The sequence below is a fragment of the Hymenobacter sp. B81 genome (assembly GCF_044628455.1).
Classification (GTDB): domain Bacteria; phylum Bacteroidota; class Bacteroidia; order Cytophagales; family Hymenobacteraceae; genus Solirubrum.
This window is the reverse complement of sequence record NZ_JBIYZW010000001.1, coordinates 2,483,143-2,538,288: the sequence shown is the minus strand read 5'-3', so window position 1 is coordinate 2,538,288 and position 55,146 is coordinate 2,483,143. Positions and strand designations below refer to the sequence as shown.

Genomic DNA, 55,146 nt, shown 5'->3' with positions numbered 1-55,146 from the left:
GGCCCGGTTTCCCCGCTCGACCACATCAACACCACCCTCTCGTTCGACATCGAGCGGCCGGGCGTGAAGGCCAAGCGCATGAACGTAGCAGCCTACACCTTCTTCTACGAAACCGGGAGCACGCCCGGCAATGCCGTGTACCGCCGCCCGGCCCTGGACGAAAACGACCTCGACGAAATCCGCAAAACCAAATACGACCCCGAGTTCTGGGCCAACAACCCGGTGGTGAAGCGCACCCCGCTGGAAGACGAGGTGGCCGAGTCGTTCGAGAAGAAGGGCGCGTTCGGCACCATGGTAAAGCCCAAGCCCGCCGCCCCGCCCGTCAAGCGCCGGGGATACTAGGGCTCAGAAGTCAGAGCGGAGTGCGTGGTGGCCGGGGTTTCTTTATCGACGCCGGGCAGGAGAGAAATAGGGGGAGGCATGCAACGCCGGGCGGGCGCCGCGGCTCTTACCTGCAACCCAACCCTTTCTACTTCCTGCTATGAAAACTTCCCTGTTCGCTCCTTTGGCGGCCCTCGCCCTGCTGACGGCCGGCTGCAACCACCGCAAGTGCGACGAACCCATGCCCTGCGTGGCGGGCACCGTGCTGGCCCAGACCTGCATGGCCGGCACCCTCATTCAGCTGCACGGCGCCCAGGGTGGTCAGACCGTGGTGCTCGACCGCGACGGCAGCGGCCCGCGCGAGTACCACCACGTTATTTCGACCTACACCGAGCTGGGCGAGCTAAGTCAGCCCGGCCAGACGCTGCACTTCACTTTCCAGCGCGGCGGCCGCAACCCCGACCTGCGCTGCCTGGCCAACGATGCCCCCAGCGACCTGCCGCTGCATACGCTCCGGAACGTTTCGGCCAACTCGTGCACGGACGGCGCGGCCAACTAGCCTCTGTTTTTGCTCAACGACACGGCCCGTCGACGTAAGTCGACGGGCCGTGTGCGTACTGAGGCTTGCCTAATTCCTAATACCTACAGCCTAATACCTGCGCTAGCTAGGCGGCGGGCGTCTGGATGGCCGGGGGCGTGGGCGTGTACTCGGGCGTGGAGGCCTGGTGCTCGGCCGGACGCTTGCCCTTGTCGTCCTTCACGTCGCGGCGGTTGAAGGGGCGGATGATCAGGCGCAGGGCCTGGTTGGTGCTGAAGTAGCTGAAGGCCCAGTCGATGAAGGCCACCACCTTGTTGCGGAAGCCCACCAGCGTCATCAGGTGCACAAACAGCCAGGTGAGCCAGCCGAAGAAGCCGCTGAAGTGCACGTTTTTGGGCAAATCGACCACAGCCTTGTTGCGGGCCACGATGGCCATGACGCCCTTGTTGTTGTACTGGAAGTCGACCGGCGGCTGACCCTGGGCGAGGCGGCGGAAGTTCTCGGCCAGGTGGGTGGCCTGCTGCTGGGCCACGGGCGCGAGCATGGGCAGGCCGCGGGGCATGTCGTCGGTAACCATGTTGGCCACGTCGCCGATGGCAAAGACGTTGGGCAGGCCCTCCACCTGGTTCCAGCGGTTGACGGTGATGCGCTTGTTGCGGGTGACGGCCGCCTCGGGCAGGCCGGGCAGGGCGGCGCCGTTGACGCCGGCGGCCCAGATCAGGTTTTCGGTGGGAATGAACTCGGTGTCGGAGTAGTAGGCGCGGCAGTCTTCGTAGCGCTTGATGCCGGTGTTCAGGCGCACTTCCACGCCCAGTTCCTGCAAGTAGCGCAAAGCCTCCTGCTGCGACTTGGCCGACATGGGCCCGAGCAGGGCCGGGCCGGCCTCCACCAGGATGATCTTCATCTGGCGCAAATCCAGCTCGGGGTAGTCCTTGGGCAGCACGTGCTTGCGCATCTCGGCCAGCGAGCCGCTGATTTCCACGCCCGTGGGGCCGCCGCCTACTACCACGATGTTCATCAGCGTCTGCCGCTGCTCGGGGTCTTCGGTGAGCAGGGCTTTCTCGAAGTTCTGGAAGATGTAGCTGCGCAGGTTCAGGGCGTTGGGAATGCTCTTGATCTGCATGCTGTTCTTCTCGATGCTCTCGATGCCGAAGAAGTTGGTGAGCGAGCCGGTGGCCAGCACCAGGTAGTCGTAGTGAATGTCGCCGATGTTGGTGTGCACGCAGTTGGTGGCCGTGTCGACGTGCTGCACGTCGGCCATGCGGTAGAAGAAGTTTTTCTGGCCGGCGAAGATCTGGCGGATGGGGTAGGCAATGCTGTCGGCCTCGAGGGCGCCGGTGGCTACCTGGTAGAGCAGGGGCTGGAAGTTGTGGTAGTTGTTGCGGTCGATGACCACTACCTGCACGGGGTCGTGGCGCAGGGCCTTAGCCAGCTGCAGGCCGCCAAAGCCGCAGCCGATGATGACCAGGCGCGGGTGCGCCGATTTGGGAAGGTTCGTATCCATGGCAAACCAGAATGAGGACGGGCCAAGGTAGCCCATTGGGGCGCAATTCAGCCCCTACAACTTTACCGCAAAACGGGGTGGGTGGTTGCGCCGAAGTGGAATAGGCCGGCGCTGGGCGGTGGCATTTGTACTAAGCCTGAAGGAAGCCGGGGCAAGCGAACAAGGTAGGCCCATATTTCCCGCATTGCCGGGGGCTTTACCATTTGCAACAAAACCGGGAAGGCCCTGGCTTGCCGGGTGCGCTGGCGCAGGGGCTCTTCCCGGTTCGGGCGGAAAAAGTCCCGAGCCCGACCCGCCGAAGAAAAATTCGGGGAGCCGGGCTCGGGAGCCTGGGCGGCAGGGGCGGGGCTAGTCCTGCTTTTTGAAGTCGCCGTTTTTGATCTGCTGAATCAGCTGCAGCCAGCTGAAGGGGTTGAGCAGGGGGTTGTTGGTGTAGGGGTTGGGCGCGGTGCCCATGCGGCGCTGCTGGTCGAGCTGCTGGGCCTGCATGGTCTGGCGGTAGTTGGCCATGCTGGTGACGGGCGCGTTCTGGAAGATGCGCCGCAGAATCTGCTCGTTGAGGTTTTCGGCGGTGCGGGTGCCGCGCTCCTTGGGCAGCTCCAAAGCCAGGAAGGCGCGCTTGAAGTCCTTTTCGGTGAGGTAGGGGAAGATGCGCACTTCGGGCAGCACGGTGGCGTCTTCGCGCAGCTGCACGATGACGGAGTAGCTCTGGCGGGGGTAGTCGGCCGGAACGACGATGTGCTGGTTGCGGTAGCCCAGCGAGCGAACCACGATGGAGTCGCCGGCCAGCACGGGCAGCGAGAAGTAGCCGTAGGCGTTGGTGGCGGTGCCGCGCCCGGCCTTGGGCACGAATACGGTGGCGCCGGGCACGCCCAGCAGCGAGTCGCCGGTGGCCACGATGCCGGTGAACTGCACCACGCGCCGCTGGCCCTGGGCCTGGGCCCCGTGGGGCGTCAGCAGCAGGACGGCCGCCAGCGCGGGCAGCAAAAGCTTTAGCAGAAGGGAAAAGCGGGCAAGCAAGGGCATGTCAGACGGTTGCGCGGATAACAAAGATAGGGCTCTTTCACGGAGCTGCCCGGGCGCCCCCGGGCCGGCCGCTTACCTTTGCGCCACGAGCCGCCCGGCGGCTACATAACCCGCAGTTCAGTTAAAAGATGCGTCTCAAACACTTTTCCGTTGCATTCGGACTCGGTTTATTCAAGTCCCTGGGCGACGAGTCGCGGGTGCGCATTCTGCACCTGCTGTGGCGCAACCAGGAAATGTGCATCTCCGACCTGGAGCAGGTGCTGGACTTCACCCAAACCAAAACCTCGCGGCAGCTGGGCTACCTGCGCAACGCCGGGCTGGTGAGCTTCCGCCGGCTCGACAACTGGCTGTTTTACTTTATCAAGGACGAGTACGCCGACCTGTTGCAGCAGCAGCTGGGCTACATGGAGCGCGACGCGCAGCTGGTAAAGGACCAGCAAACCTACCAGACGCTGTGGTCGAACCGCGAGCTGGCCGCGTACAAGCTGCAAAACCGCCACTGGACCGGCACGCCGCGCTCCTGAACCCGCTTGCTATGAGCTACCAGCATCACCTGTTTGTGTGCACCAACCAGAAGAGCGACGTCGGCAAGGACGTGGCCAAGGCTTTCAAGAAGGAGCTGAAGAAGCAGGATTTGAAGCGCCTGCTGGTGGGCGGCAAGAAGCGCAAGAACCGCGTGCAGGCCGTGGGCTGCCTGGACGTGTGCAAGCACTGCAAAAAGGGCTCGGGCGCGGCCATCGTGGTGTACCCCGAGGCCGTGTGGTACGGCGACGTGCGTCCCCAGGACGTGAGCGACATCGTGGCCGAGCACCTGGGAACAGGCCGGCCGGTGAAGCGGTTACTGATTGAGCCCTAGTAACATCCTAAGCATGATTACGCTATCTGTAGGTCTTTGAAGAGCCACGCGAAGAAGGACACCAAGATTAATAGCACCATCATGAACAGAAACAACCAAGTTGCACTTGTCGTCTTGCCCACAGTTGATTCATGTTTCACGATGTGAAATCCTGTCCAGCTTAGCAGTGCAGCTTGCGCCCCAATAGCAAAGGGGAAATGGCTTCCATATAAGGCAAGCAGCAGAATTGCTCCCAACATAGGTAGCCAAGTGCATAGCAGACGAGGGAATGCCTGAAGCATGAAAACAAAATAGTTGCGTTGGCAACCTTCGAAAGTATGAAATCATCGTCAACTGATAGTAGCTCATTGAAAACCTACCGCCACCTTTTTTTCGACCTCGACCACACGCTGTGGGACTTTGAGCGCAACGCCGACGAGACGCTGCGCCACCTCTACGAGCACCACGGACTGGGCCGCTTCGGCACGTTCACGGTGGAGGAGTTTATCGGCCGCTACAGCGAAATCAACCACGCCTTGTGGCGCCTGTACCAGGGCGGCAAAATCGACCAGCACCAGCTGCGCAGCGTGCGGTTTGTGCGCACCCTGGGCAAGTTCGGCGTGCCCGAAGAAGAGGTGCCGGCTACCATCTCGAAGGACTTCACCGACCTGCTGCCGCAGAAGTCGGCCGTGTTTCCCTTCACCTACGAAGTGCTGGACTACCTGCAGGGCCGCGGCTACGCGCTGCACTTGATTACCAACGGCTTCAAGGACATTCAGTACGTGAAGCTGAACTCCTCGCAGCTCACGCCCTATTTTCAGGAAATCGTGACCAGTGAGTGCAGCGGCTGCCTGAAACCCGACCGCCGCATCTTCGAGCACGCCCTGGAACGCGCCGGCACTACTGCCCGGGAGAGCCTGATGATTGGCGACAACCTGGAGTGCGACGTGCTGGGCGCCTACAACGCCGGCATCGACCAGGTATACTTCAACCCCGACAAGCGCCGGCATTCGGCCGAGGTGACCTACGAAATCAGCTGCCTGAGCGAGCTGAAAGGGTTTTTGTAGGCGTTTTCACTGAATTTCAATGGTGGCCTGTACGCCGCTGCGAAAGTGCATGAGGTCAGGCGTCAGCTTGAAGCTGCGGCCGCCCATGCCTTTGCCGTACAGCCCCATGTTGACAGACTGACCCTCGCCCCAGGGCGACTCCATCGAGCCGCTGCTGTTGGTTGACAATTCGGATAGCTGCAACACCGGCCCCCGTTTGGCGCCGATGGTCCGGCACATTTTGTCGGCAGTGGTCAGGGCGTTGCGCAGGGCTATGGTTTGGGCTTCCAGCCGCAGACTGTCGCTTTTGGAGTGGGAGTAGCTCAGGTTGCGGATGCCGTTGATTCGCGTTTCGAGCAGGGTTTCGATGTAAGCCTCGAGCTGGTTCAGGTTGGTCAGCTTAATGGTAAGCGACTGGGTGGCGGAAAAGCCTTTCAGCACCTGCTTGTCTTTCTCGTAGGCGTACTCTTTGCTGGTCGACACGAAACTCGCCCGCACATCCTGCCTGGAGCGCACGAAAGGCTGCGAGGCCGTGATGACCTGTTCGACTACCGCCTGCGTTTCGGCCGTAGCCTCTTTTAGCTTCGGCTTGGAAAACGAGACGTCGACCGTGATTTCGGCCAGATCCGGGTACGTGACGACTTCTCCGTAGCCCGACACGGCCAGCGTGCGACTTACCGGAACCGCTGACTGGGGCAGCTGCTGAACAGTGGTGCAAGCGGCCAGGGCCACGAGAAGGAAAGCGGGCGCAAGTCGGCGCATAGAGGAGGCTGGCAGAGGAGTAGCGCAAAATATAGAATACTTCGCGGGAGAAATAGGCCGCTTCGGCTCGGCCGCGTCTAAATCTTACCTTTGCCCGCTCAACTTTAGCCTTCAACCGCCAACTGACATTCCCCGCTATGGCCAACGGCTTTTTCAACGTCCCCGCCCCCAAGAACGAGCCCGTGAAGGGCTACGCCCCAGGCTCCCCCGAGCGCGCCGAACTCCAGGCCATGCTCAAGGCACTCAAGCGGCAGGAGCGCGACATCCCCATGTACATCGGTGGCCAGGAAGTGCGCACGGGCAACACCCAGCGCATCAGCCCGCCCCACGACCATAAGCACACCCTCGGCCACTTCCACGCCGGCACCGCCGAGCACGTGCAGCAGGCCATCGACGCGGCCCTGGCGGCCCGCCCCATGTGGGCCGAGCTGCCCTGGCAGGAGCGTGCCGCCATCTTCCTGAAAGCTGCCGAGCTGCTGGCCGGCCCCTTCCGCGCCCGCCTGAACGCGGCCACCATGCTGGGCCAAAGCAAGAACGCCTTCCAGGCCGAAATCGACGCGGCCTGCGAGCTGATCGACTTCTTCCGGTTCAACGTGCACTTCATGCAGCAGATCTACCAGCAGCAGCCCGAGTCGGCGCCCGGTATGTGGAACCGCCTGGAGCACCGCCCGCTGGAAGGCTTCCTGTTTGCCCTCACGCCCTTCAACTTCACTTCCATTGCCGGCAACCTGCCCTCGGCCCCGGCCATGATGGGCAACGTGGTGGTGTGGAAGCCCGCCAACACCCAGATTTACTCGGCCCAGGTGCTGATGGAGCTGTTCAAGGAGGCCGGCGTGCCCGACGGCGTCATCAACCTGGTGTACGTGGACGGCCCCACCGCCGGCGACGTGATTCTGAAGCACCGCGACTTCGCCGGCATCCACTTCACCGGCTCCACGGGCGTCTTCAACAGCATCTGGAAGACCATCGGCGAAAACGTGGGCAACTACAAGGCCTACCCCCGCGTGGTGGGCGAAACCGGCGGCAAGGACTTCATCATCGCCCACAAGTCGGCCAACGCCAAGGAACTGGCCACGGCCATTTCGCGCGGCGCCTTCGAGTTTCAGGGCCAGAAGTGCTCGGCCGCTTCGCGCGTGTACCTGCCCTCCAACCTGTACGAGGAAGTGAAAGGCTACCTCGTTGAGGACCTGAAGTCGATGAAGATGGGCGACGTGGAAAACTTCTCGAACTTCATCAACGCCGTTATCGACGAGAAGTCGTTCGACAAGCTGGCCAAGTACGTGGACGCGGCCAAGGCCGACGCGAACGTGGAAATCCTGGCCGGCGGGGGCCACGACAAGTCCAAGGGGTACTTCATCGAGCCCACGATTCTGGTGGCCAAAGACCCCAAGTACGTGACCATGTGCGAGGAGCTGTTCGGCCCGGTGCTGACCATGCACGTGTACGAAGCCGAGCAGTTTGAGCAGGCCCTGGAGCTAGTGGACAGCACCTCGCCCTACGCCCTCACGGGAGCCGTGTTCAGCCAGGACCGCTACGCCATCGATTTGGCCACGCGCAAGCTGGTGCACGCGGCCGGCAACTTCTACATCAACGACAAGCCCACCGGCGCCGTGGTGGGCCAGCAGCCCTTCGGCGGCGCCCGCGCCTCCGGCACCAACGACAAGGCCGGCTCCATCCTGAACCTGCTGCGCTGGGTGTCGCCGCGTACCATCAAGGAAACCTTCGTGCCGCCCGTGGACTACCGCTACCCCTTCCTGGGCGTGGACAACCACGAGGATTTGAACGTGAGCGGCAAAGGCGGCTTCTAAACCGCGCTGCTGATTGACGCGAAAAGCCGCTCCGGGAAATCGGGGCGGCTTTTTGTTGATCAGGCCATTCCGGAATAAGCATCAACTTGGCTGTATGAAAGCGCTCGGGCTGCTCGTGTTTCCTGCTCTGTTGGGTGTTGGTTGCTCTCACCCACTGCCGCACCATTTGCCCGACGCCGCCTATTATCAACAGCAGGAAGCTGATTTGATAACAGCGGTTTGCAATCAGGTAATGAGGCCTACGATTTACCTTATTCCACTTACGAAGCAGGATACAATTGGCGTTTATGACTCCCTGCGCTTTCCTGCTCCTTTACCCGAAAGGGAAATAGAACGGCTTACGCAGAGCTACAAATTGTCGAGCGACTTTATCGCCTTGCTCCGTGATACCGCCAATCGAAATAATTCACCCGACTTAACAGTTGCTCCTCCCCTTCGAGGTATAGCTGCAGGCGTGCCTTTTACACCAAAGCTTATTGCTCCAAGAGACGAGGCATTTGCTACCTACCGATTTTCTCGCGCTGTGTTTAACGCGGAATTTTCTAAAGCTTATTTTCAACTCGCTTTCACTGACCCAGGGGAGGAGTTAGAGGATATATCCTTTGCGAGAAGAGAGCTAATTCCTGGGTAGTACGAGTGAGGGACAACTATGACTCATTCAAAATCTGACTGGTCATAAAAAAGCTGCCCCAGACAACGGGGCGGCTTTTGGCCGGAAATCGGTCGGCTACCTACCCGCGGGCCCGGTCATTAGCTCAGCAAGGGCCTGCTCGATTTCGGGGCGCAGCTGAGCGAGTTGGGCGTGGGCCAGCTCGGGCAGGGAATGGTGCCGTGCCAGCTTCTGGGCCACCAGGTAGCCGAGGTAATAGCCCGCGCGCCCGGGCGTGGCGGCCTGCTCGTCGGTGCCGCCGAGGAAGAAGCGGGCGTAGTCGTCGCGGCTGGTGGAGCCGAGCGCCGCCCGCAGCTCGCGGGCGTAGCGGGGCAGCTCGGCCTGCACCCGGGCGGGCGTGTTGCGCGGCAGTCCAAACAGGTTGACGCCGGCCGCCGAGGGGTTGAGGGCGTGGGCCACGTAGGTGGCCAGACCCTCGCGCCACAAAGCCGCGGCCAGGGTTTCGTCGCGCCCGAAAAACTGGCTGTGGTAAAGGTGAAACAGCTCGTGGTGGAAGAAGGGCTGCGGGTCGGCCTCCTCGCCGTACACGAAGGCAATCATGTCGAGGCCGAAGAGCAGCGCCTGCTCGCCCTGCACGGTGCGGGTGCCGCCGTCGAAGCCGCCGAGCGAGTACAGGAAGTAGATGCGGCCGTGGTAGCGTAGGTCGGGAAATGTCTGGCGGAAGCTGGCCTCGTAGCGCGGCAGGTCCTGGCCAATCTGCCGCGACAGGCGCTCCACCAGGGCCATGCGCGGCTGCACCAGGGGCTGCACCTTGGCGTAGCGCGCGGGCAGGTTTTCGGCGAATGTTTTGTCGGCCGGGCCACCCAGCACGCTTTGGTTGTACACCTCGGGGTAGCGGTCGGCCAGCCGCTGCTGAAACAGGCGCACCTGGGTAGCCTGGTCGTGGTTCTGGGCCTGCTGCCAGAACTCCAGGAAAGCGGGCATCAGGTCGACAACCTGGTAGCCGGCGGCCGGGGCGGCGGAAGCGGCCGGCGCCGGCGTGGGAGTCAGGGCACTGCGGCAGCCGCCGGGCAGCAGGGCGGTAGCCGCCAGGGCCAGCAGGCAGGCGGTGCGAAGCGGGGAAAGCATGGGAAGCGGGGAATGAGCCCAAAAGTAGAGGCTTTCCCCCGGCAATAAAACCGGCCGGCAGGCGCGGGAGCTTCGGTGCAACGGCGCAAAAACACCAAAAGCCGCCCGGCGGCGGCTTCTGGGAATACCCGGTAGCTGGCGCTAGGCGAGCTGGCCGGCGCGGGCGGGCTGGCCGATGGCCTGCAGCAGCGAGTACACCAACTGGTAAGCCTCCCGCAGCTGCTCGGGGTCGGTCAGGGCTTCGTCCTTGGTGAAGGCCAAGCAGATGTCGCCGTCGAGGGTGTCGTTGTTGGGGCCCAGCGTCAGGCGGAAGTCACGGTGCCGCAGCAGCAGGGCGCGGATGGCCTCGTCGGCCAGCACGGCGCGCAGGGCGTCGGGGTCGTTGGTTTTGATGATGAAGGCGTCGTCGACTGCGGGGTAACCCAGCTCAATGTCTTCGAGGCCCAGCAGCTTGCCCAGCTCGTTCATCCAGTTCTGCTCGTGAATGCTGAAGCGCAGCGCGCAGTCGTGGGCCAGCGGGGCCAGCAGGGTAGTGCTTTCGAAGCCGCCCTCGAAGCCGCCGCCCAGGTCGATGTCGATGGCCAGGAAGATGGTGTGGCCCCCCTGGTCGAGGCGCACCGCGTAGTCGAGCAGGGCGTCGTTCTCGTGTAGGTCGGTGGTCAGCTGGTTCCACAGGGCTGCCTCGGTGTCGGCAGTAAGCGTGCGCATGTTTTCCATGGGGGACAAGTGAGGTAAACGGTGACAGAGGCGGCCCGGGCGCGGCAGTGGCTGGGGCGAGCTTAAGTTTACTGCATTCAAAACCACCGGGTTGCGGTTGAGCTGGGATAAATCGGCAGAACCCGGCTCAGCGGGGCGTAAGCCCGCAAAAAGCTTATTGCTGTGCCTAGAGCCAATGTGATACGCCGGGAAAAAGGCGAGGATTATATATTTTTATTTATATAAATAATGATAACTTATGGTGACAACGCTTTTAATGTTGGGTACTGCCATGGCAACACACGAAAGAAGACAGCAAGGCTGGAGCAACCGCCTGGACCGCATGCCCTGGTGGCTGCCGCTGATGATGCTGGTGCTGTTTTACCTACTGGGCTGGGTGCTGCACCTGACGGGCATCACCTCCGGCAACTGACCCCGCCGCAGCCGCCCGCGCCGCCCCAAAACACCGACGCCCGGCCACCGCAGTTCAGCGGTAGCCGGGCGTCGGTGCGTAGCGGGAAATCGGCTACTTCTTTTCTTCCTGCATCTGGCTTTGCATCATCAGCGCCAGCAGCGAATCGGGGAACAGCGCGCTGGAGGCGAAGTTGAGCTTGGCGCCGAAGGTGGGCAGCGAGCGGGCCTCGCCCTTTAGCAGCGCCTCGTAGCCGCCCCGGGCCACTTCCTCGGGCGTAGCCTTGTCGCTCTGCCCGACCTTGGTGTTTTCGGCCCCGGCCACCTTGAAGAAATTGGTTTCGGTAGCCGGTGGGCACAGAATGGTGATGGTAACGCCGGACTTCTGCTCTTTCAGCTCCTGCTGCAGGGCCTCGCTAAAGCTGAGCACGAAGGCCTTGGAGGCGGCGTACACGGCTTGGCGCGGGTTGGGCAGAAACGACACCACCGAGCCCACCTGCAGGATTTTGCCGGCGTCGCGGGCTACCATATCGCGCAAAAACAGCTTGGTCAGCACCATCAGCGACATTACGTTGACGTGCACGATGCCGATTTCCTTCTGCAGGTCGGTTTCCACGAACAGCCCGGCCTCGCCGAAGCCGGCGTCGTTCACCAGCACGTCGATCTGCAGGCCCCGGGCCTTGGTGGCGTCGTAAAGCTGTTGGGGGCCTTCGTGGGTGCTCAGGTCGGCGGCCACCACGGTGGTCTGCAGGCCCGAAAATTCAGCTTTGAGTTTGTTGGCGGCTTCCTGCAGGCCGGCCTCGTCGCGGGCGGCCAGCACCAGGTGGTAGCCGTCGCGGGCAAAGCAGCGGGCCAGCTCGAAGCCGATGCCGCTGGAGGCACCGGTAATCAGGGCGGTTTGGTTGTTGGGCATGATTGGGTAGGGTTTGGGTTGCTGGGTTCAGAATACCGCCGCCCGGCTCAAAGGGTTGCGGGGCCGAGCCCAGTGCCCCACCAGCTGGCCACCCCGGCCGGACTTGCGTACAGCCCGGCGTCAGCTTCTCTGCCCATGCCCACTCCCCGCTACTACATCGGCTGCTCCGGCTTTCACTACCGCGACTGGCGCGGCGTGTTCTACCCGCCCGAGGTGCCGCCGCGGCGCTGGTTTCAGTACTACACCGGCCAGTTCAACACCCTGGAGCTGAACGTGACCTTCTACCGCCAGCCCGAACCCGAAACCTTTCAGAGCTGGTACGAGCAAAGCCCGGCCGACTACCGCTTCGCCGTGAAGGCCCCGCGCCAGGTCACGCACTACAAGAAGTTCGGGCCCGCGGCCGCGCCGCTGCTAGCCGATTTCTACGGGGCGGTGCAGGAAGGGCTGCGCGACAAGCTGGGGCCGGTGCTGTTTCAGCTACCGCCCAAGGCCGCCTATACCGACGAGCTGCTGGGCCGCCTGATCGAGCAGCTCGACCCGGCCTTCGCCAACGTGGTGGAGTTCCGGCACCCCAGCTGGTGGGATGGGGAAGTGCTGCGCGAGCTCACGCGCCACCACATCACCTTCTGCGGCCAAAGCCACCCCTTGCCCCTGCCCGACGAAGTAGTGGTGAACACGCCCCGGCTGTACTACCGCCTGCACGGCGTGCCCGAGCTTTACAAGTCGGCCTACGACGAGGCCTTTCTACAGCGGCTGGCCGGCGAAATCCGGGCGGCGCGGCTGGTGCGCGAGGTATACGTGTACTTCAACAACGGCATTGGCGGCGCGGGCGTGCTCAATGCCCGGCGCCTGCAGCAACTGCTGATGTCAGCCGACTCAGTTGCTCCGGCCGAAACGCCTACAGCATGAAGCCGATTTTGAAGCCGGCGGGCAGGTAGAAGCCGCGGTGGCCGTAGTCGAGCAAACCGGAGCGGTAGTGGCTTTCGGCAAGCTTGGAGCGGAAGTCGCTGCGGCGGTAGCCCACGCCCACGTACAAGTCGAGGCTGATGCGGGTGCCTTCGAGCAAATCCTGGAAGCCGGCTACGGCCGTGGCGCCGTAGCGGTGAATGGTTTCGGTGTAGTCAACCGGGCCGTACTGGTAGTAGAGCAGGCCATCTTCACCCAGCTGCTCCTGCCAGCCGTTTTGCCGGAACGCGAGGTCGAAGCGCTGGAAGTGCGGGCCGTAGCCCAGGTAGAAGCCGGTGAGCGGCGGCAGGCCGGGGCTCAGGTACACGCGGTGCAGCAGTTCGGCGCCGTAGCCGCGCACCTGCTCGTTGTCGCGCCGGGTGCTGCTGGCCGTAATTTCGAGCACCGTGCCGCGGTAAAGCTGGGCCGTGAGCCCCAGGCTTTGGTGGGGGCGCAACGCTTTTTCAACTTCGAGGTGGTAGCCCCGGGCCAGCAGCTGCAGGGCGCTGGACTTGAGAATAACCGTGCGGGCAGACTGGGTGGCGGCCGGAGCCGGGGGCCGCTGCTGCGCCCGGGCCCCCAGGCTGCAGGTCAGCAGCAGGCCGGCGGCCAGCGTGCCGGGTTGGGGTAGCGGTATTCTCATGCTAGCGCGGCGTGATGGGCAGCACGCTCAGCCGGGTGAGGCGGCCGCCGCTGTGCTGGTATTGGTACAGGCCTCCGGGCCCGATGACAAATAAACGGCCTTGATCGGGAATTACGTCGTAGGCCTCGATGGCGTGGTGCTCGGTTTGGGTGAGCGTGGGGCTGAGGCGGGTGTCGAACACCTTCAGGCCGTCGTCGCACACAAACAGCGACTGGTCTTCGGTGCCCAGGCCGTAGGGCTTGGTCATGGGGTAGCTCTGGGCCAGGCGCGGGGCGTTCAGGTCCTGCAGGTCGATAACCTGCAGCTGGTTGATGCCGCCGCCGCAGGTGCGGCCCTCGCGCAAGGTCAGGTAGGCGTAGCGGCCGTCGACCACCACCGGGTCGCAGCTCACGGCGTGCCGGTAAAAGCTCAGCTGCCGGGGCTGCAGCGGGTTGGAGGCGTCGAACACGAACATGCCCATCTGGGTGCCGATGAACAGGTAGGGCGCCTGCGGGAAAATGGTTTCGATGCCCACACCCAGCGGCGTCTGGCCCGCGGGTACGGGAGCGGCCGGGTTGCTCAGGTCGAACACGCGCAGGCTTTGGCCGTCGACGGTGTAGAGGGTGTTGCCCAGCACGGCGAAGCGGGCCATGGAGCCGGCCTTGCCGTTGTCGGCGCCCATGCGGGGGCTGGCCGAGTCGGCGTTGTCGCAGCCCGGCAGCGTGGCCAGGGTCAGCAGCAGCGCGCAGGCGCGCAGAATGGCGGAAACAGACATGAGGCTACTGGTTGATGGCTTGCCAGCCCACGACTACGGCGTCGGCGGGGCGGTTTTCGGGCATGAACTCGGGCTCGAGGTTGGTGGGCTCGGGCGGGGCCAGCTCGGGAAAGGCCCCGCGCACCCGGCTGCGCACGCGCACCTGCGCCGGGTCGCTCACGTCCAGGGTCACCAGGTCCACGGCATTGTCGGCGTAGAGCAGCCCGCCGCGCATCGACACGTCGAGGTTGCCGGGAATGCGCACAAAACCCACGTTGCGCGGCTGGCTCGGATCCTGGTTGTCGATGATGTGCAGGCCCTCGTACCGCTCGTTGATGAACAGGTAGCGGCCCTGGAGGTAGATTTTGCCGGTGTTGTGCAGCGCGCGGGCCGGCTGCAGGGTCACGGCCTGCTCCAGCGAGGCCCGCGACATGAGGATGGGCCGGTAGCGGGGCGGCAGGGGTTCTCCCTCGTCAATTTGAATCCAGCAGCCCGACAAGCCCAGGCTCAGCAGGCCGGCGGAAAGCAGCAGCGCGTAACGTTTTAGCATAGCAGCAGGCAAAAAAGCGGGTAATTTGTATGGGGGAGCCGCCGGCCCGGCCCGGGGTTGCACCAAAGCCGGAAAGTTTTCGGTGCCCGCCAGCCGGGCCGGGGGCGTACCTTAGCCCCATTCGCCGCCTTTTTCTGCCCGCCATGACTCCTGCCGACCCGCTTCCCTTCGACCCCGAGCAGTTCAACCGCCTGGTGCGCGCCCGGCGCAGCATTCACCCACCGCAGTTTGTGCCCGGCCAGCCGGTGCCCGACAGCATTGTGCGGCAGATGCTGGAAAACGCCAACTGGGCGCCCACGCACAAGCGCACCGAGCCCTGGCGCTTCGTGGTGTTCAGCGGGGCGGGGCTGCGGAGACTGGCCGACTTTCAGGCCGCGCTCTACCTGGAGCACCTGGGCGAGCGGGCCGACGAAAAGAAATACCGCAAGCTCAAGGACGGGCCTATGCTGTGCTCCCACGTCATTGCCATCGGCCTGAAGCGCCACCCCGAAGTGCCCGAAGTCGAGGAAATCGAAGCCGTGGCCTGCGCCGTGCAGAACCTGCACCTCACGGCCACGGCCTACGGGCTGGGGGGCTACTGGGCCAGCGGCGGCATCACCTACCTGGAAGCCGCCAAGCCCTTTTTCGGCCTGGGCCTGCACGACCGGCTGCTGGGCTTTTTCTCGCTGGGCTACGTGCAGCAGGAGCCCGGCCGCAACATCCGCCGGCCCGTGGAGGAAAAAGTGAGCTGGGTGACGGAGTAGCCGGCCGCCGGACTAGGGCTGCAGCACCCGGCTGGTGTGGATGAGCTGCTGCACTTTGGCGTCGATTTCGGCCAGGCCCAGGTTGTGAATGCTGCCCAGGTGGGTGGTGCGGAAGGTTTTCTGCGGCACGTAGCGGCCGGCTTCCACGGCCTGGCCCACCTGCACGTAGGCCTCGCGGAAGGGCACGCCGGCCTGAATCAGCTGGTTGATGTTTTCCACCGAGAACACGCCTTCGTACTTGGCCTGGTTGAGCAGGTCGGGCTTGATTTTCAGCTCGGGCAAAGCAAACAGCAGCATGTCCAGAATACCCAGCAGCTGCTGCATGGGCTCGAACAGAATTTCCTTCAGAATCTGAAAGTCGCGGTGGTAGCCGCTGGGCAGGTTGCTGGTGGCCAGCATCAGGGTGTTGGGCAGGGCCTGCAGGGCGTTGCAGCGGGCCCGGATCAGCTCAAACACGTCGGGGTTTTTCTTGTGGGGCATGATGCTGGAGCCGGTGGTAAAGGCCGCTGGCAGCTCCACAAAAGCCAGGTCCTGGGAGTTGTAGAGCACCAGGTCGTAGGCCATTTTTGAAAGCGTGCCGGCCACGCCGGCCAGGGCAAAGGCCAGGGTTTTCTCGGTTTTGCCGCGTAGCATCTGCGCGCCCACGCTGCTCACGGCCAGACTGCCGAAGCCCATTTCGCGGGTCGTCATTTCCCGGTCGATGGGGAACGAGCTGCCAAAGCCCGCGCCCGAGCCCAGCGGGTTCTGGTCGGCCACGGTGTGGGCGGCCTCAAACAAGGCCAGGTCGAGCAGCAGGTGCTCGGCGTAGGCCGAAAACCACAGCCCGAACGAGCTGGGCATGGCCGCCTGAAAGTGCGTGTAGCCGGGCATCAGGTCGGCCTGGTGCTGCTCGGCCTTGCGCAGCAGCACGCGCACCAGCTCCAGCATCAGTCCCGCGGCCTGCCGGGTGTAGTCCTTCAGAAACAGCTGAATGGCGGTGAGCACCTGGTCGTTGCGCGAGCGGGCGGTATGAATCTTCTTGCCTGCGTCGCCAAACGTTTCGGTCAGGTAGGACTCGATTTTGGAGTGCACGTCCTCGAAGCTCTCCTCGATGCGGAACGTGCCGGCCTCGATCTGCGCGGCCAGCTCGCCCAGGCCCTGCTGTAGCTGCGCGTTTTCGGCTGCGGAAATCAGCCCGGCCTGGGCCAGCATGTTGGCCTGCGCCCGCGAGGCCTGCACGTCGAAGCGGGCCAGGTACAAATCCAGCTCCCGGTCGCGGCCCACGGTGAACTGCTCAATCTTCTTGTCGACGGCAATGCCTTTGTCCCAGATTTTCATATTGTCAGAAGCTAAAGCCTTCCAGTAGGTTGATGTAGCCCTCGATGCCCGCGCGCAGTTCGCTGAGCAGGATGTACTCGTCGGGCGTGTGCGAGCGGGCCGAGTCGCCGGGGCCGATTTTTACGGTGGCAAAGGGCAGCACTGCCTGGTCGGACAGGGTGGCTGAGCCGAAGGTTTGGCGGCCCAGTGCCAGTGCGCGCTGCACCAGCGGGTGCTGCGGCGCAATGCCCGAGGAGTTGAGGTGGGTGGAGCGCGGCGTGACCTCGGACTGCATATGCTGGCGCAGCGTAGCCACTACCTGCTCGTTGGAGTAGCACTCGTTGGTGCGCACGTCCACCACGAAGCTGCAACGGTCGGGTACCACGTTGTGCTGCGAGCCGGCCTGCACCTGCGTCACGGTCATCTTCACCGGACCCAGCAGGGGCGAGGTTTCCGGAAACTGGTAGCTGCGCAGCCAGCTGATATCATCCACAGCTTTGTAAAGCGCGTTTTCGCCTTCGTCGCGGGCGGCGTGGCCGCTGCGGCCGTGGGCCACGCAGTCGAGCACCACCAAGCCCTTTTCGGCCACGGCCAGCTGCATCTGCGTCGGCTCGCCCACAATGCCCAGGTCGAGGCGGCCCAGCTGCGGCAGGATGCTGCGGATGCCGCCGGTGCCGGAAATTTCCTCCTCGGCCGTAATGGCGCAAATCAGGTTGAAGGCCAGATCGGCGCGCTCCTGAAAGTGCAGAAACGTGGCCAGCAAACTCACCGCCGAAGCACCCGCGTCGTTGCTGCCCAACCCAATCAGTTGCTCGCCCACCAGCACCGCCCCAAACGGGTCGTAGGTCCAGGAGGCGCCGGGCTTCACCGTGTCGTGGTGGGAGTTGAGCAGGATGGTGGGCTTGGCCGGGTCGAAGTGCCGGTTCCGGGCCCACACGTTGTGACCCGCGCGCTGCGGCGCGGCGCCGTGGCGGCGCAGGAAGTCCACCAGCAAATCGGCCGTGGGGCCTTCTTCCCGCGAAAACGAGGGCGTGCGAATCAGCTCAATAAGTAGCGCGGTGGTCGCGTCGGTGAGGGCGCTCAGCTCCGGCATAGCACGGTCTTGACGGGCTCGTTGATTTTCAGCGCGTGCTCGATGACGACCTGCTCTACGCCCGCCTCGAGGGCGGCGAAGGCGTTGTCGAGCTTGGGAATCATGCCGGCGGCAATAGCTCCCGCGGCCTTGAGCTGCTGGTACTGGGCGGGCGCGATGCGCGGAATCACCGAGCCTGCGTCGTTGACGTCGGCCAGCACGCCGTCTTTCTCAAAGCAGAAGTGCAGCTCCACGGCGTAGCGGGCGGCCAGCGCCTGGGCTACCGTGCTGGCAATGGTGTCGGCGTTGGTGTTCAGCAGCTGGCCCCGGCCGTCGTGGGTGATGGCGCAGAGCACGGGCGTGAGGCCGGCCGTCAGCAGCGTGTGCAGCAGGTCGGTGTCGACGCTGTCTGCGGCCAGGTCGCCCACGAAGCCGTAGTCGATTTCCCGCACCGGCCGCCGCTCGGCCCGAATCACGTTGCCGTCGGCGCCGGAGAGGCCCAGGGCGTTGGTGCCGCCGGCCTGCAGCAAAGCCACCAGCTGCTTGTTGGTTTTGCCAGCGTAGAACATGGTCACCACGTCGAGCGTGGCCGCGTCGGTGACGCGGCGGCCCTGCACCATCTGGGGCGCAATGCCCAGCTCCTGCAGCATCTGGCTGGCGCCCTTGCCGCCGCCGTGTACCAGGATCTTGCGGCCCGGCACGCAACTGAACTCGGCGGCGAAGCGGCGCAGCTGGGCCTCGTCGTCGAGGATGCCACCGCCAATCTTGAATACTTTCAGGCCTTCCCTCATCAAAAAATCAGCACGAAAAAAAGCGGCTTTCCGGCGAACGTATCAGGCCGAAATCCAATCAACTACGCGTTTCAGCGGCCCGCCAGACGCGGTTCATACGCGGAAATGGGCCGGCCGGGGCCGCAAAGTTTCCGAAAAAAAACCTCTAGTTTTGCAACGATTTCGCGGCACACCTCAGTTTAAGCCGCAGAAATTGCCTCTGGCCGCTTAGCGGCATTGAAGCCCGTCAATGATTCGTTTCTCTTCTCTTGCGCACCAGCGACGATCAAACCTGATCGTGCGAATTATGCCAGCCTAGAGCTGGCGTGCCGACCCCCGCGTGCGTTTTTGAAACCGGCGGACCCGCTGCCAGCAGCGGACACAAGAAGAGCTAACCGACGAACAACTGACTGACACGAGTGTAGGACGCGGTCCATGTACTGATGGTGGGTAGACGCAAGCGCCCCGCCTGAGCAAGGCTTTTGCAAGCCTTGCCCGCCCCGCCAACTTTCCCTGGCACCCTTCCCGGATACCGGCCGCTCACCTAGAAGCGGGCTGGTCGTTGCTACCGCCCATCGGGGCTCGTAGCGCCGCGTACCTGAAGCGTACATCTGCTGTTTTTTCCTGAGTCCTGACTTTCTGCCGCGCCCCTTGTGGGGCCGGCACCATTGTCTCCTTCCCGATGATTTTACGAGTTGCTGAGGCTGCCGACGCGCAGTACGTGGACACGCTTTGTCAATGGTACGAGGAATCGGCCCGGCAGCGCGGGGTGGGTATTGCCAAGCGCGACCCTAACTACCTGAAAAAGAAGATGGAGCGGAGTGACGCCATCATCGCCTTCATCGACGGGCAGCTGGCGGGTTTCTGCTACATCGAAACCTTCGAAGACGCCAAGTTCGTGGTCAACTCCGGGCTGATTGTGAACACCGAGCTGCGCAAGGAAGGGCTGGGGCGCGCCATCAAGCACCGCGTGTTTGAGCTGTCACGCACCAAGTACCCGCAGGCCAAGATTTTCGGCATTACCACCTCGGCGGCGGTCATGAAAATCAACACCGAGCTGGGCTACCGCCCCGTCACGTTTCCCGAACTGACCCAGTCGGACGACTTCTGGAAGGGCTGCTCGGCCTGCAAGAACTACCCCATCCTGCAGGAAAACCAGCGCAAAATGTGCCTGTGCACCGGCATGGTCTACGACAAGCTCGACGACCAATTCAGCCAGTCGTCCATCGACTTCATCGAACAACCCCAACGGTAATAAATGAAAAAGGTAGTTCTCGCCTACAGCGGCGGCCTGGATACGTCCTACTGCGTCGTGTACCTGACCAAGGAGCTGGGCCTGGAAGTCCACACGGTCATCGTCAACTCGGGCGGCTTCTCGCCGGAGGAGCTGGCCGGCATTGAAAAGCGCGCCTACGAAATGGGCTCCAAGCGCCACGAGGTGATTGACGTGACAGAGCGGTTCTACCAGCAGTGCCTGCGCTACCTGCTGGCGGGGAATGTGCTGAAAAACGACACCTACCCGCTGAGCGTCAGTGCGGAGCGGATGTTTCAGTCGCTGGCGCTGGCCGAGTACGCCCGCGAAAACCAGGCCGACTACATTGCCCACGGCAGCACCGGCGCCGGCAACGACCAGGTGCGCTTCGACGTGGCTTTCTCGGTGATTTCGCCGAACACCGAAATCATCACGCCCATCCGCGACCTGGGCCTGTCGCGCCAGCAGGAAATCGACTACCTGCAGGCCAACGGCGTGGAGATGAGCTGGGAAAAAGCCAAGTACTCCATCAACAAGGGCATCTGGGGCACCAGCGTAGGCGGCGTCGAGACGCTGACCTCGCGGCAGGGCCTGCCCGAGTCGGCCTGGCCGACGCAGCTGAGCAAGCAGGAGCCGCAGGAAATCAGCATCACCTTCGAGAAAGGGGAGCCGGTAGCGCTGAACGGCGAGCAGATGCGGCCGGTGGACCTCATCGTGGCGCTCAACGAGCTGGCCGGGCAGTACGCCATCGGCCGCGACACCCACGTGGGCGACACCATCCTGGGCATCAAGGGCCGCGTGGGCTTCGAGGCGCCGGCGCCGCTGATTCTCATCAAGGGCCACCACCTGCTCGAAAAACACGTTTCGTCGCGCTGGCAGCTGCTGCACAAGGACTACATCGCCAACTGGTACGGCACGCTGCTGCACGAGGCGCAGTACCTCGACCCGGTGATGCGCGACATGGAAGCCTTCCTGGAGTCGTCGCAAGAGCGGGTGTCGGGCACGGTGTACTTGGCGCTGAAACCCTACCAATTCGAGCTACTGGGCATCGAGTCCAAGTTCGACATGATGCAGTCGAAGGTGGCCACCTACGGCGAAGAGAACAACGCCTGGGATTCGCGCGACGCGAAGGGCTTTATCAAGATTTTCAGCAACCAGCTGCGCATTCACTCTTCCTTCAACGATGAAAATTAAGGTTGGCATCGTCGGCGGGGCCGGCTACACGGCGGGCGAACTGATTCGCATTCTGCTCCGCCACGAGTTCGTGGAGCTGGGCGCCATGGTCTCCTCGTCGAGCGCGGACAAGCCAGTGTACCAGGTGCACGACGATTTGATAGGCGAAACGGACTTGCGGTTTGCCGCCGAGCTGGCCGGCGACGAAGACGTGGTATTCCTCTGCCTGGGCCACGGCAACTCCCGCGCGTTTCTGGAGAAAAACTCGCTGCCGGAAACCACCCACGTCATTGACCTCAGCAACGACTTCCGCCTGAGCGCCGACCGCGAGTTTCAGGACCGCGAGTTCGTGTACGGGCTGCCGGAGCTGAACCGGATGCGCATTCAGCAAGCGCAGAGCATTGCCAACCCCGGCTGCTTTGCCACAGCCATTCAGCTGGCGCTGCTGCCGCTGGCCCAGGCCGGCAAGCTCACCGACGACGTGCACGTTTCGGCCATTACCGGCTCGACGGGCGCGGGGCAGAGCTTGTCGGAAACGGTGCATTTCTCGTGGCGCAGCAACAACGTGTCCATCTACAAACCCTTCACGCACCAGCATTTGGGCGAGATAGGGGAGAGCCTGGCGCAGCTGCAGCCGGAGCTGGAGAGCGAAATGCACTTCATCCCGTACCGCGGCAACTTCACCCGCGGCATCTTCGCCACGGTCTACACGCCGTCGGATTTGACGCAGGACGAGGCACGAGCTCTTTACAAGGAGTTCTACGCCGACGCCGCGTTTACCGCCGTGTCGGACGCGGAAGTGCACCTGAAGCAGGTGGTCAACACCAACAAGTGCCTGCTGCACGTGCAGAAACTGGGCAAGCAGCTGCTCATCACCTCGGTTATCGACAACCTGGTAAAGGGCGCTTCCGGCCAGGCCATCCAGAACATGAACCTGCTCTTCGGCCTGCCCGAAACGACGGGCCTTCACCTGAAATCGGTGCTGTTCTAGTGAAACACCAAGCCGCGAATCATGTCTAGCGAAATCCGTCTTTTAGCCGAGGTGCTTCGCTGCGTTCCATCGGGGTCTGTCTGGCATATCTCCAGTGACTCTTGGGCCAGCATCAAAACAGCTTTTGGTGACCTTCTCTTCGATAATTCCGGTGACTGGCAGGTAAGAATTACGGATGAAAACAGAAGTGCCGTCATTCAAAAAGCTGAGGAAGAGGAAGTAGCGGAAAAAGGAATTCACATGGATATAGAGTCGGAGGACCAGACAACTCTATTTCAGAGCTACGACGCAATGTGTGGCATTATCATCAATGCGAAGTTTTACAATGGTTTAAACCCGGATAATATTCCGGATGATTTGGAAATAGGGTTAGGCTAACGTTTCGAACCGACAGCTTTTGCAGTAACGAAAAAGACATGGAGCTTTTCAACGTTTATCCGCTCAACGACATCACGCCGGTGCGCGCCCTCGGGGCGCAGCTCTGGGACGATAAGGGCGCGCAGTACCTCGACTTCTACGGCGGCCACGCGGTCATCAGCATCGGCCACAGCCACCCGCACTACCTGCGGCGCATTACCGAGCAGCTGCAGCAGATCGGCTTCTACTCCAACTCGGTGCACATTCCGATTCAGCGCGAGCTGGCCCGGAAGCTGGGCGAGGTGTCGGGCTACGCGGACTACGCGCTGTTTTTGTGCAACTCGGGCGCCGAAGCCAACGAGAATGCGCTGAAGCTGGCCTCGTTTCACACCGGCAAAAGCCACGTTATTGCGTTCAAAGGCGCATTTCACGGGCGCACCTCGGGCGCGGTAGCGGCCACCGATAACGCCAAAATCGTGGCCCCCTTCAACGCCGGGCACCAGATCAGCTTCCTGCCCTACGACCTCGCGGACGTGGAGCGCGTGCTGCAAGGCGGGCAGACCTGCGCGGTCATCATCGAGCCGATTCAGGGCGTGGGCGGCATCATCATGCCCTCGGATGAGTTTCTACAGGGGCTGGAGCAGCTGTGCCGGCAGTACGGTGCGGTGCTCATCGCCGACGAGGTGCAGAGCGGCTACGGGCGCAGCGGCAGGTTCTTTGCGCACCAGCACGCCGGCGTGCGGCCGGGCATCATTTCGGTGGCCAAGGGCATGGGCAACGGCTTTCCCATCGGCGGCATCCTGATCGGGCCGGATTTTAAGGCCTCGTACGGGCTGCTAGGCACCACCTTCGGCGGCAACCACCTGGCCTGCGCCGCCGCGCTGGCCGTGCTGGAAGTCATCGAGCAGGAAAACCTGCTAACCCACGCCGCCGACATGGGCGAGTACCTGCGCACCGAATTACTGGCCCACGCCGGTGCCCGGGAAGTGCGCGGCCGCGGCCTGATGGTGGGCATCAAGTACGACTTCCCCATCAAGGACCTGCGCGACCAGCTGCTGACGAACTACCACATCTTCGTGGGCAACGCCTCCGACCCTGGGGTGCTGCGCCTGCTGCCACCGCTGAACATCAAGCGGGCGGAGGTAGACCAGTTTCTGCAAGCGTTGTACGTCCTGATTCCGGCCGAAGCCCGAACGGCGTAGAGACGCATACTTGGCTAGCGCCTTCCGGCGGTTGCGTCTCTTCGTTGAACGGTCCGCGTTGAACGACTTATCACGGCCGCGACGACGCGGCTCCCAACAGCATCAGCAACGATTGAGGCGCAAATATGCGTCTCTACATTCCTTTCCACGTTGACCAAGCAAGTAAAACTCGTCCTGGAAGACGGCACCGAAATCCAGGGCCAATCTTTCGGCGCCTTCACCTCGGCCGCGGGCGAAGTGGTGTTCAGTACGGCCATGACCGGCTACCCCGAAAACCTCACCGACCCGTCCTTCGCCGGGCAGATTCTGGTGCTGACCTACCCCATCGTGGGCAACTACGGCGTGCCGGGCGAGGAGCTGTACGAGTCGATTTCCCGGATTTTCGAGTCGGACAAGATTCACGTAGCCGGGCTGGTGGTCAACTACTACTCCGAGGAGCACAGCCACTGGCACGCCGCCAAGAGCCTGGGCGAGTGGCTGGCCGAGTACAACATCCCCGGCATCTTCGGCGTCGACACGCGCATGCTCACCAAGAAGCTGCGCGAGAAGGGCGCCATGCTCGGCAAAATCGTGGCCCAACAGGACGTGCCCCTGCACGACCCCAACCAGGACAACCTGGTGGCCCAGGTGAGCCCCGACGGCGTGCAGCACTACGGCACCGGCAAAAACAAAATCGTGCTGGTGGACTGCGGCACCAAGACCAACATCATCCGCTGCTTCCTGGAGCGCGACGTGGAGCTGATCCGCGTGCCCTGGGACTACGACTTCAATCAGCTCGACTACGACGGCCTGTTCCTGAGCAACGGCCCCGGCGACCCGAAAATGTGCGTGCCCACCATCGAGCACCTGCAAAAGGCGCTGCAGCAGGACAAGCCCATCTTCGGCATCTGCCTGGGCTCCCAGCTCATGGGCCTCGCGGCCGGCGGCGACACCTTCAAGCTCAAGTACGGCCACCGCAGCCACAACCAGCCCGTCAAGCTCACCGGCACCCAGCGCAGCTACATCACCAGCCAGAACCACGGCTTCGCGGTGGACACCGCCACGCTGCCCGCCGAGTGGGACATGCTGTTCGAGAACCTGAACGATGGCACCTGCGAAGGCATCAAGCACAAAACCAAACCCTTCTTCTCCACCCAGTTTCACCCCGAAGCCGCCGGCGGCCCCCAGGACACGGAGTTTCTGTTTGACCAGTTTTTGGAGGAGGTAGAGAAGTATAAGCAGGCGTCAAATGCTTAGCGCCTTGATTACGACCAAGTCATTGGCGTTGGTAGCAATTGTCGGTTCCGTGCTGATAGTCGCCACTTACACTCCCGAAACGCCGCCTGAGCTGCAGTTCGATAAAGAGAGTTGGACGAAGTATAATGACGGTGAGGGCACCTATCCTTACCGAGACAGGATGCTCAGAGACTTGGTCGAGCATCATCAACTAAAGGGGCTGACCTACAAGCAACTTATTGATTCGATTGGCGAGCCTAGCAACTATGGTCAGGGAGATGACAGCATAGTTCAATACCTGATTTTTGAAGGTTTTGAGTCGGATATCGACCCAGTTCACGGCAAAACGCTCGACCTGACATTAGGCCCGGATTCAGTTGTAAGCTCTTACAAAATCACGGAATGGTAAGCACTATAGCACGTCATGCTGTGCGCAGTCGAAGCATCACTACCACTTCGTTAGCTCTTTGTAGCCGCTAAACCTGATGAGCACTGCTTCGATGTGGATTGAGCACCTTGTAAATCCCAAAACAATAACAAGTATTTACTCGACGGAGCCGCCATCGTTGGCGCAAGTGCAGCTGTCTGGGGTGTCTATTGTTTGTGGCGGTGACCTACAATGTAAGCTCCACTTTGATTTGAAGGATTTTCCAACTGATGCCCCCATCAAATGGGTACAGCGGAAATACAATACGGTTCAACTAAGCTTGAACCTGATTCGAACCGAGCTAGTCCGGTGTACTATTCCTAGCGGAAGCGGCATAGGAGACTTGAGTATCATTCATGATGGCACACGCTTTCAGGTAACGTTCACCACCCAGCCGCAAGGAGTCGTTTTTCAAGCAACGGCTACTTGGATACATGTCGATAACATATCAGGCTACCAAAAAGAACAAGCTTAGTTGACTGCCCAACGAAGCGGTAGAGATGCTTCGACTCCGCTCAGCATGACGCTCTAACGACGTCGTTCTAACCAACACAAACCCTCACGCCGGCAGTTGCCAGGCTAGCCGGGAGCCCAGCTCCCACCACCGCACACGATAGATGGAAAAACCGCAGAAAGTCCTCATCCTCGGTTCCGGCGCCCTCAAAATCGGGGAGGCCGGTGAGTTCGATTACTCCGGTTCGCAGGCCCTCAAGGCGCTGAAAGAGGAAGGCATCCGCACCATCCTCATCAACCCCAACATTGCCACCGTGCAGACGTCGGACGACATTGCCGACGATGTGTACTTCCTGCCCGTGACGCCCTACTTCGTGGAGCAGGTCATCAAGAAGGAGCAGCCCGACGGCATTCTGGTGGCCTTTGGTGGCCAGACGGCCCTGAACTGCGCCGTGGCCCTGTACCGCGCCGGCGTGTTCGAGAAGTACAACGTGCGCGTGCTCGGCACGCCCGTGCAGAGCATCATCGACACCGAGGACCGCGACATCTTCAAGGAAAAGCTCGACCAGATCGGCGTGCTCACGGCCCGTAGCGAAGCCGTGACGACGATGGAGGACGCCTTGGCCGCGGCGGAGCGGATTGGTTTCCCCATCATCGTGCGCGCCGCCTTTGCGCTGGGCGGCCTGGGCAGCGGCTTCGCCAACAACATGGAGGAGCTGCGCACCCTGGCCCAGAAATCCTTCTCGACCTCCGACCAGATTCTGGTGGAAGAGTCCTTGAAAGGCTGGAAAGAGGTGGAGTACGAGGTGGTGCGCGACCAGTTCGACAACTGCATCACCGTCTGCAACATGGAGAACTTCGACCCCATCGGTATTCACACCGGGGAGAGCATCGTGGTGGCCCCGTCGCAGACCCTGAGCAACCGTGAGTACCACAAGCTGCGCTCAATCGGCATCAAGACCATCCGCCACCTGGGCATCGTGGGCGAGTGCAACATTCAGTACGCCCTCGACCCGCACTCCGAAGAGTACCGCGTGATTGAGGTGAATGCCCGCTTGTCGCGCTCCTCGGCCCTGGCTTCCAAGGCCACCGGCTACCCGCTGGCTTTCGTGGCCGCCAAGCTCAGCCTGGGCTACTCGCTGGCCGAGCTGAAAAACAGCGTGACGCAGACCACCTCGGCCTTTTTCGAGCCGGCCCTGGACTACGTGGTGTGCAAGCTGCCGCGCTGGGACTTGGGCAAGTTTGCGGGCGTCAACCGGCAGATCGGCTCGGCCATGAAGAGCGTGGGCGAGGTGATGAGCATCGGCAAATCGTTCGAGGAGGCCATTCAGAAGGGCCTGCGCATGCTGGATACCGGCAAGCGCGGCTTCGTGGGCAACGCGCCCGAGCAGCTCGATAACCAGACCATCGACCAGCTGCTGAGCGAGCCGAACGAGGAGCGCATCTTCGCCATCAACGAGGCTTTCGAGGCCGGCTACACCCTGGACAAGGTGCACGAGCTGACGCGCATCGACCACTGGTTTTTGCAGCGCCTCTACCACATCTTCCAGCTGGGCCAGCAGCTGCGCGAGAAGCGCGGTAATGGCGTGGAAGCCCTCGATACCGAGCTGCTGCGCGAGGCAAAGAAGGCCGGTTTCTCCGACCAGCAGATTGCCGTGCAGCTGCTGGGCGCGGGCGATGTGAAAGCCGATGAGCTGCGCGTGCGCGCCCAGCGCAAGGCCCTGGGCGTGCTGCCCGTCATCAAGCAGATCGACACATTGGCGGCCGAATTCCCGGCCCAGACCAACTACCTCTACACCACCTACCACGGCACCGAAAACGACCTGGCGCCGGAAACCGAGAAGTCGGTGGTGGTGCTGGGCTCGGGCGTGTACCGCATCGGCTCGTCGGTGGAGTTTGACTGGTGCGGCGTGAATGCGGCCCAGACGGTGAACGAGGAGGGCTACAAGTCCATCATCATCAACTACAACCCCGAAACCGTCTCAACCGACTACGACGTGTCGGACCGCCTGTACTTCGAGGAATTGAGCTACGAGCGGGTGATGGACATCCTGGACTTCGAGGCGCCGCAGGGCGTGATTCTGAGCACCGGCGGGCAGATTCCCAACAACCTGGCCACCCGCCTGGAAGAGGCCGGCGCGCCCATTCTGGGCACGGCCGCCGCCCGCATCGACGAGGCCGAAAACCGCCACAAGTTCAGCAGCATCATGGACGAGCTGGGCATTGCCCAGCCGCGCTGGAGCGAGCTGACCACGATGGAGGCTATCTACGACTTCGTGAAGCAGGTGAACTTCCCGGTGCTCATCCGCCCGAGCTACGTGCTGTCGGGTGCGGCCATGAACGTGGTGTCGAACCCGCAGGAGCTGGAGGAATACCTGAAGCTGGCCGCCGCCGTCAGCGCCGAGTACCCGGTGGTGGTGTCCGAGTTCATCCAGGAAGCCAAGGAAATCGAGCTCGACGCCGTGGCCGACCGGGGCGAAATCGTGTCGTACGCCATTTCGGAGCACGTAGAGTTTGCCGGTGTGCACTCGGGTGATGCGACGATGTACTACCCGCCGCAGAAGGTGTACGTGGGCACGGTGCGCAAGCTCAAGGTCATTGCCGAGAAGATTGCCCGGCGCTTCGAAATCAGCGGGCCGTTCAACATCCAGTTCCTGGAGAAAAACGGCGAAATCCGCGTCATCGAGTGCAACCTGCGCGCCTCACGTAGCTTCCCGTTCGTGAGCAAAGTATCGGGCCACAACCTGATCAAGAAGGCCACCCGGGTGCTGCTGGGCCTCCCCGTGGAGCGCGACGCGAGTGAGCTGGTGTACGATTTGCCCTTCGTGGGCGTGAAAGCCTCGCAGTTCTCCTTTACCCGCCTGCAGGGCGCCGACCCGGTGCTGCGCGTCGACATGACGAGCACCGGCGAAGTGGGCTGCCTGGGCGACACGGCCGAGGAAGCCCTGCTGAAGTCGCTGCTGTCGGTGGGCTACCGCATTCCCGAAAAGACGGTGCTGATTTCCAGCGGCCCCATCACTTCCAAGGTGGCGCTGCTGGAAGCCGCGCAGCAGCTGGTCAGCTCCGGCTACACCATCTACGCCACCCAGGGCACGCACCGCTTCTTCGCCGAAAACGGCGTGCCCAGTGGGTTGGTCTACTGGCCCGACGAGGCCCAGGAGCCCAACGCCCTGACTTACCTGCGCGAGCGGAAAATCGACCTGGTCATCAACATCCCGAAGAACCTGACCAAGGGCGAGCTGGACAACGACTACAACATCCGCCGCACCGCCGTCGACTTCAACATCCCGCTCATCACCAACGCCCGCTTGGCCAAAGCCTTCATCCACGCCTTCTGCACTCTGAAGCTGGAAGATTTGAGCATCAAGAGCTGGAAGGAGTTCAAGGCCGACGCCGCGCCGGTGCTGGCCTAGGTGCTACAAGTCCGGCTACAATGGTTTTCGGCCTCGGGGGAAGTTCCAGCGCCTGGCTGCAATGGTTTTTGCCCGCTGGAGAAGTTCCAGAGCTCGAAAATCATTGTAGGAGGAGGCTGGAGAAGTTCCAGAGGCCGGCTACAATGGTTTTCATTCACCGGGGAAGTTCCAGAGCTCGGAAACCATTGTAGCTGACCTCGGGGGGCTTCCCCGGCCCCGGAAACCGTTGCGCCGATGGGATGAAGAACGTCCTGCTGAGCGCAGCCGAAGCATCTCGCGTGCTTTGTCGCCCGGCATCAATGCTGTAGCAATGAAACCAGAACGTCATGCTGAGCTTGTCGAAGCATCTCTACCGCTTCGTTGAATATGCTTACTCTTGAGGTATGGACAACAGGCACTCAAATAAGCCGCTAGGAAAGCACGACAAGTGGGAGCGTATTCGGAAACGCTTAACTGAGTTCCCTCCGCATTTTCATACTGATAAGACTATTGAAATGCTGGAACTCTGCCGCGCATCGGAAAGCCTGCGGCAGCTTTTGCCTTGCATTAGTCTGGGCCGACTGTGTTTAGAGCGTTATGATGCATATGAACACGGAAAAGCCGACGATTTCTTGTGTTTATACTTTTACGACAGCCGCTACGTCATTTCCACCTATGACAACACTGGTAAATGGTTTTTCGAGACGCCAGAAGCGGCAGTCTGTTTCGTGATTGATAATCTGGACGACCAGTACCCTTTTCAGAGTAAACAGGTCTAATAACTCCCAAAACCCTTGCACTTCCGATCGACTAATCGGTCAGCAATGATGCTCCAGCAAACTCAGCATGAAGGCCTTGCTTTGGCCTTTACACAGTCTGACCAATATTTGTATGAAACTGCTCATTTGGCCCTTATTAACTACAATAATTCTGCTGACTGAACCAACTGTTCAGGTTTATAAAGGGGGCCGCTGGGGCTATTCCGGAATCACACTCATACTTAACCCTGATTCGACCTTTGCCTACTCTTCCTGGTATCATCACAGCAAGGGAGTGTCGAAGGATAAGGGAACTTGGCAGCGAAGAGGTAATTACTTGGTGTTGAATTCACGACGAAAAAAGAAAGGGTTCTTTCATAAAGAGTTTTTCAGAATGACAGGCGATACGCTTAAGCTCTATTCAAAGGAAGATTCTATCAAGGACTACGACTTCTACAGACGTTACTATACTCTTCGCCTACAACGTCCTTCAAAGTAGCCTTTTCCAACTTTTGTAACGGAACGCGAAGCGAAACTTCGCGCTACACCCCCATGAAAAAATTCACCTCGTTCGCCGACGTACCGGATTACAAAGCCCTGCTGCAACAGGCGCTGGAGATTAAGCAGAACCCCTTCGGCTACCAGCACCTGGGCCGCAACAAGACCGCCGGGCTGATTTTTTGCCAAGGCCCACTCAAGTAAAAGCGCGCAGGTTCTGGTGCAATATTTCCACGCTTTGGGTGAGTTCGTGTGGGGCCAGTGCGGCAAATCCCAGGCGTAGATGCGAACGGCGCGTTTCGGTTGGCATTTGGTAGCGGCGCCCATCGCTAATGCCCAAGCCCGCCCGGTGGCAGGCCGCTGATAAACGGGGTAAGTCTACTGCCGGGGCGAAGCGGCCCCAGACGGCCAGGCCACCAGCGGGTTCCTGAAAGGTAAACCACTCGGCCAGGTGGGTGCGCAGCAGCTGGCAAAACACGTCTCGGCGTTGTTGGTAGGCCTGGCGGGCGCGCTTAAAATGCGCGCGCATGTCGCCTTCCGCAAACAGTTCGGCCAGGCACTGCTCCAGGATGTTGTCGCCCTGGTGGTCGATCAGGAAGCGCAAGTGCCCCAGCTGGGCGACAAACTCGGGCGGGCCCACGAGGTAGCCGACCCGAAACGCTGGGCTGAGCGCCTTGCTGAGCGAGCCGACGTAGAGCACCCGGCCGCTGCGGTCGGCGCTGGCCAGGGGCAGAATGGGGCGGTTGGCGTAGTGAAAATCAAAGTCGTAGTCGTCTTCGAGCACCACGAAATGGTACTGTTCGGCCAGCTGCAGTAACCGCACGCGGCGCTCGGCCGCGAGCGTGACCGTGGTGGGGTAGTGGTGGTGCGGGGTGACGTACACCAAGCGCACCGGCTGGCGGCGGCAAACGGCTTCGATATCGTCCACGCACAAGCCCTGCTCATCGACCGGTACCCGCTGCACGTCGGCCCCGAGGTGCGCAAACAACTGGTCGGCCTCGGGGTAGCTGCGGGTGCCCACTAGGGCTACGTTGCCCGGTTGCAGCAGCAGCCGGGCGGCCAGATACATGGCCATAATGCTGCCGCGGGTGACGAACAGCTGTTCGGGGTGGGCGCTGATGCCCCGGCTTTCGTGCAGGTAACGCGCTAGTTGCTGACGCAGGGCCGGGTTGCCGTTGGGCGGGGTGTAGCCAAACAAATGCCGGTTGGAAGCGCGCCGGCACGTTGCCCGGTATTTGCGGGCCAGCGCCGTCAGCGGCGCCAGACGCGGGTCCGGAGAGCCGCTGTCCAACACCAACGGAGCCAGGGCACGCGGGGGCGCCACCGGTTGAAGCCGGGCGAAGTCAAACCCCGCCCGGGCTGCGCCGGCCGGGGCGGCGGGCAAGGTCTGCGGCTGGAGTTCGGGAATGCGGGCGCTGACGAAGGCCCCCCGGGCGGGCACTTGTTCAATCCAACCTTGCAGGGCCAGTTCTTCGAAGGCAGCCACCACCGTTTGGCGGTGCACGCCCAGCAGCGCCGCCAGTGTCCGGGTACCGGGTAATTGAGCATTGGCAGGCAGCTGGCCCTGCTGGATGAGGTGCACGAACGCCGCCATGATCTGCTGGCTCAGCGCGACGGGCGAGGCGCGCGTTAACGAGATAAGCGTTTGGTAGGGAAGCATAAGACGAGGAACCTAATGCGGCCAGCAGCTGGACTAGTCAGAATCTACCAACCGGACCAGCGGGTCCGGCGGGTAGGCCAATAGTTTTGGGCATTCCCCGGCGAAGCAGCGTCAGCGGGCGGAGTAACCTGCTCCGTTAAAGCTGTGCTAGCGGGCTCACTGCCCAGTGGTTGTTCGGCTCGACAAAGTAAGCCGTTGCCGAGCTAGTGCCGACGCCGCGGGTGCCGAACGGGGTAGCTTCTTCACCTTTTTTACCCGCTGCGCTTACGCTATGTCTACTGCGCCCTCCCACCCACTGCTGCCCTCGACCACGGCTTTGGTGCTGATTGATTTTCAACGGGGTTTTGATGACCTCGCTTATTGGGGCGGGGAACGAAATAACCCCGCCGCCGAAGCCAACGCCGCCCGCCTGCTGGCCTACTGGCGTCAGCACCAGGCACCCGTTTTCCACGTGCAGCACTGCTCCACAAATCCCGTCTCGCGCTTGGCACCGGGCCAGCCGGGGCACGCCTTCAAGCCCGAGGTGCTGCCGCAAAGAGGTGAAAAAGTTATTCCCAAACAGGTCAACAGCGCGTTTATTGGCACCGACTTGCACGAGCAGCTGGCCACGCTGGGGGTGACGACGCTGTTCATCGCCGGGCTGACCACCGACCACTGTGTTTCCACCACGGTGCGCATGGCCGGCAACTTGGGTTTCGATACTTGGCTGGTGGCGGATGCCTGCGCCACCTTTAACAAGGCAGGCATCAACGGGGAGCAATTCGGCGCTGAGCTCTTGCACCAGACGGCACTGGCCAGCCTCCACGGCGAATTTGCGACGGTTGTGTCGGCGACCCAGGCATTGGCCCAGTTCAACGTGCCCGCTTATTCAGGGCTGCGGGAAAATCAATAGCGGGCAAGCAGCCTGCTGTTAACGCTGTGGAAAGTAGGGGGTGGGAAGGCAATTGGGCAGGACATATGCGGGCTGCGAACGTAGCAGGTTGAGGGGTCGGTTGGCTGGCGCGTTTTCCTCCGGAAACCCGCAGAGGGCTTACTTTCGCACACGCGAAGCGTTTCGCCTCCCCACTCATTGTCCGCTTGCCCGATGGAGCAAGCTATTGGGCAGCACGCTGAACGGGCAGACTCCCCTGTTTGCAGTGGAGATAGGTCTGACGTTCTATAATCCCGTAGAACCCACCCCATGAAAAAATTCACCTCGTTTGCCGACGTACCGGATTACAAAGCCCTGCTCCGTCAGGCACTGGAGATTAAGCAGAACCCCTTCGGCTACCAGCACCTGGGCCGCAACAAGACCGTCGGGCTGATTTTCTTCAACCCCAGCCTGCGCACCCGCCTCAGCTCCATTAAAGCAGCCTACAACCTGGGCGCGCAAGCCTGGGTGCTCAATGCCGGCGCCGACTCCTGGACCCTGGAAATGGCCGACGGTGCGGTGATGAACGGTGGCACGCAGGAGCACATCAAGGAAGCCATTGCCGTGATGAGTCAGTACTGCGACGTGCTGGGCGTGCGCACCTTCCCCGGCCTCAAGGACCGCGACGAGGATTACCACGAGGTAGTGTTCAACAAGATTCTGCAGCACGCCACCGTGCCCGTCATCAGCCTGGAAAGCGCCACTCTGCACCCGCTGCAAAGCTTCGCCGACCTCATCACCGTGGCCGAGACCAAGAAAACCGAGCGCGTGAAAGTGGTCCTGACCTGGGCCCCGCACGTGCGCGCCCTGCCCCAGTGCGTGCCCAATTCCTTCGCCGACTGGTTCTCCGAAGTCGACTGGGTGGACTTTGTCATCACCCACCCCGAGGGCTACGAGCTGGCCCCACAGTTCACCAAGGGTGCCCGCATCGAATACGACCAGCAGAAGGCCCTGGAAGGCGCCGACTACGTGTACGCCAAGAATTGGAGCAGCTACCAGAACTACGGGCAGGTCATCACCCAGGACCCGAGCTGGATGGTCGACGCCCGCCACATGGCCCTCACCAACGACGCCAAGTTCATCCACTGCCTGCCCGTGCGCCGCAACGTGGAAGTCGCCGACGCGGTGCTCGACTCGCCCAACTCCCTGGTGGTGCAGGAAGCCGGCAATCGCGTGTTCTCCATGCAAACCGTGCTGCACGAGATGCTGCGGTAGCCCAAGCAGCGACACTGGTAGCCAGGGATATGCTGTCGGCATAAATCACGGCGGCCTCACCTGGTTTCAACTCCATTTAGACACTACAAGGCAGACCGCGCTAGTAGTGAGGAGCCGGGAGGATTGGTGCCCCTGGGGGAGTTAAAAAAGGATTTATACATTGATTAGGAGTACACGAAACAGCGGCTACCTTGTGCAGGCATTCCTTTTTCCCATGAGCATGTTGGTTGTTAACTCCGCATTGAGGTCTTTACTGACCTGGGCAATACTCTTAGTTGCCGGACTATTGCCGACTGCTGTCCAAGCCCAGGCACCTGCCTGGGCCTGGGCCCTCGACTTTCCCAATGCTTCTATAAGTAATGTTGTGCCCGATAGGCAGGGGAATATATATATACTGGGCAGCTTCACCGGAACGGTGGTGGCCGGTAATACCACGCTCACAAGTAGTCTGTTTTACCCGGATGTATTTGTTGCCAAGATGGATGCGACAGGCAACTTTCTGTGGGCTACCCGCACCGGCGGTATGAGCCGAGATTATCCCGGCGGGCTAGGGGTCGACGCAAGCGGTAATCCGGTGGTGGGAATGTTCTTTATGGACCAGGTAACGTTCGGCAGCACCACGCTCACGGCCTCCATTCATCCGTTGTTTGGAGCCTTTGCCGTCGGCAAACTCAACTCCGCGGACGGCACCTGGCGCTGGGCTACGCGGTTTAACTACGGCTTCTGGCCCAACCCTAAAATGGGCGTAACAGCCGCACCAAATGGCGACGTACTGATTACCGGTTATCTCCCAACCTCCAATACGCAGACGACTGCGTATTTTGGCACTATCTCATTTCCCTCAATGGGCGGGGGCGACGGCTACATAACCCGCCTCGATGGCAATTCCGGGGCCTTCCAATGGGCCGTGGCCGCCGGCGGTAGTGGCATTGATGCCGGCACCGCCGTAGCCTGTGACGCCAACGGCAACGCCTATGTGACCGGCAGGTTCAGTGGAACGGGTACTTTCGGTTCCTATACGCTCACCTCCGCTGGTGAGAGCGATGTGTACGTAGCTAAGCTCTCCCCCACAGGGCAGTGGCTGTGGGCCGTACGAGGCGGCGGCACCAGCGACGACTTCGGCCAAGGTCTGGCGTTAGACGGCAGTGGCAACACCTACGTGACCGGTAGCTTTCGTAATGTAGCCACCTTCGGCAGCCACAGTGTAGGACAGGGTACCGGGGCCAATAACTTCCTGTTCGTGGCTAAGTTTGATGACAGTGGGCAGTGTCAATGGGTAGCCAACGCAGGCGGAGGCAGTTCGTCCGGCCGCAACGTGGTGCTCGACGCAACCGGGCAGGTATATGTAGCTGGCAATGGCAACTCGGCCTCAATGACCCTTGGCGCGGCCCCCATCAGCGGCAATGGCGATACTTATGTGGCAAGACTCAATCCAGCAGGTAGCTGGCAGTGGGCCGTGTTCGGGGGTGGCCAGAACGGCACCCAGGACGTTGGCCTTGCCCAAGACGCGACTGGCAGCGCCTATGTCACTGGTAATTTCGTTACCACCGCCACGTTTGGCTCGACGACTTTAACACAGACCTCCCCGTACGGGGCTTATGTGGCCAAGCTAAGCAACCAGGTGCTGGCCGCCCGGGCCAATGCGCATGCAAGTGAGGTAATGGCTTGGCCCCAACCCGCCCGTGCTGGCCAAATGCTGAACCTGCCGGTTTCCGGCTCCGCCGCACTGACCCTTTATGACGCTCAAGGCCGCCAGGTATTTACGACGTTCGTGCCAGTTGGAGCAGCGCAGGTGTTGCTGCCTGCTACGCTGACTTCCGGACTCTATCAACTGCGGCTACAGGATAAGATGGGCCGTCGGCAGGGCCGGCTTTTGCTGGAGTAGAGGCTTAAATTACCCTCGAAATACCACCAGGAAGGGAGCCACGCCCTGCCGGACTTGCCCAACTCCCTGTGGTGCAGGAAGCCGACAGCCATGTGTTTTCTATACAAACCGTGCCGCACGAGATGCTGCGGTAGCCCCGACTGACACCTGCTTCAGGATGACAGGCAAGTTCCTGGGGGCGACGAACTTACTGATCAGCCGGCGGCGCGCAGCTCGGAATCGGGCGCCACGTCCAGCCGGAGAATCTTCTCCTTGTAGTCGTCGGGCAGCAGGCTCGCCCGCGCCCATTTGCTAAACGGCAGGTGCTGGGTGTAGCGGTACAGCAGCAGCGCGGGCCGCAGCCAGGGAATGCGCCCAAATCCCAGCAGCTGACTTACCGGCGCCGGCACCACTACGCGCTGGGCCTGCAGCAGCAGCGGGTAGCGAACGGGGCCCAGGTGGCGAGCGTACTGGCGATAGAGGTCGGCGGTGAAGCGGCTGTGTTCGAGGTGTTCGGCCAGGTGCTGCCGGCGCGCCTGCCGCCATGCCGCGAGCGAAACCGGCAGGCCCGGAATGCCCATGCGCTGGCCTACCTGCGTGAATACCTCGAATACCTCCGCCTGCTCGGCCTCATTCAGCGGCCGCTCCAGCGTCTCAAAGGCGCGGATGGAGTAGTCGATAAGCATGAACAGCACGTCGCGGTAGGCCCAGTTGGGAATGGCCAGGCCGCGCTTGGCTTCCACGGCCGCGTGAATGGCCGTGATGCTGTCGATGGCTCGCTCGGCCGCCGCCTGCTTGGCAAACACAATCTGCCGGGCGTATTCCACGGTTGAAAACAGGCGGCCCAGCGGGTCGGCGGGCAGGCGGCCGGTGAAGTACAGCCAGTCGACGGCCTTGTTGAGGGCAAACTCGGCCGCGGCGCCCGCGAAAATGAACAACACCGTATCGGCCTTGCCCCAAATGGTGCGCACTACTGAGTGCGGGTGCACGAAATACTCCTGGTGCTGCGCCATAAATGAGCGGAATTCAGAATGGAAGTAACCCAACGGCTTAAGCAAGAGAAGCAGCCCACTGGGAATGCAAATATACAGAGAGCTTTGTGATGCAAAGTAAAAATGATTCGATAGTTATATGGATAAGTAGCCCGCTGGTTGGCAGAAGCCCGCCACAAAAAAGCGGCAGCACCGCCGGGGTGCTGCCGCTTTCTCAAATCCGATTAACCAAGCCGGCTTAGTTGGCGGCTTGGGCGCTGGTACCGGGGTTCTTCACGTACTTGTCGAGCCAGGTGTTCATTTCCCAGAGCATGTGCATGATATTTTCGCGGGCGGCGTAGCCGTGCGACTCGGCCGGCAGCACCACGTAGCGCACGGTGGCGCCGTGGCCTTTCAGGGCGCTGTAGAACCGCTCACTCTGCATCGGGAAGGTGCCCGAGTTGTTGTCCAGCTCGCCGTGAATCAGCAGAATCGGCGTCTTGATCTTGTCGGCGTAGTTGAAGGGCGACATGGCGTTGTACACCTGCGGCGCTTCCCAGAAGGTGCGCTCTTCGCCCTGAAAGCCGAAGGGCGTGAGGGTACGGTTGTAGGCACCGCTGCGGGCAATACCGGCCTTGAATAGGTTGGAGTGGGCCAGCAGGTTGGCCGTCATAAAGGCGCCGTAGGAGTGGCCCATCACGCCCACGCGGTTGGGGTCGACCACGCCCAGGCGCTTGCCCTCATCGATGGCCGCTTTGGCACCGCTAACCAATTGCTCGATGTAGGTATCGTTGGGCTGCTTGTCGCCCTCACCCACAATCGGAATGCTGGCGGCTTGTAGTACGGCGTACCCTTGCGTCACCCAGAAAATGGGCGAGCCGTAGCCCACGCGGGTAAAGGCGTAGGGCGAACCCGACACCTGGCCGGCATTGGCTTTGTCCTTGAACTCGACGGGGTAGGCCTCCATCAGCGCCGGCAGCGGAGCGTCGACGCCGGGCTTGTAGCCGGCGGGCAGGTACAGGTTGGCAGTCAGCTCCACACCGTCGGCGCGCTTGTAGCGCAGCACCTGCTTCTTGGGCGCCCCGGCCGCACCGTAGGGATTGGCAAACTTGGTGAGGGCCGTGAGCTTACCCGAGCGGGCGTCGCGCAGGAAGTAATTCGGAGCCTGGTCTACCGACTCGCGGCGCGTCAGCAGGCGGCGCTTCTCGGTGTCGATGATGGCCAGGGGCACCTCGTAGAAAGGGGCTTCCGAGCGCCACCAGCGGGTAGCGGCCTTGGTTTTCACGTCCAGCTCGTCCACGAACGGCCGGTCGCCCTCGGGTGAGGCACCGGCGCCGAGCAGGTAAATGCTCTGGCTTTTAACGTCGGTGGCCAGCACGTACTGGCCCTGGGCGTTGCGCTTGGTGTAGGGCGTGCCCGGGTTACGGTAGCGGTCCTGCGACGAGCGGTCGAACAGCACGGCCAGGGAGGGCAGCGCGCCGGGGCTCACGGTGTAGGTGATTTCCTTGCGGTCGGCCCAGCGGTAGGTGTCGATCAGCGCCAGGTTGTTGTTGCCCCAGGTGATGCCGGCGTAACGCAGCGGCAGGGCTGCCAGCTCCTCGGCCTTGCCCGAGAAGGGCGCGGGCAGGGTAAACACCTTGTCGCGGATGGCAGCCTCGGTTTTGGGGTTGCCACCGTCCTGGGCCTCGGCCCAATACAGGGTGGCGGGGGCATCGGCGCGCCAGTCGTGTTCGCGCTGGCCGGTGGGGGCCGCGTCGAAGTTGGTGGGCACGTTGTCGGCCAGGGGCAGGTCGGCGACGGCTTTCACCGGGTCGCCGGTTACCAGGTCAATCACGTCCACTTTCAGCGGGAAGCTGCTCACCGGCAGGTTGTAGGAGAAGGGGCGGTGGCGGGTTTTTACCAGCACGTACTTGCCGTTGGGCGAGGGCTCGGCCGACTGAATGATGGCCGGCTGGCCCAGGGGCTGGAGCTTGCCGCCCACGGTCACCTTCACCAGCTGGGAGGTGGCGTAGTGCTCGAACAGCTGCTCGTCGGCCGGGCTTTTCAGCAAGTCCTGGTAGGTACGGGCGCCGGCTTTCTTGCCGATGTTTTCCTGTACCGCCGGGCCCTTGGGAGCCACGTTGGCGCCGGGCGCCGCGCCCCGGCCCGCCACTATGCCGCGGGCAATGATGGTTTCGTTGTCGGACACCCACTCGTAGGCCTTGCCGAACACGCCGTTCAGGGTAATGCCGGCAATGCGGCGGGCCTGTACCGTGTTCAGATCGACCACCCACAGCTCGATGCGGCCGTCGGCGGCGGGCGTGGTGAGGGTGAAGGCTACTTTGGAGTTATCGGGCGACCAGCTTACGTCGCTGATGCGCGCCTGCTGGGGCATGCCCAGCACGGCCAGATCCTTGCCGTCGTCCACGCGGCGCAGCATCATGCCGGTGGCGTAGCTCACGCGGCTGGGGCCGTTGGTGCGCGGGTTGATGCGCAGGCCGGCCAGGCGCACTTCGGGCTGCGAGAGGTCGGCCACCGAGGGCATGTCCTGCATCACCAGCATCACCATCCACTTGCCGTCCGACGACAGGGTCACGCGGGGCGTTTGGGGGGCGTCTACCCAGTCGGCAATGGCTTTGGGGGGCGTCTGGTACGGGAAATCCTGCGCCACAGCGGCCCAGCTGCCCAGCCACAGCATTCCGAGGAGTACGTGTTTTTTCATGGAAAAGGAGGAAATCTTCCTAAAGGGCACTAATTCAACCTCTAAGGTACGATGCCGGCCGCAGCCAGCCATACGCCCGCTAACCCTCGGGTGCAATTTATGGTTCGCGCGCCGGCGCAGTGGTTTGCGGTGGTGGGGCAAAAAAATGGCACCTACATGCGGCTGTGCGGGCTCTCAGCGGCCTTGCCGCCCCGGCGGCGCGTGAACCGGGGCAGGCCAGCCCGGCAGCAAAAAAAGTGGCTGACCCCGGAAAAAAAACAAGCGGCCCGCCGGGGAGGCGGGCCGCTTGGGGGCATTACGCGCGGGCCGAAGGTTAGCGGCGGCGCGGAGCCGGCTTCTTAGCCGGGGCTTTCTTGGCCGGAGCCTTCTTCACCGGGGTAGCCTTCTTGAGGGTTTCCGGGTCGGGCATGGGGGGCTCGGGGCCGTACTTCACCTCGGCCGAGTTCGGGTCGCCGGTCAGGAACAGGTCGAACTCCACGCGGCGGTTTAGGGCGCGGCCGGCTTCGGTGGCGTTGTCGGCAATGGGCTTCAGCTCGCCGTAGCCACGGGCCTCGATGCGGGCATCGGGCACGCCCTTGCTCAGCATGTAGGTGCGGGCCGAAGCGGCGCGGTCGTGGGAGAGCTGCAGGTTGTACGGGTCGGAGCCCTTGCTGTCGGTGTGGCCGGCAATGCTCAGGGTGTAGTCCGGGTACTCGTTCATGATCTGCACCAGCACTTCCAGGGTGGGGAAGGAGATGGGCTTGAGCACGGCCTTGTCGAACTCAAACTGGATGTACTTGGTGGCTTCCTGCAGGCGCTTCTTGGTTTCAGCCTTGATTTCGGGGCAGCCGCGGTTCGAGGCCGGACCGGGGGTGTTGGGGCAGCGGTCCTGGTAGTCGGGCACGCCGTCACCGTCGGTATCCACGGGGCAGCCGCTGGCGTCTACTTTCACGCCGGCCGGGGTGTCGGGGCACTTGTCGTCCTGGTCGCGCACGCCGTCGTTATCGGCGTCGGGGCAGCCCTGCAGCTCGCGCTTGCCGGGGGTATCGGGGCACTGGTCTTCCGAGTCGCGCACGCCGTCGTTGTCGCGGTCGGGGCAGCCTTCCAGCTCGGGCTTACCGGGCTCGGTGGGGCATTTGTCCTGGTAGTCGGGTACGCCGTCCTTGTCGCCGTCGAGCGGGCAGCCGTTGGCATCCACGGCCACGCCGGCGGGGGTGCCGGGGCACTTATCCTTGCGGTCGGGCACCTTGTCGCCGTCCTCGTCCTTGGTTTGGCCCAGGGCAAAGGTCAGGCCGGCCGAGTGCTGCAGGAACCGGTCGTCCCAGCTGTTGTCGTCGCGGTTGGTGATGTTGTCGAAGTTGGCGCCCACGGGCCAGTGCTGGCCGGTTTGCACGAACAGGCCCACGCCGTCGGTGAGGCGGAACTTGAGGCCGGCCGCGCCGTGCACGTCGAAGTAAGTGGTGCTGCGGTCAAACGCCTGGGCGCGGCCGTTCTGGTTCACGGTGCCATCGGTGCTCACCACCGCCATGCCGGGGGCAATGAGCAGGTAGGGCTGCACAAAGAAGGTTTCCTTGATGGGCAGCTTGAGCTTGATGCCGAAGTTGGCCGAGGCCACGTTGGCCGAGAAGTTCGACCCAAAGTAAGGCGCGCCCTGGGCCGCGTCGAACTGCATGTCGCCGTAGTTCAGGTCCACGCCCAGGTCGAGGCCCTTGGTGATGTAGCGGTACACCGAGAGGCCGGCGCCGAACTCGAAGTTGTCGCCGGCCTTCCAGTACTGCGAGCCAAGGTTGCCCTTGTACTGCAGGGTGCTGCCGTAGAGGTTGATGCCCGTTTTCTTATCGGCCGTTTGGGCGTGCCCGGCCTGGGGCGCCGCCGAGAGCAGTGCCCACCCAAGCAACGCGGCATTGGGCAAGTGAAGAAGTTTTTTCATATCCGGAGTGGGTTTAGAAAGAGTCGCGGCCAACTCTTTATTGGAATAGGCCTATATACCCCTGCCAGCCGGAAAGGTTGTTGTCGGGCCGATAACGCCCGGCGGCTCAGCCGCAAAACTTGCCCCGGGACCCACCACGTTTCCCGCCAGGCGCTTGGCTCAGCGCGGCAGCTGCCAGCCCACGCCCTCGGGCAGTACCAGAAAGGCGCTGTCGGGCAATTGCTGCCGGCGCAGGGCCGCGCGCAGGTCGCGCACCGGCTCGTCGCGGCCGTCGTCGGCCATCTGGAAGGTGCCGAAGTGGGTGGCCACTCCGCGGCGGGCGCCCAGGTCGCGCAGGGCCTGCACGGCTTCGGCGGGGCTCACGTGAATGGGCTGCATAAACCACTGCGGGCGGTAGGCCCCGATGGGCAGAATGGCCAGCTCCAGGGGCCCCGCCCGCCGGCCGATTTCCCCGAAAAACGGCCCGTAGCCGGTGTCGCCGGCGTAGTACACGCGCCCGGCCGAGGTGTGCAGCACGTAGCCGGCCCACAGCGTCGCGTCCCGGTCGCGCAGGCCGCGGCCGCTGAAGTGCTGGGCCGGCACGCACTGCACCTGCACGCCGGGGCGCAGGGCTTGCTGCTGCCACCAGTCCATATCCACCCCGCCGCCGATACCCTCTTTCTCCAGCAGCGCCCGCACGCCCAGGCCGGCAAATACCCGGGGCCGGTCGCGGGCGAAGAGGCGCTGCAGAGTGGGCAGGTCGAGGTGGTCGTAGTGGTTGTGGCTGATGAGCACCGCGTCGATGGGCGGCAGGTCGTCGAAGTGCAGGCCGGGCGGGCGCAGGCGTCGGGGCCCGATCCACTGGAAGGGACTGCACCGCTCGCTCCAGATGGGGTCGGTGAGCACGTTCAGCGAGTCGAACTGCAGCAGGAAGGTGCCGTGGTTGACGAAGGTGACGCGCAGCTGCCCGCGACCCACCCGCGCCGGGGGCTTGGGACCGTAGGGCAGGTTGGGCTGCTCGGGAAAGGGGCCCTTGTCGCGGTGCAGCATCCAGCGCAGCAGCGGCCCCAGCCCGTCCTGGGCCCGCACCTCGCCCTGGTTCACGAACTGCTTGCCGTTGAAGTGCGCCGACTGGGGGCCCTGGTAGCGGGGCGCCGACAGCGAGCAGCCCACCATCAGCCCGCCCGCGGCCAGCACCAGCAGCCCGCCCAGCATCCAGAACAGCAAACGACGGCGGGGCTTGGGCATGGCAGCGGCGGGTGAGGAGAGTGGGTGAGACATGAGAAGCAGCACCGTTGCATACTACCCGCCGTCCGCCGAAAAGTTGGCGGTGGCGGCGGGCATCAGACTTACAGCCCCGGCTACGCCTGCCGCCGCAGCTACCTCCGCAACCCCCAACACATCCTCCGGAGCGCGAAAAAATGCTCGCGCTGAGGTTCCTACCGCAGTTGGCAACGCTCCTGCCACTCGCGCAGGCGTTCCTACTGCTCGCGCTAACCTTCCTAACCCTCGCGAAGTGGTTCCTACCTCTCGCGTCATCGTTCCTACCCTTCGCGCCCGGGCTCCTGACGCCCGCGCCGGCTTGTCGGAGGGGCACCACCCCGTGCCGCAGCCCGGGCACGAAAAAGCCCCGCCGGGGTGCGGCGGGGCTTGCAGTAGCGTAGTGGCCCATCAGGCCAGCACGGTGTCGATGGGCAGCGCGGGCCCGAGGGTTTTGTGGATGGGGCACTGGCCGGCAATGCGCAGCAGGCGTTGGCGCTGCTCCGCGCTCAGCGCCCCGCGCAAATGCAGGGTGCAGCTCAGGCGCGTCACTACGTGCTTGTCGTCGTGCTCCACCTGCACCACGGCCTCTACGCCCTGCAGTGGCCACTGCTTGCGGTCGGCATACATGCGTAGGGTAATGCAGGTGCAGGCGCTGAGGGCGGCAGCCAGCAGCTCGCCCGGGGTGGGGCCCAGGTTCTGGCCGCCGTCGGCCAGGGGCTCGTCGGCCAGCAGCTCGTGGCCGCTGTCGGTGGCCAGGGTGGTGCGGTAGTGGTCGGGGCCGATGCGGCCGGAAACGCTGGACATGGGCTTAGTGGTTGATGGGGGCTTCGATAACCAGGAACCGGCTGTTGGTGCGGCAGAGCAGGGACACCGCGTCGGTATCCCACAGGCCGATGCTGTCGCGCGCGGCCAGCTCCTGCCCGGCCACGGTGAGGGCGCCATCGATGACGAACACGAACACCAGCTTGTTGGTTGGGTTCAGCGAGTAGTTCAGCCCCTGGCCCGCGTCGAAGGCGCCCAGCAAGAGGCGGGCGTTCTGGTTGATCCAGCAGTGGGCCTGGCCCTCCTCGTTGCTGACCACGGTGGTGAGCTGGTTGCGCCGCTGGGCTTCGGGGAAGTGGCGGCGCTGGTAGCGCGGACCGATGTTCTGCAGCTTGGGCTCAATCCAGATCTGCAGGAAGTTCACCTCGTCGTCGCCCACGTTGTGCTCCTGGTGGCGCAGCCCCGTGCCGGCGCTCATAATCTGCACCCAGTCGCGGTGCACCACCTCCTCGTAGCCCAGGGTGTCCTTGTGGCTCATGCTACCGGCCAGCATGATGGAAATAATTTCCATGTTCTGGTGCGGGTGAATGCCGAAGCCGCCGCCGGCCTGCACAAAGTCGTCGTTGAACACGCGCAGCAGCCCGAAGCCGTTGCGCTCGGGGTTGGCGTAGGAGCTGAAGCTGAAGCTGAAGTTGCTTTGCAGCCAGCCAATGTCCTTGCGGCCGCGCTCGGCGGCCCGGGTGATGCGGTGCTTCATCGAAAGGAGCGGAAAAGGTTACTGGGGAAGCTGGCCGGGGAAGGCAAAGGCCGCCACGGGCTTGCGGCTGCGCGGGGCCTGCTCGCGCGAGCGGAAGGGCTCGTCCAGCTCGTCGGCCGCGCCGCGGTAGCCCAGGGCCAGAAATGCCACCGGGTCGAGGGTATCGGGCAGGTTGAGCGCCTCGCGGGTCTTGGCGTAGTCGAAGCCGCCCATGACGTGGCCGCTCAGGCCCAGGGCAGTGGCTTCGAGCATGAGGGTGGCGTTGGCGGCGCCCACGTCGTGCATGGCCGTGCGGTTGAGCTGGCCGTTGTCGTAGTGGGTTTTCATCAGGGCCACCATCAGCACCGGGGCGTGGCGGGCCCAGGGCTGGTTGCCGGGCAGTAGGCAGTCGAGCAGGCGCTGGTAGGCCGCGGTGTCGGAGCGGTGGGCGTACACGTAGCGCCAGGGCTGCTCGTTCATGGCGCTGAAGGCCCAGGAGGCGGCTTCAAACACCTGTTCGAGGGTTTCCTGGGCCACGGGCTGCTGGGTAAAGGCGCGCGGACTCCAGCGGCTGCGAATGAGCTCGTGCACGGGGCGCTGGGTGGGGGCTTGCTTGGTTTCGAGAACTTCCATGAGGCGAGTAACGGTGGAGCCCGGGGGCGGGCCTAGGGGGTGTACGGAGAATAAAGCGGGTTATACGGTCATTGGTACTTCCATCAGCAGCACCTCGGCGGGGCCGTCGGCGCGCAGCTCGAGGCGGTCGGTGTCCCAGATGCCCAGGCCGTCGCGGCGGTGCAGGGCCTGGCCGTCTACGGTCACGTCGCCTTCCAGCACAAACACGTACACGCCGTTGCCGGGTTTTTTCAGCTCGTAGGTGGTGCTAAAGCCCGCGTCGAGCTGGCCCAGGTGAAACCAGGCGTCCTGGTGAATCCATACGCCCGCGTCGTCGGGCGAGGGCGAAAGCACCTGCTGCAGCTGGTTGTGGCGGTCTTCGACTTGGAAGCTCTGCTGGTCGTAGCGCGGCGGCACGCCCCGCCGGTTGGGAAACACCCAGATCTGCAGAAAGCGCACCTCCTGGTCGGCGTGGTGGTTTTTTTCGCTGTGGGCTACGCCCGTGCCGGCGCTCATCACCTGCACGTCGCCGCGCCGGATGATGCCGCGGTTGCCCATGGAATCCTGGTGCTCGAGGGCCCCGGCCAGCGGAATGCTGATGATTTCCATGTTGTCGTGGGGGTGGGTGCCAAAGCCCCGGCCGCCGGCCACGGTGTCGTCGTTGAGCACGCGCAGCACGCCAAAATGCACCCGGGCGGGGTCGTGGTAGCCGGCAAAGCTGAAGGTGTGGTAGGAGTTGAGCCAACCGTGGTTGGCGTGGCCGCGGGTGTTGGCGCGGTGCAGGATGGTCTGGGCCATGAGAAGAAGGTTCAGGGTTGAGCGGATGCTGGCCGCGGGCCGGAGCAGGCCCCGGTGGCTGGCGCAGCAAATATATGTACATACATCAAATGTATCTACATGGTTTCCAAAAAATCGTTATTCCCCTATGCTCGCCCCGCCCCGCGCCACCCGAAAGGCAAGGCAGCGGTAGCCGCCGCCGGGGCAGCGGCCCAACAAAATGGCGCCGGCCGGGTTGAAAGCCCCGAGTCGGCAACCCCGGCCCGGTGCTGCGCCCGCGGCGGGCTGCCCCCGGAATTCCCTAACCCCATTTCCATGAAAATCGAGAAAGTCTTCACCGCCCAGGCCAAAGCCAAAGGCGGCCGCAACGGCCAGATTACCTCCAACGACCAGGTGCTGGACCTGGCCCTGAGCACGCCCCGCGAGATGGGCGGCCCGGGCAAGGCCGGCGCTACCAACCCCGAGCAGCTGTTTGCCGCAGCCTACGCCTCCTGCTTCGAGGGCGCGCTGGGCGTAGCGGCCCGGCAGGCCAGCGTGAAGCTGGACGGCGTGACGGTGGAGGCCCTCATCGGCTTTGGCAAGGCCGAGGACGGCGGCTACGGCATTTCGGCCGACCTGCACGTGAACATTCCCGGCGTGGAGCAGGCCCAGGCCGAAGACCTGGTAGCGGCGGCCCACCAGATTTGCCCCTACTCGCGCGCCACCCGTGGCAACATCGAGGTGAACCTGAACACCACCACGAACGCCAACTAAGTTCCGCGGCGCGTTATGCGTATGAACCGCGGCGGTCGGACCCAAACCGGCCGCCGCGGTTGCTTTTTCCGCTCATTCTACCCGCTTTCTGTCATGACCAACCAAACCATCGTGCTGGCCAGCCGCCCCCAGGGGCTGCCCACGGCCGCGCAGTTTCGCTTTGAAGCCGACGAGGTGCCCGCGCCCCAGTCCGGCCAGCTGCTGCTCAAAACTCTCTACGTTTCCGTCGACCCCTACATGCGCGGGCGCATGAACGAGGGCAAGTCGTACGTGCCGCCCTTCGCGGTGGGCGAGCCGCTCAACGGCGGCATCGTGGCCGAGGTGGTAGCCAGCCAGCATGAGCAGTTTCCGGTGGGCACGGTGGTAGTGGGCAACCTGCCTTGGCGCTTATACAACGCATCGGACGGGCGCGGCCTGCAGGCGGTGCCCGCCGATGCCGCGCCGCTGAGCTACTTCCTGGGTTTGCTGGGCATGCCCGGCCTCACGGCCTACTTTGGCCTGCTCGACATCTGCCGCCCGCAGCCCGGCGAAACCGTAGTGGTATCGGGCGCCGCCGGGGCAGTGGGTACGGTGGTGGGCCAGCTGGCCCGGCTGCACGGCGCCCGCGTGGTGGGCACAGCCGGCTCCGACGAGAAAGTGCGCTACCTGAAGGAGCAGCTGGGCTTCGACGAGGCCATCAACTACAAAACCGCGCCCAGCCTGCGGCAAGCCCTGGCCGCCGCCTGTCCCGCGGGCGTCGACTGCTACTTCGACAACGTGGGCGGCCCGATTTCCGACGCGGTGTACAGCCTGCTCAACAAGCACGCCCGCATTGCCCTCTGCGGGCAGATTTCCAGCTACAACGCCACCGAAACGCCCGTGGGCCCGCGCCCCGAGGTGAAGCTGCTGCAAAGCAGCGCGCTCATGAAGGGCTTTATCGTGAGCGACTACGCCGCGCGCAACGCCGAGGGCATTCAGGCGCTGCTGACCTGGTACCGGGAGGGCAAGCTGCAGTTTGAGGAAACCATCGTCGACGGCTTCGAGCAGATTCCGGCGGCGTTTCTGGGTTTGTTCCGCGGCGAGAATACCGGCAAGCAGCTGGTGCGCGTGGCCGAGTACTCGGGCGGGAAACAGCCGTAGGCGGCAGGCCCTGTGCAAAGCAGTCGGGCCGGACCGCCCCCGCGACCAGGCCGGGCCTTTTCGGTTCGAGCCGCCCTACTGCTTCCACACGCGGCGCGAACCCAGCAAGCGGCCGTCGGCGGCGCGGAGCTGCAGCACGTACGCGCCGGTAGCCAGGCCGCGGAGCGGCAGGCGCAAGTGCGGCGCATCGGCCGGGTGCGGCAGCCGCGCCCGGCCCAGCAGGTCGACCAGGCTTAGGGAGCTGCCCGGGGGCACGTTGCCGGGCAGCTTTACCCACAGCTCGTCGGTGGCGGGCGTGGGGTAGACCTCAAAATCTACCCTCGGGCCAGGATTGGCGCTGGCGGTTACGCCGCAGTTGAGCACGGCGCTCAGGTACTGCCACAGCTCGGCATCGAAGGAGGAAGCCGCCAGCCGGGGCGTGCCAGCCGACTGCCCCTGGCGCACCACCACCAGGCCCAGGCTGGGCACCACGTAGATTTTCTGGTCGTTTTTGCCCAAGGCGGCAATCATATCGGCGGGGGCGGTGGGCACCAGCGGGCCGGTGAGCGGCAGCGGCACCCCGGGCAGCATGTAGGAGGGCTGGCCATTGAGCCACCACAAATAGCCGTAGCTGCGGTTGAAGCTCTGGGCGGGCGTGGTCATGCGGCGGAAGTAGGCCGAGTCGCGCAGCACGGCGGTAGCGCCCCACTGGCCGCGGGCCAGCATCAGCAGCCCGAAGCGGGCCATATCGCGGGCGCGGCTGTAGTACACGCCGCCAACCCAGGCCCCGCCCAGGCCGATGCGGCTGCCCAGGCGCTGGTTGGTGTAGGCGTTGATGCCCTGGCCGCTGGCGGCGCTCAGTACCTCGTGCAGGCGGCGGTAGGCGCCGGTGTGGTAGGCCCAGCGCGTGCCCGCGTCGACGCGGTAAATCAGGCAGCCGGGCGCAGTCGATTCGTTGTCGCAGGGCGGGGGCGGGGTGTCGTCGAGGCCCGAGGTCATCGAGAGTAGGTGGCGCACGCGAATCCGGTCTTCCCGGGCCGGCGCGGTGGCCGTCCAGCCCCGGCCCAGCCAGCGCGTTACCGAGTCCTCGGGGCTCAGCAGGCCGTCCTGCTGCGCCGTGCCCACCAGGGCGGCCGTGAGCGACTTGCCCGCCGAGGCCCAGTACCAGAGCGAGTCGCGGGTGAACGTGCCGTAGTACTGCTCCACCACCAGGCGGCCGTCCTTGAGGATGATAAACGACTTGGTGTGCTTGCGGCCCAGAAAGTTGAGCAGCGAGTCGAGCCGCGGCTGGCACCAGCCCAGGCTCTGGGGCGAAGTGCCGGCCCAGGTGCCGCCCGTCAGGGGCGGAAAGTACAGCGCGGAACTCTGGGCGCGGGCGCTCAGGGCGGCCGTCAGCAGCAGGATGAGTAGCAGGTGTTTCATGGCGGGTAGGGGCTGGAGGCTTGGACGCGGGCGGCACCGCCGCGTTTAACCCGGCGCGAAAATTAGCGCGCTTCGATGTTTGGCCGGCGGCCCCGTGCCGGGTTAAACGGCTGCGTTATCTGCTCCGGGGCAACTCCCGGCGGGGTTTGGGGTTTTCAGCGCCCGGCTGCCGCGTGCTCCGGGCGGCCGCCGTATCTTTGCCCCACGATGACGAAGCGCCTGGTCATAGCCTTGTTGAGCCTGCAGCTGTTTGCCGTGAGTTTGGTGCCGGCCGGCAATGCGCTGGAGCTGCTCAAGCTGCCGCAGCTGGTGGAGCACTACCGGCAAGAGCACGCCGGCAGCCCCATCACGCGCTTCCTCTACGACCACTACGCCGGCCTGCACAACCAGCAGCGCCACTCCGACCACCACTCGCTGCCCCTGCACTGCTGCCTGCACCAGGCCACCGCCCTGGCATTGCCGCCGGTGCTGCGTCTGGCTTTGCCGCCGCAGCCGCCCGAGTTTACCGCCGAGCAGCAGTACGGCGGCGAGTACGTGGCTTCCACGCCGCGCGGCGTGCCCAGCACCTGCTTCCAGCCCCCGCGCCCCCTGGCTGCCTCCGTGGCAAGCCGGGCGTAGACCAGCGGCCCGGGTTGGGTGAAAAAGGGCGGGCCCGCGTGGGCTCGGCACGTTTCGCTGCAGTACCGCCGGTCATCAGGAAAGCTGCCGATTGGCGGCCCCAGATTCATGTTTAATAAGATTATCGCGCTCAGCCTCCGGCACAAGCTGGGGGTGGGAGTCGGCGTGTTGGCGCTGCTGGCCTGGGGCCTGTACGCGCTGCGGCAGCTGCCCATCGACGCAGTGCCCGACATCACCAACAACCAGGTCATCGTCTACACCGTGTCGCCCTCGCTGAGCGCGGCCGATGTGGAGCGGCTCGTCACGTTTCCGGTGGAGCAGAGCGTGGCCACCATTCCCGGTCGCGAGGAAGTGCGCTCGTTTTCGCGGTCGGGCCTGTCGGTGGTCACCATCGTGTTCGGCGACGAGGTGGACAACTACTGGGCCCGGCAGCAGGTGGCCGAACGGCTGCGCAGCGCCGAGGCCGAAATTCCCGCCGGCGCCGGCCGCCCCGAAATGGGCCCCGCCACCACCGGCCTGGGCGAAATCTACCAGTACACCATTCGTGTCAAGCCCGGCTTCGAGAAGAAGTACTCCCTGGCTGAGCTACGCACCCTGCAGGACTGGGTGGTGCGCCGCCAGCTGCTGGGCACACCCGGCGTGGCCGACGTCTCGTCGTTCGGCGGCTACGTGCGCCAGTACGAGGTGGCCGTGGACCCGGCGCGCCTGCGTAGCCTGAACCTGTCCCTTGCCGATTTGCGCGCCGCCCTGAGCGCCAACAACGGCAACGCCGGCGGGGGCTACCTGGTGCGCGGCCCGCAGGCCTGGTTTATCCGCACCGAGGGCCTGGCCCAGTCCGAAGCCGACATCGGCCGGGCAGTGGTGCGGCCCCCGGCAGAAGGGCGCGGCCCCGTGCTGGTGCGCGATGTGGCCACCGTGCGGCCCGGCGCCATGCCGCGCTACGGGGCCATGGTGCGCAGCCGCACCGGCGAAACCGTGGGTGGCTTGGTGCTGATGCTGCGCGGGGCCAACTCCTCGGAAGTGGTGGCCGCGGTGAAAACCCAGATGGCCGCCGTGGAAAAAAGCCTGCCGCCCGGCCTCGAAATCCGCCCTTTTCTCGACCGCACCAAGCTGGTGGATCAGGCCATTCATACCGTCACCAAAAACCTGGCGGAGGGCGCGCTCATCGTGATTTTCGTGCTGGTGCTGTTTCTGGGCAACCTGCGCGCCGGGCTGGTGGTGGCCTCGGTGATTCCGCTGGCCATGCTCTTTGCCATCGGCCTGATGCACGTGTTCGGCGTGTCGGGCAACCTGATGAGCCTGGGCGCCATCGACTTCGGGCTGATTGTAGACGGCGCGGTCATCATCGTGGAGGCCACCATGCACCGGCTGGCCTCGCGCTACGGGCAGGCCCACGGGGCCGGCGAAATTCCGCTCACCAACGAGGACATGACCCCCGGGCAGATGGACGAGGAAGTGTACGACGCGGCCTCGCGCATTCAGCAGTCGGCCTCGTTCGGGCAGTTCATCATCCTGATGGTGTATTTGCCCATTCTGGCCCTCACCGGCATCGAGGGCAAGATGTTCCGGCCCATGGCCCAGACGGTGGCCTTCGCCATCCTGGGCGCCTTCATTCTCTCGCTCACCTACGTGCCCGTCATGTCGGCGCTGGTGCTACGCAAGGGCGTGCACGGCGGCTGGTCCGACAAGTTTCTGGCCCGCCTCGCGGCCCGCTACCGCCGCCTGCTTACGCGGGTGCTGGGCGTGCCCAAGCTGGTATTGGTTTCAGCCCTGGCGCTGCTGGTAGGCGCGGCTTTGCTGCTGACTACGCTCGGCGGCGAGTTCATTCCCACCCTCGAAGAAGGCGACTTTGCGGTGGAAACCCGGGTGCTGCCCGGCTCCTCGCTCGACTACACCACCCAGCAGGCCCAGCGCGCCGCCGACATTCTCAAGGAGAAATTCCCCGAGGTGAAGGAAGTAGTGGCCAAAGTCGGCTCCTCCGAAATTCCCATCGACCCCATGCCCCTCGAAGCCTGCGACCTGATTGTGGTGCTCAAGGACCGCAGCGAGTGGACCTCGGCCGACAACCGCGAAGACCTGGCCGCCCGCATGGTGGAGGCCCTGAGCGTGTTGCCCGGCGTCACCTTCGGCTTTCAGCAGCCCATTCAGATGCGCTTCAACGAGCTCATCAGCGGGGCCCGGCAGGACGTGGTCATCAAGATCTACGGCGACGACCTCGACCAGCTGGCCGGCTACGCCCGCCACACCGGCCGCGTGGTGCAGCAGGTAGCCGGCGCCACCGACCTCTACGTGGAGCAGGCCACTGGCCTGGCCCAGATTGTGGTGCGGCCCGACCGCGAGCGGCTGGCCCAGTTCGGCCTGAGCATCGATGATTTGAACGAAAGCATTGCCGCGGCCTTTTCCGGCTCGGAAGCCGGGCAGGTGTTTGAGGGCGACCGGCGCTTCGGGCTGGTGGTGCGCCTGGCCGACGAGTACCGCCACGACATTGCCCAGGTGCGGGCCCTGAACGTGTCGCTGCCCGGCGGGCGGCAGCTGCCGCTGGAGCAGGTAGCCCGCGTCGATTACCAGGTGGGCCCCAGCCAGATTCAGCGCGACAACGCCCGCCGGCGCATCACGGTGGGCTTCAACGTGCGCGGCCGCGACGTGGAAACGGTGGTGCAGGAGCTGCAGGGCAAAATCGGCCAGCAGCTGAAACTGGCCCCCGGCTATACCATGACTTACGGCGGACAGTTTGAGAACCTGCGCCAAGCCAACGCCCGCCTCGGGGTGGCCGTGCCGGTAGCTTTGCTCATGATTTTCGGCTTGCTCTACCTCACGTTCGGCTCGCTCCGGCAGGCGGTGCTCATCTTCACGGCCATTCCGCTGGCGGCTGTGGGTGGGGTAGTGGCGTTGTGGCTGCGCGATTTGCCGTTCAGCATATCGGCCGGCGTGGGCTTCATTGCCCTGTTCGGCGTGGCCGTGCTCAACGGCATTGTGCTGCTTAGCTCCTTCAACCAGCTGCGCGACGCGGGCCTGCGCGACGTGCGCGAGCGGGTGCTGCGCGGTACTGAAGAACGCCTGCGCCCGGTGCTGATGACGGCCACCGTGGCCTCGCTCGGCTTCCTGCCGATGGCCTTGGCCGGCACCGCCGGCGCCGAAGTGCAGCGCCCCCTGGCCACGGTGGTTATCGGCGGACTGGTGTCGGCCACGCTGCTCACGCTGCTGGTGCTGCCGGTGCTATACTACCTGAGCGAGGCCGAAGGCGGCTTCTGGCGCAACCTGCTGGGCCGCCGCCCGCGCCCGGCTACCGTGGTAGCCACGTTGGCGGCTGCGCTGCTCGTCCCGCTTGGAGCCGCGGCGCAAACACCCGCGGGTGCTGCCCCCGCGCCGCTGACGGCCGCAGCCGCCGTGCAAACGGCCCTGAGCCGCGGCGGCGACGTGCGGGCGGCCAATTACCAGCTGGCGGCCCGCTCGGCCGTGCGCGCTTCGGTGTGGGAGCTGCCGCGCACCACGCTGCAGGCGGGCTACGGGCAGCTGAACTCGCCCTACCTCGACAACCAGTTTGCCTTGTCCCAACAGCTGCCGGGACTCGGCCAGTACCGCGCCCTCACCGGGCTGGCGGTGGCGCAGGTGGCCGTGGCCGAGTCGGAGCTGAACGTGCGCCGGGCCGAGCTGCGCCACCGGGTGCGGCAGGCCTACCAGCAGGCCGTGTACGCCCGGCACCGGCAGCTGCTGCTGCGGGCGCAGGACAGCCTGAGCCGCGAGTTCCGGCGCTCGGCCGAGCTGCGCTTCCGCACCGGCGAGGCCGCCCGCATCGAGCCGGCCACGGCCCTGGTGCAGGCCGGCGAAACCCAGCTGGCCATCGACCGCGCCCGCAGCGACTACCAGGCGGCTCGCCTGCAGCTGCGGGCCCTGCTGCAGGGGCCCACGCTGCCCACCCCCGCCGACAGCCTGCTGCTGCCCCTGGCGCCGCCCGCGGAACTACAGGAATTGCTGGCGTTGACGGGCCAGGAGCCAAACGCCGCCATCGACACGCTGAACCCCGCCGACCCCGCCGCGCAGCTGCTGGCCCGGCAGGCCGAGGAGCGCCGCGCCGAGGCCCTGGTACTGCAGCGCAGCCGCCGGCCCGAGCTGGGCTTGACCTACCTGAACCAGTCGTTTCGCGGCAACGTGCTCTACCAGGGCGCCGAGCGGTTTTACGGCCCGGGCAACCGCTTTCAGGCCGCCCAGCTCAGCCTGAGCGTGCCGCTGTGGACGCGTCCTTACAAAGCCCGCGAGGAAGCCGCCCGCCTGCAGCAGCTGGCCGCTCAGGAAGCCTACCGCCGCCGCGTGGCCGAGGTGGCCGCCGGCCAAACTGCCCTGCTCACCCGCCTACGCGAGCAGCAGCAGCGCCTGCGCTTCTACCAGCAAACCGGCCTGCCCCAGGCCGCGCTCATTCAGCGCTTGGCCGGCAAGGGCTGGCGGGCCGGCGAAATGCCCTTTGCCGAGTTTCTGCTGCACGCCGAGCGCGCCCAGCGCCTGCGCATCGACTACCTCGACGCGGTGCTGGCTTACAACCAAACCGTGCTGGAGCTGGAATACCTGCTCGGCCGCACGGATTGAGCGCCAGGTAAAACGGCGCTGTTCTTTCTCTTTCTCCGACTTCTCCTCCCAATGCTTTTCTCTTTTTCTCATCCGGCCCAATGGCTGATTCCCGCGCTGCTGCTGAGTTTGGCGGCCTGTAATTCTGCGCCCGAAAACCCGGCCGCCGAGCCTGCGGCCCAGGAGCAGCCTGCCGCCCCCAACGAAGTACAGCTGAGTGCCGACGAGCTGCGGGTGGCCGGCGTACGCACCGGGCGGGTTAGCAGGCAGTCGTCGGCGGGCGCCCTGCGCGTGAATGGGACGCTGGACGCGCCGCCGCAGAGCCTGGTGGTGCTGAGCGCGCCGCTGGGCGGCTACGTGGAGCGGCTGCCGCTGCTGGCGGGTACGCGGGTGCGCAAGGGCGAGGCCATTGCCGTGATTCGTAACCCCGAGTTCATCCAGGTGCAGCAGGACTACCGCCAGGTGCTCAGCCAGCTGGAGTATGCCCGCACCGAGCTGGCGCGGCAGCGCGAGCTGGTAGCCGAGGAAGTGGCGCCGGCCAAAAACTACCAGCGCGCCCAGGCCGAGTACCGCAGCTTGCAGGCCCAGCGCGACGCCCTCGCGGCCCGCCTGCGCCTGGCCGGCCTGTCCGTGCGCGGCAGCGGCCCCATGGCCACCACGGCCGCGCTGCGGGCGCCCATCAGCGGCTTTGTGCAGAAGGTAAACGCCACCACTGGCCAGACGCTGGCCCCCACCGACCCCGTGGCCGAGCTGGTGGACCCCACCCACCTGCACGTGGAGCTGAACGTGTTTGAAAAAGACGCGCCCCGGGTACGCATCGGCCAGCGCCTGCGCTTTACCCTGGCCTCCGATTCGGCCGGGGGCGAGCATCTGGGCCACGTGAACCTGGTGAGCCGCACCGTGGACCCCGACTCGCGCACCGTGAGCATCCACGGCCACCCCGACGACGAAGACAACCCGCGCCTGCTGCCGGGCATGTTCGTGCGGGCCATCATCGAAACGCAGCCGGCCGCTACTCAGGCTTCGGTGCCGGCCCTGCCCGAGGCGGCGGTGGTCGACTACGAGGGGCGCAGCTACATTTTCGTGCAGCCCGCGGCCGGGCAGCGGCGCTACCGCCTGGTGGAAGTGCGCCGCGCCGGGCCGGTAGAAAACGGGCTGGTGCCCCTGGTGCTGCCCGCTACCGTCACGGCCCAAACCCTGGTGGTAACCGAGGGCGCCTACAGCCTACTGGGCAAGCTCAAGAACGCCGCCGAAGAAGAGTAATTCAT

The 55,146-nt window shown here is 63.9% G+C and carries 52 protein-coding genes (1 of these 52 only partly in view); 30 read left to right on the top strand and 22 right to left on the bottom strand.

The window, feature by feature from the left end:
• Positions 1 to 342, top strand: the final stretch of a protein-coding gene (locus ACE191_RS11135) for a carboxypeptidase-like regulatory domain-containing protein (RefSeq protein ID WP_400192280.1). Its footprint begins 939 nt before the window's first position; 342 of the gene's 1,281 nt are visible here — the last part of the coding sequence; its start codon lies off the left edge, out of view; its stop codon occupies positions 340 to 342.
• Between the two features lie 139 nt (positions 343 to 481).
• Positions 482 to 880, top strand: a complete 399-nt coding sequence (locus ACE191_RS11130; protein WP_400192279.1) for a hypothetical protein — start codon at positions 482 to 484, stop codon at positions 878 to 880.
• Positions 881 to 986: 106 nt separating this feature from the next.
• Here ACE191_RS11130 and ACE191_RS11125 read toward each other — a convergent pair whose 3' ends face one another.
• Positions 987 to 2,363 carry an NAD(P)/FAD-dependent oxidoreductase gene (locus tag ACE191_RS11125; RefSeq protein WP_400192278.1) on the bottom strand — a complete coding sequence of 459 codons (1,377 nt, stop codon included), beginning with the start codon at positions 2,361 to 2,363 and terminating at the stop codon, positions 987 to 989.
• Between the two features lie 348 nt (positions 2,364 to 2,711).
• On the bottom strand, positions 2,712 to 3,389 hold the full coding sequence (locus tag ACE191_RS11120; protein WP_400192277.1) for a carboxypeptidase-like regulatory domain-containing protein: 678 nt from the start codon (positions 3,387 to 3,389) through the stop codon (positions 2,712 to 2,714).
• 128 nt (positions 3,390 to 3,517) lie between these two features.
• On the opposite strand from ACE191_RS11120, the gene ACE191_RS11115 reads away from it, so the two are divergent.
• The 3 genes from ACE191_RS11115 (at position 3,518) to ACE191_RS11105 (ending at position 5,291) form a co-directional block, all read left to right on the top strand.
• Complete coding sequence (locus ACE191_RS11115; protein WP_400192276.1) at positions 3,518 to 3,913, top strand: ArsR/SmtB family transcription factor; 396 nt, start codon at positions 3,518 to 3,520, stop codon at positions 3,911 to 3,913.
• 11 nt (positions 3,914 to 3,924) lie between these two features.
• Positions 3,925 to 4,245, top strand: a complete 321-nt coding sequence (locus tag ACE191_RS11110) for a (2Fe-2S) ferredoxin domain-containing protein (RefSeq protein ID WP_400192275.1) — start codon at positions 3,925 to 3,927, stop codon at positions 4,243 to 4,245.
• A gap of 347 nt (positions 4,246 to 4,592) precedes the next feature.
• The gene (locus tag ACE191_RS11105) at positions 4,593 to 5,291 is read left to right on the top strand and encodes a YjjG family noncanonical pyrimidine nucleotidase (RefSeq protein WP_400192274.1); all 699 of its coding nucleotides are present in this window, start codon (positions 4,593 to 4,595) and stop codon (positions 5,289 to 5,291) included.
• 6 nt (positions 5,292 to 5,297) lie between these two features.
• Here ACE191_RS11105 and ACE191_RS11100 read toward each other — a convergent pair whose 3' ends face one another.
• A complete protein-coding gene (locus ACE191_RS11100) occupies positions 5,298 to 6,032 on the bottom strand; it encodes an SIMPL domain-containing protein (protein WP_400192273.1) in 735 nt (244 codons plus the stop codon).
• A 137-nt stretch (positions 6,033 to 6,169) separates the two neighbouring features.
• Here ACE191_RS11100 and pruA point away from each other — a divergent pair, with 137 nt between their 5' ends.
• Together pruA and ACE191_RS11090 are read left to right on the top strand one after the other, a co-directional pair.
• Positions 6,170 to 7,840, top strand: coding sequence for an L-glutamate gamma-semialdehyde dehydrogenase (pruA, locus tag ACE191_RS11095; protein ID WP_400192272.1), 1,671 nt, complete (start codon positions 6,170 to 6,172; stop codon positions 7,838 to 7,840).
• A 166-nt stretch (positions 7,841 to 8,006) separates the two neighbouring features.
• Complete coding sequence (locus ACE191_RS11090; RefSeq protein ID WP_400192271.1) at positions 8,007 to 8,471, top strand: hypothetical protein; 465 nt, start codon at positions 8,007 to 8,009, stop codon at positions 8,469 to 8,471.
• A 96-nt stretch (positions 8,472 to 8,567) separates the two neighbouring features.
• Here ACE191_RS11090 and ACE191_RS11085 read toward each other — a convergent pair whose 3' ends face one another.
• A complete protein-coding gene (locus ACE191_RS11085; protein ID WP_400192270.1) occupies positions 8,568 to 9,578 on the bottom strand; it encodes a DUF2268 domain-containing putative Zn-dependent protease in 1,011 nt (336 codons plus the stop codon).
• A gap of 141 nt (positions 9,579 to 9,719) precedes the next feature.
• Positions 9,720 to 10,295: a hypothetical protein gene (locus tag ACE191_RS11080; RefSeq protein ID WP_400192269.1), complete on the bottom strand. Its 576-nt coding sequence runs from the start codon at positions 10,293 to 10,295 to the stop codon at positions 9,720 to 9,722.
• Positions 10,296 to 10,566: 271 nt separating this feature from the next.
• On the opposite strand from ACE191_RS11080, the gene ACE191_RS11075 reads away from it, so the two are divergent.
• A complete protein-coding gene (locus tag ACE191_RS11075) occupies positions 10,567 to 10,707 on the top strand; it encodes a hypothetical protein (protein WP_400192268.1) in 141 nt (46 codons plus the stop codon).
• Positions 10,708 to 10,800: 93 nt separating this feature from the next.
• On the opposite strand, the gene ACE191_RS11070 is transcribed toward ACE191_RS11075, so the two are convergent.
• Positions 10,801 to 11,598 carry an SDR family NAD(P)-dependent oxidoreductase gene (locus ACE191_RS11070; RefSeq protein WP_400192267.1) on the bottom strand — a complete coding sequence of 266 codons (798 nt, stop codon included), beginning with the start codon at positions 11,596 to 11,598 and terminating at the stop codon, positions 10,801 to 10,803.
• 135 nt (positions 11,599 to 11,733) lie between these two features.
• Between ACE191_RS11070 and ACE191_RS11065 the strand changes: the two genes are divergently transcribed.
• Positions 11,734 to 12,507: a DUF72 domain-containing protein gene (locus ACE191_RS11065; protein WP_400192266.1), complete on the top strand. Its 774-nt coding sequence runs from the start codon at positions 11,734 to 11,736 to the stop codon at positions 12,505 to 12,507.
• Here the strand turns inward: ACE191_RS11065 and ACE191_RS11060 are convergent.
• From ACE191_RS11060 to ACE191_RS11050, 3 genes are read right to left on the bottom strand one after another with little or no spacing between them, the layout of a single operon-like run.
• Positions 12,497 to 13,186, bottom strand: coding sequence for a DUF3575 domain-containing protein (locus ACE191_RS11060; RefSeq protein WP_400192265.1), 690 nt, complete (start codon positions 13,184 to 13,186; stop codon positions 12,497 to 12,499). The two genes, ACE191_RS11065 and ACE191_RS11060, sit on opposite strands and share 11 nt — an antisense overlap.
• Before the next feature lies 1 nt (position 13,187).
• Positions 13,188 to 13,940 carry an LVIVD repeat-containing protein gene (locus ACE191_RS11055; protein ID WP_400192264.1) on the bottom strand — a complete coding sequence of 251 codons (753 nt, stop codon included), beginning with the start codon at positions 13,938 to 13,940 and terminating at the stop codon, positions 13,188 to 13,190.
• Positions 13,941 to 13,944: 4 nt separating this feature from the next.
• Positions 13,945 to 14,469, bottom strand: a complete 525-nt coding sequence (locus ACE191_RS11050) for a hypothetical protein (RefSeq protein WP_400192263.1) — start codon at positions 14,467 to 14,469, stop codon at positions 13,945 to 13,947.
• Between the two features lie 143 nt (positions 14,470 to 14,612).
• On the opposite strand from ACE191_RS11050, the gene ACE191_RS11045 reads away from it, so the two are divergent.
• Positions 14,613 to 15,212 carry a nitroreductase gene (locus ACE191_RS11045; protein WP_400192262.1) on the top strand — a complete coding sequence of 200 codons (600 nt, stop codon included), beginning with the start codon at positions 14,613 to 14,615 and terminating at the stop codon, positions 15,210 to 15,212.
• Between the two features lie 12 nt (positions 15,213 to 15,224).
• Here the strand turns inward: ACE191_RS11045 and argH are convergent, their stop codons facing one another.
• Genes argH through argB form a run of 3 tightly spaced genes read right to left on the bottom strand, consistent with a single transcriptional unit; the run spans position 15,225 to position 18,371 of the window.
• Positions 15,225 to 16,529, bottom strand: coding sequence for an argininosuccinate lyase (gene argH, locus ACE191_RS11040; RefSeq protein ID WP_400192261.1), 1,305 nt, complete (start codon positions 16,527 to 16,529; stop codon positions 15,225 to 15,227).
• A gap of 4 nt (positions 16,530 to 16,533) precedes the next feature.
• A complete protein-coding gene (locus ACE191_RS11035) occupies positions 16,534 to 17,601 on the bottom strand; it encodes a M20 family metallo-hydrolase (protein WP_400192260.1) in 1,068 nt (355 codons plus the stop codon).
• On the bottom strand, positions 17,589 to 18,371 hold the full coding sequence (argB, locus tag ACE191_RS11030) for an acetylglutamate kinase (RefSeq protein WP_400192259.1): 783 nt from the start codon (positions 18,369 to 18,371) through the stop codon (positions 17,589 to 17,591). Before argB ends, ACE191_RS11035 begins: the two co-directional genes overlap by 13 nt.
• Before the next feature lie 661 nt (positions 18,372 to 19,032).
• Here argB and ACE191_RS11025 point away from each other — a divergent pair.
• The 12 genes from ACE191_RS11025 to ACE191_RS10970 all read left to right on the top strand — a co-directional run bounded on the left by ACE191_RS11025 (position 19,033) and on the right by ACE191_RS10970 (position 30,272).
• Positions 19,033 to 19,605, top strand: a complete 573-nt coding sequence (locus tag ACE191_RS11025; RefSeq protein WP_400192258.1) for a GNAT family N-acetyltransferase — start codon at positions 19,033 to 19,035, stop codon at positions 19,603 to 19,605.
• A gap of 3 nt (positions 19,606 to 19,608) precedes the next feature.
• Positions 19,609 to 20,796, top strand: coding sequence for an argininosuccinate synthase (argG, locus tag ACE191_RS11020; protein WP_400192257.1), 1,188 nt, complete (start codon positions 19,609 to 19,611; stop codon positions 20,794 to 20,796).
• Positions 20,786 to 21,766 (top strand): N-acetyl-gamma-glutamyl-phosphate reductase, encoded by a 981-nt coding sequence (gene argC, locus ACE191_RS11015; protein WP_400192256.1) that lies wholly within the window; start codon positions 20,786 to 20,788, stop codon positions 21,764 to 21,766. Before argG ends, argC begins: the two co-directional genes overlap by 11 nt.
• 21 nt (positions 21,767 to 21,787) lie before the next feature.
• On the top strand, positions 21,788 to 22,144 hold the full coding sequence (locus tag ACE191_RS11010) for a hypothetical protein (protein WP_400192255.1): 357 nt from the start codon (positions 21,788 to 21,790) through the stop codon (positions 22,142 to 22,144).
• Between the two features lie 38 nt (positions 22,145 to 22,182).
• Entirely contained in the window at positions 22,183 to 23,325 is a 1,143-nt protein-coding gene (locus ACE191_RS11005) for an aspartate aminotransferase family protein (RefSeq protein ID WP_400192254.1), read from the top strand.
• A 150-nt stretch (positions 23,326 to 23,475) separates the two neighbouring features.
• Positions 23,476 to 24,561 carry a glutamine-hydrolyzing carbamoyl-phosphate synthase small subunit gene (gene carA / locus ACE191_RS11000; protein ID WP_400192253.1) on the top strand — a complete coding sequence of 362 codons (1,086 nt, stop codon included), beginning with the start codon at positions 23,476 to 23,478 and terminating at the stop codon, positions 24,559 to 24,561.
• A gap of 4 nt (positions 24,562 to 24,565) precedes the next feature.
• The gene (locus tag ACE191_RS10995; protein ID WP_400192252.1) at positions 24,566 to 24,949 is read left to right on the top strand and encodes a hypothetical protein; all 384 of its coding nucleotides are present in this window, start codon (positions 24,566 to 24,568) and stop codon (positions 24,947 to 24,949) included.
• 76 nt (positions 24,950 to 25,025) lie between these two features.
• Positions 25,026 to 25,442 carry an Imm50 family immunity protein gene (locus ACE191_RS10990; RefSeq protein ID WP_400192251.1) on the top strand — a complete coding sequence of 139 codons (417 nt, stop codon included), beginning with the start codon at positions 25,026 to 25,028 and terminating at the stop codon, positions 25,440 to 25,442.
• 142 nt (positions 25,443 to 25,584) lie between these two features.
• Positions 25,585 to 28,833 (top strand): carbamoyl-phosphate synthase (glutamine-hydrolyzing) large subunit, encoded by a 3,249-nt coding sequence (gene carB, locus ACE191_RS10985; RefSeq protein ID WP_400192250.1) that lies wholly within the window; start codon positions 25,585 to 25,587, stop codon positions 28,831 to 28,833.
• 383 nt (positions 28,834 to 29,216) lie between these two features.
• A complete protein-coding gene (locus tag ACE191_RS10980; protein WP_400192249.1) occupies positions 29,217 to 29,591 on the top strand; it encodes a hypothetical protein in 375 nt (124 codons plus the stop codon).
• Between the two features lie 112 nt (positions 29,592 to 29,703).
• Positions 29,704 to 30,069 (top strand): copper resistance protein NlpE N-terminal domain-containing protein, encoded by a 366-nt coding sequence (locus ACE191_RS10975; RefSeq protein ID WP_400192248.1) that lies wholly within the window; start codon positions 29,704 to 29,706, stop codon positions 30,067 to 30,069.
• Positions 30,070 to 30,122: 53 nt separating this feature from the next.
• A complete protein-coding gene (locus ACE191_RS10970; protein WP_400192247.1) occupies positions 30,123 to 30,272 on the top strand; it encodes a hypothetical protein in 150 nt (49 codons plus the stop codon).
• On the opposite strand, the gene ACE191_RS10965 is transcribed toward ACE191_RS10970, so the two are convergent.
• Positions 30,265 to 31,728 (bottom strand): PLP-dependent aminotransferase family protein, encoded by a 1,464-nt coding sequence (locus ACE191_RS10965; protein ID WP_400192246.1) that lies wholly within the window; start codon positions 31,726 to 31,728, stop codon positions 30,265 to 30,267. The two genes, ACE191_RS10970 and ACE191_RS10965, sit on opposite strands and share 8 nt — an antisense overlap.
• Before the next feature lie 271 nt (positions 31,729 to 31,999).
• Here ACE191_RS10965 and ACE191_RS10960 point away from each other — a divergent pair, with 271 nt between their 5' ends.
• The 3 genes from ACE191_RS10960 to ACE191_RS10950 all read left to right on the top strand — a co-directional run bounded on the left by ACE191_RS10960 (position 32,000) and on the right by ACE191_RS10950 (position 35,738).
• Complete coding sequence (locus ACE191_RS10960) at positions 32,000 to 32,620, top strand: cysteine hydrolase family protein (protein WP_400192245.1); 621 nt, start codon at positions 32,000 to 32,002, stop codon at positions 32,618 to 32,620.
• Between the two features lie 288 nt (positions 32,621 to 32,908).
• Entirely contained in the window at positions 32,909 to 33,853 is a 945-nt protein-coding gene (locus ACE191_RS10955; RefSeq protein WP_400192244.1) for an N-acetylornithine carbamoyltransferase, read from the top strand.
• 214 nt (positions 33,854 to 34,067) lie between these two features.
• On the top strand, positions 34,068 to 35,738 hold the full coding sequence (locus tag ACE191_RS10950; protein ID WP_400192243.1) for an SBBP repeat-containing protein: 1,671 nt from the start codon (positions 34,068 to 34,070) through the stop codon (positions 35,736 to 35,738).
• 194 nt (positions 35,739 to 35,932) lie between these two features.
• Here ACE191_RS10950 and ACE191_RS10945 read toward each other — a convergent pair whose 3' ends face one another.
• The 8 genes from ACE191_RS10945 to ACE191_RS10910 all read right to left on the bottom strand — a co-directional run bounded on the left by ACE191_RS10945 (position 35,933) and on the right by ACE191_RS10910 (position 45,448).
• Positions 35,933 to 36,730 carry an oxygenase MpaB family protein gene (locus ACE191_RS10945; protein ID WP_400192242.1) on the bottom strand — a complete coding sequence of 266 codons (798 nt, stop codon included), beginning with the start codon at positions 36,728 to 36,730 and terminating at the stop codon, positions 35,933 to 35,935.
• A 217-nt stretch (positions 36,731 to 36,947) separates the two neighbouring features.
• Positions 36,948 to 39,389, bottom strand: a complete 2,442-nt coding sequence (locus ACE191_RS10940) for a prolyl oligopeptidase family serine peptidase (protein ID WP_400192241.1) — start codon at positions 39,387 to 39,389, stop codon at positions 36,948 to 36,950.
• 313 nt (positions 39,390 to 39,702) lie between these two features.
• Positions 39,703 to 41,298 (bottom strand): OmpA family protein, encoded by a 1,596-nt coding sequence (locus tag ACE191_RS10935; RefSeq protein WP_400192240.1) that lies wholly within the window; start codon positions 41,296 to 41,298, stop codon positions 39,703 to 39,705.
• Between the two features lie 159 nt (positions 41,299 to 41,457).
• Positions 41,458 to 42,525: an MBL fold metallo-hydrolase gene (locus ACE191_RS10930; RefSeq protein ID WP_400192239.1), complete on the bottom strand. Its 1,068-nt coding sequence runs from the start codon at positions 42,523 to 42,525 to the stop codon at positions 41,458 to 41,460.
• A gap of 423 nt (positions 42,526 to 42,948) precedes the next feature.
• Entirely contained in the window at positions 42,949 to 43,344 is a 396-nt protein-coding gene (locus ACE191_RS10925; protein ID WP_400192238.1) for an OsmC family protein, read from the bottom strand.
• A gap of 4 nt (positions 43,345 to 43,348) precedes the next feature.
• A complete protein-coding gene (locus ACE191_RS10920; protein WP_400192237.1) occupies positions 43,349 to 44,059 on the bottom strand; it encodes a pirin family protein in 711 nt (236 codons plus the stop codon).
• A gap of 18 nt (positions 44,060 to 44,077) precedes the next feature.
• Positions 44,078 to 44,671 carry a nitroreductase family protein gene (locus tag ACE191_RS10915; RefSeq protein WP_400192236.1) on the bottom strand — a complete coding sequence of 198 codons (594 nt, stop codon included), beginning with the start codon at positions 44,669 to 44,671 and terminating at the stop codon, positions 44,078 to 44,080.
• 60 nt (positions 44,672 to 44,731) lie between these two features.
• Positions 44,732 to 45,448 (bottom strand): pirin family protein, encoded by a 717-nt coding sequence (locus tag ACE191_RS10910; protein WP_400192235.1) that lies wholly within the window; start codon positions 45,446 to 45,448, stop codon positions 44,732 to 44,734.
• Between the two features lie 294 nt (positions 45,449 to 45,742).
• Here ACE191_RS10910 and ACE191_RS10905 point away from each other — a divergent pair, with 294 nt between their 5' ends.
• Together ACE191_RS10905 and ACE191_RS10900 are read left to right on the top strand one after the other, a co-directional pair.
• Complete coding sequence (locus tag ACE191_RS10905; RefSeq protein ID WP_400192234.1) at positions 45,743 to 46,180, top strand: organic hydroperoxide resistance protein; 438 nt, start codon at positions 45,743 to 45,745, stop codon at positions 46,178 to 46,180.
• Positions 46,181 to 46,273: 93 nt separating this feature from the next.
• Positions 46,274 to 47,299 (top strand): NADP-dependent oxidoreductase, encoded by a 1,026-nt coding sequence (locus tag ACE191_RS10900; protein WP_400192233.1) that lies wholly within the window; start codon positions 46,274 to 46,276, stop codon positions 47,297 to 47,299.
• Between the two features lie 75 nt (positions 47,300 to 47,374).
• Here ACE191_RS10900 and ACE191_RS10895 read toward each other — a convergent pair whose 3' ends face one another.
• Positions 47,375 to 48,700, bottom strand: a complete 1,326-nt coding sequence (locus tag ACE191_RS10895; RefSeq protein WP_400192232.1) for a serine hydrolase domain-containing protein — start codon at positions 48,698 to 48,700, stop codon at positions 47,375 to 47,377.
• A gap of 207 nt (positions 48,701 to 48,907) precedes the next feature.
• Here ACE191_RS10895 and ACE191_RS10890 point away from each other — a divergent pair, with 207 nt between their 5' ends.
• The 3 genes from ACE191_RS10890 to ACE191_RS10880 all read left to right on the top strand — a co-directional run bounded on the left by ACE191_RS10890 (position 48,908) and on the right by ACE191_RS10880 (position 55,141).
• A complete protein-coding gene (locus ACE191_RS10890; protein ID WP_400192231.1) occupies positions 48,908 to 49,318 on the top strand; it encodes a hypothetical protein in 411 nt (136 codons plus the stop codon).
• A gap of 108 nt (positions 49,319 to 49,426) precedes the next feature.
• The gene (locus ACE191_RS10885; protein ID WP_400192230.1) at positions 49,427 to 53,899 is read left to right on the top strand and encodes a CusA/CzcA family heavy metal efflux RND transporter; all 4,473 of its coding nucleotides are present in this window, start codon (positions 49,427 to 49,429) and stop codon (positions 53,897 to 53,899) included.
• Positions 53,900 to 53,950: 51 nt separating this feature from the next.
• A complete protein-coding gene (locus tag ACE191_RS10880; RefSeq protein WP_400192229.1) occupies positions 53,951 to 55,141 on the top strand; it encodes an efflux RND transporter periplasmic adaptor subunit in 1,191 nt (396 codons plus the stop codon).
• Positions 55,142 to 55,146: the final 5 nt, after the last annotated feature.

What these genes read in the sequence shown, in the direction of transcription:
- ACE191_RS10945 (WP_400192242.1), bottom strand. Translation starts at nt 36,730, where the DNA reads ATGGCGCAGCACCAGGAGTATTTCGTGCACCCGCACTCAGTAGTGCGC.
- ACE191_RS10975 (WP_400192248.1), top strand. Translation starts at nt 29,704, where the DNA reads ATGAAACTGCTCATTTGGCCCTTATTAACTACAATAATTCTGCTGACT.
- ACE191_RS11050 (WP_400192263.1), bottom strand. Translation starts at nt 14,469, where the DNA reads ATGCTAAAACGTTACGCGCTGCTGCTTTCCGCCGGCCTGCTGAGCCTG.
- ACE191_RS10970 (WP_400192247.1), top strand. Translation starts at nt 30,123, where the DNA reads ATGAAAAAATTCACCTCGTTCGCCGACGTACCGGATTACAAAGCCCTG.
- ACE191_RS10965 (WP_400192246.1), bottom strand. Translation starts at nt 31,728, where the DNA reads ATGCTTCCCTACCAAACGCTTATCTCGTTAACGCGCGCCTCGCCCGTC.
- ACE191_RS11120 (WP_400192277.1), bottom strand. Translation starts at nt 3,389, where the DNA reads ATGCCCTTGCTTGCCCGCTTTTCCCTTCTGCTAAAGCTTTTGCTGCCC.
- ACE191_RS11025 (WP_400192258.1), top strand. Translation starts at nt 19,033, where the DNA reads ATGATTTTACGAGTTGCTGAGGCTGCCGACGCGCAGTACGTGGACACG.
- ACE191_RS10990 (WP_400192251.1), top strand. Translation starts at nt 25,026, where the DNA reads ATGAGCACTGCTTCGATGTGGATTGAGCACCTTGTAAATCCCAAAACA.
- ACE191_RS10895 (WP_400192232.1), bottom strand. Translation starts at nt 48,700, where the DNA reads ATGAAACACCTGCTACTCATCCTGCTGCTGACGGCCGCCCTGAGCGCC.
- ACE191_RS11115 (WP_400192276.1), top strand. Translation starts at nt 3,518, where the DNA reads ATGCGTCTCAAACACTTTTCCGTTGCATTCGGACTCGGTTTATTCAAG.
- ACE191_RS10935 (WP_400192240.1), bottom strand. Translation starts at nt 41,298, where the DNA reads ATGAAAAAACTTCTTCACTTGCCCAATGCCGCGTTGCTTGGGTGGGCA.
- ACE191_RS11035 (WP_400192260.1), bottom strand. Translation starts at nt 17,601, where the DNA reads ATGCCGGAGCTGAGCGCCCTCACCGACGCGACCACCGCGCTACTTATT.
- ACE191_RS10925 (WP_400192238.1), bottom strand. Translation starts at nt 43,344, where the DNA reads ATGTCCAGCGTTTCCGGCCGCATCGGCCCCGACCACTACCGCACCACC.
- ACE191_RS11125 (WP_400192278.1), bottom strand. Translation starts at nt 2,363, where the DNA reads ATGGATACGAACCTTCCCAAATCGGCGCACCCGCGCCTGGTCATCATC.
- ACE191_RS10880 (WP_400192229.1), top strand. Translation starts at nt 53,951, where the DNA reads ATGCTTTTCTCTTTTTCTCATCCGGCCCAATGGCTGATTCCCGCGCTG.
- ACE191_RS10910 (WP_400192235.1), bottom strand. Translation starts at nt 45,448, where the DNA reads ATGGCCCAGACCATCCTGCACCGCGCCAACACCCGCGGCCACGCCAAC.
- ACE191_RS11070 (WP_400192267.1), bottom strand. Translation starts at nt 11,598, where the DNA reads ATGCCCAACAACCAAACCGCCCTGATTACCGGTGCCTCCAGCGGCATC.
- ACE191_RS10940 (WP_400192241.1), bottom strand. Translation starts at nt 39,389, where the DNA reads ATGAAAAAACACGTACTCCTCGGAATGCTGTGGCTGGGCAGCTGGGCC.
- ACE191_RS10920 (WP_400192237.1), bottom strand. Translation starts at nt 44,059, where the DNA reads ATGAAGCACCGCATCACCCGGGCCGCCGAGCGCGGCCGCAAGGACATT.
- pruA (WP_400192272.1), top strand. Translation starts at nt 6,170, where the DNA reads ATGGCCAACGGCTTTTTCAACGTCCCCGCCCCCAAGAACGAGCCCGTG.
- argG (WP_400192257.1), top strand. Translation starts at nt 19,609, where the DNA reads ATGAAAAAGGTAGTTCTCGCCTACAGCGGCGGCCTGGATACGTCCTAC.
- ACE191_RS11130 (WP_400192279.1), top strand. Translation starts at nt 482, where the DNA reads ATGAAAACTTCCCTGTTCGCTCCTTTGGCGGCCCTCGCCCTGCTGACG.
- ACE191_RS10950 (WP_400192243.1), top strand. Translation starts at nt 34,068, where the DNA reads ATGAGCATGTTGGTTGTTAACTCCGCATTGAGGTCTTTACTGACCTGG.
- ACE191_RS10900 (WP_400192233.1), top strand. Translation starts at nt 46,274, where the DNA reads ATGACCAACCAAACCATCGTGCTGGCCAGCCGCCCCCAGGGGCTGCCC.
- ACE191_RS11080 (WP_400192269.1), bottom strand. Translation starts at nt 10,295, where the DNA reads ATGGAAAACATGCGCACGCTTACTGCCGACACCGAGGCAGCCCTGTGG.
- ACE191_RS10905 (WP_400192234.1), top strand. Translation starts at nt 45,743, where the DNA reads ATGAAAATCGAGAAAGTCTTCACCGCCCAGGCCAAAGCCAAAGGCGGC.
- argB (WP_400192259.1), bottom strand. Translation starts at nt 18,371, where the DNA reads ATGAGGGAAGGCCTGAAAGTATTCAAGATTGGCGGTGGCATCCTCGAC.
- ACE191_RS11075 (WP_400192268.1), top strand. Translation starts at nt 10,567, where the DNA reads ATGGCAACACACGAAAGAAGACAGCAAGGCTGGAGCAACCGCCTGGAC.
- argH (WP_400192261.1), bottom strand. Translation starts at nt 16,529, where the DNA reads ATGAAAATCTGGGACAAAGGCATTGCCGTCGACAAGAAGATTGAGCAG.
- carB (WP_400192250.1), top strand. Translation starts at nt 25,585, where the DNA reads ATGGAAAAACCGCAGAAAGTCCTCATCCTCGGTTCCGGCGCCCTCAAA.
- ACE191_RS11065 (WP_400192266.1), top strand. Translation starts at nt 11,734, where the DNA reads ATGCCCACTCCCCGCTACTACATCGGCTGCTCCGGCTTTCACTACCGC.
- ACE191_RS10890 (WP_400192231.1), top strand. Translation starts at nt 48,908, where the DNA reads ATGACGAAGCGCCTGGTCATAGCCTTGTTGAGCCTGCAGCTGTTTGCC.
- ACE191_RS11060 (WP_400192265.1), bottom strand. Translation starts at nt 13,186, where the DNA reads ATGAGAATACCGCTACCCCAACCCGGCACGCTGGCCGCCGGCCTGCTG.
- ACE191_RS11010 (WP_400192255.1), top strand. Translation starts at nt 21,788, where the DNA reads ATGTCTAGCGAAATCCGTCTTTTAGCCGAGGTGCTTCGCTGCGTTCCA.
- ACE191_RS10885 (WP_400192230.1), top strand. Translation starts at nt 49,427, where the DNA reads ATGTTTAATAAGATTATCGCGCTCAGCCTCCGGCACAAGCTGGGGGTG.
- argC (WP_400192256.1), top strand. Translation starts at nt 20,786, where the DNA reads ATGAAAATTAAGGTTGGCATCGTCGGCGGGGCCGGCTACACGGCGGGC.
- ACE191_RS10915 (WP_400192236.1), bottom strand. Translation starts at nt 44,671, where the DNA reads ATGGAAGTTCTCGAAACCAAGCAAGCCCCCACCCAGCGCCCCGTGCAC.
- ACE191_RS11055 (WP_400192264.1), bottom strand. Translation starts at nt 13,940, where the DNA reads ATGTCTGTTTCCGCCATTCTGCGCGCCTGCGCGCTGCTGCTGACCCTG.
- ACE191_RS10980 (WP_400192249.1), top strand. Translation starts at nt 29,217, where the DNA reads ATGGACAACAGGCACTCAAATAAGCCGCTAGGAAAGCACGACAAGTGG.
- ACE191_RS10960 (WP_400192245.1), top strand. Translation starts at nt 32,000, where the DNA reads ATGTCTACTGCGCCCTCCCACCCACTGCTGCCCTCGACCACGGCTTTG.
- ACE191_RS10955 (WP_400192244.1), top strand. Translation starts at nt 32,909, where the DNA reads ATGAAAAAATTCACCTCGTTTGCCGACGTACCGGATTACAAAGCCCTG.
- ACE191_RS11045 (WP_400192262.1), top strand. Translation starts at nt 14,613, where the DNA reads ATGACTCCTGCCGACCCGCTTCCCTTCGACCCCGAGCAGTTCAACCGC.
- ACE191_RS11110 (WP_400192275.1), top strand. Translation starts at nt 3,925, where the DNA reads ATGAGCTACCAGCATCACCTGTTTGTGTGCACCAACCAGAAGAGCGAC.
- ACE191_RS11085 (WP_400192270.1), bottom strand. Translation starts at nt 9,578, where the DNA reads ATGCTTTCCCCGCTTCGCACCGCCTGCCTGCTGGCCCTGGCGGCTACC.
- ACE191_RS10930 (WP_400192239.1), bottom strand. Translation starts at nt 42,525, where the DNA reads ATGCCCAAGCCCCGCCGTCGTTTGCTGTTCTGGATGCTGGGCGGGCTG.
- ACE191_RS11100 (WP_400192273.1), bottom strand. Translation starts at nt 6,032, where the DNA reads ATGCGCCGACTTGCGCCCGCTTTCCTTCTCGTGGCCCTGGCCGCTTGC.
- ACE191_RS11005 (WP_400192254.1), top strand. Translation starts at nt 22,183, where the DNA reads ATGGAGCTTTTCAACGTTTATCCGCTCAACGACATCACGCCGGTGCGC.